This window comes from Vibrio sp. LB10LO1, assembly GCF_010092875.1.
Lineage (GTDB): Bacteria > Pseudomonadota > Gammaproteobacteria > Enterobacterales > Vibrionaceae > Vibrio > Vibrio campbellii.
Window position 1 is genome coordinate 1 of record NZ_JAADJW010000029.1, and the last position, 57671, is coordinate 57671.

Here is a 57671-nt window from a genome sequence, read left to right on the forward strand (position 1 = left end):
GAGGGGGAAGTTAATGTTCCCAACGTGGACTCCGAATACATTAGCGCAAACCAACTCCGTTATTACTAAATTGTAGTTGCAATAACGGGGCGGACCATACATTTTTATTATCCGTTACTCAGAAAGAGTGAAGAAGAATAATTGGCTAAAATTTAATCATTAAGATTTTAATGCCTTAGCGAAGTCAGGGTCTTACAGCCCTTGTTGTAGCTGCATAAAGGCTGTACAATTCGCGCCCTTATTCTTGTTTCAGTCATTGAGAGGCAACATGACCACTGAAAAAATCAATCTACTCGACTTTGATCGCAAGGGCATGCGTCAATTTTTCGCGGATGAGCTAGGCGAAAAAGCGTTCCGTGCTGATCAGGTTATGAAGTGGATCTACCATTTCGGTGTTGATGACTTCGACAACATGACGAACATCAACAAGAAGCTACGTGAAAAACTGCAGCACAAGTGTGAAATCAAAGCACCTACCGTGGCAGAAGCTCAGCACTCTTCAGACGGCACAATCAAGTGGGCGATGAAGGTAGGTGACCAAGACGTAGAAACGGTTTACATCCCAGAAGATGACCGAGCAACCTTATGTGTGTCTTCTCAGGTAGGTTGCGCGTTGGAATGTAAGTTCTGTTCAACAGCACAACAGGGCTTCAACCGTAACCTAAAAGTATCTGAAATCATTGGTCAGGTATGGCGTGCAGCACGTGAAATCGGTTTGCAGAAAGAAACAGGCCGTCGTCCAATCACTAACGTAGTGATGATGGGCATGGGTGAGCCACTTCTTAACATGAAGAACCTAATCCCAGCACTAGAAATCATGCTTGATGATCTGGGTTTCGGTCTTTCTAAACGTCGTGTAACCGTATCAACTTCAGGTGTGGTTTCTGGTCTTGATCAGATGACGGGCAAAATCGACGTCGCATTGGCGATTTCTCTACACGCGCCAAACGACGAACTACGTAGCCAAATCATGCCAATCAACGACCGTTGGGATATCCAAGACTTCCTAGCGTCTGTTCGTCGTTACATTTCGTCTTCAAATGCGAACCGCGGTAAAGTAACCGTTGAGTACGTACTGCTTGATCATGTGAACGATGACATGGACCACGCACGTGAATTGGCTGAATTGATGAAAGATACCCCATGTAAGATCAACCTGATTCCGTTTAACCCGTACCCAGGTTCTCCTTACAAGAAGCCAAGTAACTCGCGCATTGACCGTTTCCAGAAAACGCTAATGCAATACGAGCACACAGTAACGGTTCGTAAAACGCGCGGTGATGATATCGATGCAGCATGTGGTCAGTTGGTTGGTGATGTTATTGACCGCACAAAACGTACCGCAGCTTTAAAAGCAGCACGTGGTGCAGAAACCATCGACGTAAAAGCGGTGTAATTCGCAAAGAATAGAAAAATAGCCAGAGCCTTTTGCTCTGGCTATTTTGTTTTTCGAAGGTGGAATGTAATCTGACACTGACAATCGTATCGGCGATTATTTCGCGTTACTGTGTCAATTTTTGGACAAAAGCTTGAGCTATCTGTTAATTTGAGAGCAAAGAGTTTTTGTCTTCGTTAAACATTCGCTTATCATGGTAAGTGAAATAAAACTACGACACTGACGATTCTCAGTATTTTTCCAATACGCTTTGCTGAACCATTGCAAAACGAGCATTCTTACTCTGACTACTGAGAATTTCTAAAAGATTATTTTGGTTAACGCGTTTAGGCTAGCTATCTTTAAGTAAGGCTTAATTAGAACAAAAACGAAAATAAATAACTGCGTTAGCCACCAAACAGATTAAATACCGCCATTATGACAGAACACGAAAATACGAATGAAGTGCCACTTTCGATGGAAGCGGGCACGTTACTTAAAAACAAACGCGAATCTCTAGGCATGACTCAGAAGCACGTTGCTGATCGCCTTAGACTTCGCGTTTCTGTTATTGAAGACATTGAAAACAATCGATTTGAAGAGCAACAGGTAACAACGTTTACACGTGGTTATTTGCGTTCGTATGCCAAGCTTGTTGGCCTTGATGAAAAGATTGTTTTGGCAGCTTTAGAGCAGACATCTGAAGTGCATGTTAAGCCACAAGAGACAGAGATGCAGAGTTTCTCTCGTAAAACCAAACACGAGAAACACAACAGCCGCATCATGTTGCTCACTTGGGCGATTGCTATCGTGATCACCGGTATTTCGGGGGCATGGTGGTGGCAGAACCAACAAGAAAACAGCCTTGCGCAGTTAAGTACAGAAACTGCTGAAACAGAGCAAGTTGCTGATGATGCAGACATCGATCAAATGAGTGCCGATGAGCTTATTGCCAGCACTCCTGCTGAGATTGCGCCAGTATCGGCTGCGCTAACCGTGGTTTCTGAGGCTGATACGGCGATGAGTGCGGCGGGTGATGTGACTGAGCCAGTCGTTGCTGCAGTAGCGGCAGAAGTGACAGAAGAAGCCGCTCAAGAACCTGTCGCGGTGATTGAAGATGCGCAAGAGGCAGAAGAACCAGCAGCCCCAGTTGTGCCAGAAGGCATGACACTGCTAACTATGAAATTCAAAGCGGATTGCTGGATTCAAGTCAAAGACGCGAATGGCAAAACGTTAGTAAGCGGTACTCGGAAACCGGGCCAAGACGTAGAACTTGCCGGAAAAGCACCGTTTAAAGTGATATTAGGCGCACCTGAAGGCGTCACAATGACATTTGCAAGTGAACCTGTCGACCTTTCTGGGTATACTTCAGGCAAAGTAGCTAGATTCACTTTACCGTTATAAATATTATGCAACACGAATCTCCAATTATTCGTCGTAAATCGACGCGTATTTATGTGGGTGATGTGCCAATTGGTGATGGTGCACCAATTGCAGTACAGTCAATGACAAACACTCGCACGACTGATGTGGAAGCCACAGTCGCACAAATCCGAGCATTAGAAAAAGTGGGTGCAGACATTGTACGTGTTTCTGTTCCTACTATGGATGCTGCGGAAGCCTTTAAGCTCATCAAACAGCAAGTGTCTGTGCCGTTAGTTGCGGACATTCACTTTGACTACCGTATTGCCTTGAAAGTGGCCGAGTACGGTGTTGATTGTTTGCGTATCAACCCAGGCAATATCGGTAACGAAGAGCGTATTCGCTCTGTTGTTGATTGTGCCCGTGACAAAAACATCCCTATCCGTATCGGTGTAAACGGCGGTTCTTTGGAAAAAGATCTGCAGATGAAATACGGTGAGCCAACGCCAGAGGCATTGGTCGAGTCGGCGATGCGTCACGTGGATCATCTAGACCGTCTTAACTTTGACCAGTTCAAAGTCAGTGTGAAAGCGTCAGATGTGTTCCTAGCGGTGGATTCATACCGTCTATTGGCCAAACAGATTGACCAACCTTTGCACCTTGGTATCACCGAGGCGGGTGGTGCTCGTGCTGGTGCAGTGAAATCATCGGTTGGTCTTGGTATGCTTTTGGCTGAGGGCATCGGTGATACGCTGCGTATCTCGTTGGCGGCAGATCCGGTAGAAGAGATCAAAGTTGGCTTTGATATTCTTAAGTCTCTGCGTATTCGCTCACGAGGTATCAACTTTATTGCTTGTCCAAGCTGTTCACGTCAGGAATTCGACGTGATTAATACAGTGAACGCACTGGAAGAGCGCCTAGAAGACATCATCACACCTATGGATGTGTCTATCATCGGCTGTGTCGTAAACGGCCCTGGTGAAGCTGAGGTTTCACACCTAGGCCTAGCTGGCAGCAACAAGAAGAGCGCATTCTACGAAGACGGCAAACGTCAGAAAGAGCGTTTCGACAACGATGATCTAGTGAACCAGCTAGAAGCGAAAATCCGTGCGAAAGCGTCTGTATTAGACCAAGCTAACCGCATCGATATCAAACAAGAAGATTAATCTCATAGCTTGAGCACGCTAAGTGTGCTCGAGTTACTAAGCGACGGTAATAATTGTGGCAAAGAAAATCCAAGCAATCCGAGGCATGAACGACTGCCTTCCAACTCAGTCTCCGCTGTGGCAGAAACTTGAAAACGCAGTAAAAAGTACTGTGAGCGCATACGGCTACAACGAAGTGCGCATGCCAATCGTTGAAGAAACAAACCTATTCAGCCGCGCGGTTGGTGAAGAGACAGATGTCGTTTCAAAAGAAATGTACACCTTTGATGATCGTAACGGAGACAGCCTAACACTTCGCCCTGAAGGTACGGCGGGTTGTGTACGTGCATGTATTCAAAACAGCCTGATTAACCGCGACGAACAACGTCTATGGTACATGGGCCCAATGTTCCGCCACGAGCGTCCGCAGAAAGGTCGTTACCGTCAATTCCACCAGTGTGGTGTTGAGGTGTTCGGTCTAAATGGTCCAGATGTTGATGCTGAGCTTATCATGATGACAGCACGTCTATGGCGTGAGTTGGGTATCAATGAGCATGTTCGTCTTGAGCTTAACTCTATCGGTTCTCAAGAAGACCGCGCAGACTACCGCACGGCACTGGTTGCATTCCTTGAGCAACATATCGATGTGCTAGACGAAGATTGTAAGCGTCGCATGCACACGAACCCACTGCGAGTTCTAGATACGAAGAACCCGGACGTTCAGGCTATTTTAGGTGATGCACCTCGTCTTTCTGAGTACTTAGGTGAAGAATCTAAAGCACACTTCGCAGGTCTATGTGAACTTTTAGACGCTGCAGGTATCGAATACACAGTTAACGAGCGTCTAGTTCGTGGTCTGGATTACTACAACCGCACGGTATTTGAGTGGATCACTGAGAGCCTAGGTGCTCAAGGCACAGTATGTGGCGGTGGTCGTTACGATGGTCTTGTAGAGCAATTAGGCGGCAGTGCAACACCAGCTGTTGGCTTTGCTATGGGTCTAGAGCGTCTTGTACTGATGCTAGAAACACTAGAGCTAACAGACGTTCGTCGCAGTGTAGATGTTTACGTTGTGACAGCAGGCGAAGGCACAATGATGGTGGGTATGAAGCTAGCAGAACAGCTTCGTGAAGCAATCCCAGGCGTTCGCGTGATGAGCCACTTCGGTGGTGGTAACTTCAAGAAACAGTTTAAGCGCGCAGATAAAGTGGGTGCTGTAGTAGCATTGGTTCTGGGCGAAAATGAAGTTGCAGAAAACACCGTAGTACTAAAAGACTTGGTGGGTGGTGAGCAAGAGACTTACAACCAAGCAGAAGTTGCTGAGAAGATCGCAGCACTGATTTAAGTCTTTTAATAAGCTAAAGATTAAATCCTAATTCGTAATAGTAAGGCTCCCAAGATAGGAGCCTTTCGACGAAATAGGAACAATGGCAGCCTCGCTGTCATTTACATGTTTTAAGAGGACAGGAAGTGGAACTTTACGATACTGAAGAACAACAAGTTGAAGCCATTAAAGACTGGTGGAAGGAAAACGGCAAAGCCGTCATCATCGGTGCGGTTGTTGGTTTAGGTGGTCTATTTGGCTGGCGTTACTACCAGGATTCTGTGATTCAGGCGAGTGAAGCAGCTTCTCAAAGCTACACAACAGTAATGAACGCTCTGCAAACCAAAGGTGCAGACGCACAAGCGGACATTCAAGCGTTCATCGACTCAAACGAAGTTAAAGAGTACTCAGTACTTGCAGCACTTCAACTAGCGAAAGTACAAGTGGATGCGAAAGATCTTTCTGCTGCACTTGAGCAACTGAAATGGGCTCAAAGCAACACCAAAGATGCCGCGCTATCTCCACTTATCAGCTACCGTATTGCGCGCATTGAAGCTGAAATGGGTAACTTTGACGCAGCAAACGCTGAGTTAGGCAAAGTGACTGATGCAGCATGGACTGGTCGTATTGCTGAGCTGCGTGGTGATATCGCTCTTCGTCAAGGTGACAAAGAAGCAGCATACGCAGCGTACACTGAAGCTCAACAAGCTGCAGACGCTAGCCCAACGCTACAAATGAAATTGGACGACTTGGCGAAATAAGGACCGCATTGGATGAAAAGAGTCTTTAAGAAAGCCTTGTTAGGGGCATTAACAGTGGGAATCCTAGCTGGTTGTGCTGGCGAGGAAGATACCATTGTCATGGCTCCACTACCTCAGGTAGACAGCGAGTTTACGCCAAGCGCGAAATGGTCGACGTCGATTGGTGATGGCGTAGGGCACTATTTCTCAAAACTGTCGCCTGTTGTGGCAAATGACACTTTGTTTGTTGCAAGCCGTGATGGTCTAGTTAAAGCGCTGGATCCAGAAAACGGTAAGCAAAAATGGCAAATTGACCTAGAAGAAGATGTGATTGCGCGTCTTTCTGGTGGCATCACTGCCGCTTACGGTAACCTGTACATCGGTTCTGAAAATGGTGAAGTTATTGCGCTTAGCCAAGAAACTGGTGAAATCATTTGGCGTATCGAAGTTGGTGGTGAAGTTCTAGCTCGACCGGTTGCGGATTCGGGCATGATCATCGTAAACACGAGCCGTGGCACGTTGATTGCGTTAGATGAAAGCACGGGTGAACAACGCTGGGCACTGAGTACCGAAGTACCAAACCTAACGCTACGTGGCGATAGCACGCCAACGGCGATCGGTGGTGGTGTATTCTGGGGTACGGCAAACGGCCGACTGGCGGCAGCGATTGTTGAACGTGGTCAGCTTATTTGGCAACAACCAGTAGGTACACCAAAAGGTGCAACGGAAATCGATCGTCTGGTAGACGTAGATTCTTCACCGGTTGTTCTAGGTGGCACTCTTTTCACCATCGGTTATAACGGTCAGCTTATTGCTATCGACTTACGCAGCGCAAACCCAATTTGGAAGCGCAACTACTCATCGGCGAACGATATCGCGACAGATGGTAGCCGTATTTTCGTGATCACTGAGAAAGATCATGTAGTGGCAGTCGATGCTCGCAGCGGTACTGAGCTTTGGGAAAACAGCAAGCTGGAATACCGTCAGCTTACTGCTCCAGTTATCGTTGATAACTACCTAGTGGTGGGTGATACATTGGGTTACCTACACTGGATCGATCGCTCAACGGGCGAATTCGTTGCACAACAATATGTCGATGACAGTGGTTTTGCTGTTGGTCCGACGTTATTGTCTGATGGTTACGTGATTACAACTCGCAATGGCGATGTAAAGAAACTAACCATTAACGAATAATATCGTGATATAATTCACATTCGGCTCCTGGCTGGTAACAGTTAGGAGCCGTTTTGTTGTTTGAAATTATTATTTATTAACCGTTATTCCTGACGTGGTTATAGGTAAAAAGCTGGTTTGATTTGGCATCGAGCAAGTCGTTACCTATAACTACAGAAGAAAGATTATTGTAGAGGTTGTTATGGTACCTGTTGTTGCTCTAGTAGGGCGTCCGAACGTAGGTAAATCTACACTATTTAACCGATTGACACGCACACGTGACGCGTTGGTTGCGGACTTCCCTGGCCTAACGCGAGACCGTAAATATGGCCAAGCTCGCCTTGGTGAAGAACACGAATTTATCGTTATCGATACCGGTGGTATTGATGGCACAGAAGAAGGCGTAGAAACGAAGATGGCAGAACAATCGCTCGCTGCGATTGATGAAGCTGACGTAGTACTATTCCTTGTTGATGGTCGCGCTGGCTTAACGCCATCGGATGAAGCGATTGCTGCGCACCTGCGCAAAATCGAAAAGCCAGCAATGCTGGTAGTAAACAAGATCGATGGTATTGATGCCGATGCAGCTTGTGCCGACTTCTGGCAACTTGGTGTTGACGATATGTACCAAATTGCTGCAGCACACGGCCGTGGTGTGACGGCATTGCTAGAACGCGCATTAGCGCCATTCTTTGATGATCTGCTGGCAAGTGAATCTGAAGAAGGTGAGATTGAAGATCTGACTGAGTTCGAAGATGAAGAGCTAGCGGTTGAAGATTACACCGAAGAAGACGCAGAAGCAGAGTTCAAACGTCTGCAAGACCAGCCAATCAAACTGGCGATCATTGGTCGTCCAAACGTTGGTAAATCAACACTGACAAACCGTATTCTTGGTGAAGAGCGTGTTGTGGTATATGACATGCCAGGCACTACGCGTGACTCAATCTACATTCCAATGGAACGTGATGGTCGTGAGTACGTATTGATCGATACTGCTGGTGTACGTCGCCGTGGTCGTATCAACGAAACAGTAGAGAAATTCTCAGTTGTTAAAACACTGAAAGCCGTAGAAGACGCAAACGTAGTTCTATTGGTTATCGACGCACGTGAAAACATTTCTGATCAAGACCTGAGTCTACTTGGCTTCGCATTGAATGCTGGTCGTTCAATCGTACTAGCAGTGAACAAGTGGGATGGTCTAGATAACGAAGTGAAAGAGAACGTGAAGAAAGAACTCGACCGCCGTTTAGGTTTCGTTGACTTCGCTCGCATTCACTTTATCTCTGCGCTTCACGGTACAGGTGTTGGTCACTTGTTCGAATCGATTCAAGAAGCGTACAAGTCGGCAACGACACGTGTTGGTACCTCTGTTCTGACTCGTATCATGAAGATGGCAACAGACGATCACCAACCACCAATGGTTCGTGGCCGCCGTATTAAGCTGAAGTATGCGCACGCGGGTGGTTACAACCCACCAATCGTGGTTGTTCACGGTAACATGGTTCGCGATCTACCAGATTCGTACAAGCGCTACTTGATGAACTACTTCCGTAAGTCTCTGGAAATCATGGGTACACCAATCCGTATTAACTTCCAGAACAGCGACAACCCGTACGAGAACCGTACAAACAAGCTAACGCTATCTCAAGAGCGTAAGCGCAAGCGTATGATGTCTGCAGTGAAGAACCGCAACAAGTAATCGCCTAAGATTTTATGAATACCCAAGTTTCGACTTGGGTATTTTTTTATCAGCAGAATTTTGTTCTAAGCAATGTATTAAAGTATGAAGACCATGACCATCACAGCTACCAAGACGCGCTTCTGTCATCAAACTTGGCGACTGGAAGCGCCAGTGCAACTTGTTCACTCTACAGAAGAAGTGACTTATGTACTTACAGAAATCACACCTTTCCATCCTGTCAGCCACATTTGGCCTGATCATCCAGCAGACAAAGGTACGCTCACTATCAAGGGCATAAGCTATGAAGTAGCGGATTGCCAAGTTGGAGCGGTAGAGCTTGCAAGTGGAGAATTGCATGTCGGTACAGCAATTCCTGTAAAACGCGATACGGAAGGATGGGCGTTTGTGGTGGTGCACGTATTGTCACGAACTGATGCTATTAAGGTTGGTGATACTGCATTATTGGAAGTCGACAAAGAGTACCAGTTGTCGTTAAGCCGTGGACATAGCGCAGGGCACATTGCATACCTTGCGCTCAATAAGGTGCTAGCGCAAAACTATTGGCGTAAAGACGCTGACCGCAAAGACCCACACGGTAATTACGATTTCAATAGCTACGCCCAAGAGACCAGCTTTGTTACCCCGGATAAATGTCTGGATACCTATCGTTTAGGCAAAACTCTTCGTAAAAGAGGGCTAAACAGTGCAGATATGCTGTCTGACTTGAAAAGCATCGAACAACAGGTGAATGTTCTGTTGGAAGATTGGCTAAAAAGAGACATGGCGATCACCATCGATTGTCATGGTGAGCACCTTACCGATTCACGTTACTGGCAGTGTGATTTAGGTGAAGGTGAAATCGCGGTCATCCCTTGTGGGGGAACGCATGCGAGCCATTTAAGTGACTTTGGTTCTATCCAAGTAACACTGGTGGAAATAGACCCACAGACAATTGAAATGCACACTGATGTAATACGCTAAATTTAGATTCTGATCTTTTTATTAAATCCTGTTTTGTTTGGTTTTAAATTGAACTTGTAGTTTTTAGTTCTGTTTTAAATTGAAGGACAGAATATGTAACTTATGCTTTCGGTATGTGGTTATATAAATATTCTTTTAGGGGGTGATCGCTGATCAAAAGGGAAATATCCGAAGATCAGCATACGATCTTTTATAGTGTCGCGTTCGTATATTGTGATTTAGTTACCTGTGCCATATTTATAGATTTATTATATTGCAGGCTAACAAACATAATAACGATGTGAATACACCACAATGGACAAAGATAGACTGTTAGATGCTCACCGAGCAGTCAATCGTCTTTTAGGTAAGCTTGCTCTGGGAATGGAACGCGATAGTCTCAATCATGAAGTTATCAAGTTAAGTGAACGCCTATTTGGGAAGAGGCAAGCTTCCATTTTACGATTGCACCCCGATACCAACACATTGCATTTGGAATTTGCCCCGCATTTACCTGATTTCTACAATCAAGCGATTGAAGGGGTTGCGATTGGGCCGCAAATCGGTTCATGCGGCGCTGCCGCGTTTTTGAAGCAAACCGTCGTTGTCAGCGATATCGATCACCATGTTAACTGGGCACCTTTCCTTGAACTGACTCAGCAGGCTCAACTCCGGGCTTGTTGGTCTGTTCCGATCATTGCTTCGGATGGCTATGTGTTGGGGACATTCGCTGTATACAGCAATACGCCTTCTGAGCCGCATCCCTATGAGCTCGAAGTGCTCGAAATGTTGGCTGCTTTGTATGCGGTAGCATTAGAGAAGTATCGTTTAGAAGAACAACTGCATTTTCATGCCAGTCGAGATCCACTCACGCACTGTTTCAATCGACGAGCGTTATTGACGGAAGTTGACCGAAAAATTAACGGTAAATGTGGTCGCAATGCTGTGGTTGGATGTTTCTTTGTTGATATTGATGAGTTTAAGTACATCAATGATCGTTTTGGTCATGAGACAGGTGACCAAGTCTTGGTGCTAGTGGCTGAGTACTTGAAGCAGGCGTTTCGCTCATGTTCCGTAATAGGGCGGTATGGTGGCGATGAGTTTGTTGGTTTCTGCTGTTTCCCAAACCAGCATACTTATCAATCTTTTGTCGAGCGCTTAGAAGATGAGCTTAACCAAGTGTGTCAACTTGAAGAGTATAAAGTAAAAGCCAGTATTGGTGCTGCTTGCAGTACTGCCAGTGAGCGAGCAGTATTACAGCAGCTTATTCAACAAGCCGATGTTGCTATGTATCAGAACAAACGCGCCAAACGAGCGTGATTAAGATCAAGGCACTAAGCTGGCTTATGATTAGACTGTAAGTCAATGAATTGCGTTTTTTTAGGGGTAACCATGCAACCGAATATTTGCCCAACATGCGACATCGAATTGGAATGGACAGGGCAATACCATTGCAATAAGTGTGAGTCGGATTATAAGAAGGTGGGATTTTGTCCAGATTGCGACGCTGAATTGGAGAAACTACAGGCTTGTGGTGCAGCAAACTACTTTTGCAACAGTTGTAATGAACTCAAATCGAAATCACGAGTTCGATTTGAGTTTCAAAAAATCAGTTAACGGTAGAGCGAAGCTCACCATCAGATAAGCGGGTGACCAATACGTCGCCCGTTTTTACATCTTTCGCCTGGGTAACAACCTGACCTTGCTCAGTTTGAGTAATCGAGTAACCACGTTTTAGCGTTGCCAGTGGGCTTACCGTATCTAACTTCTCCGCTGCAATTGCCAGTTGATGGCGCATGGTCAGTAACTTACGGTCCATCGCATCCAGCAATTTTTGCTCGACTCGATCAAGCTTCGATTTCTGCTCTGCCAAGCGTTTTACAGGTGAGTTCAGTTGTAGGCGATGATGCTTACGCTCCACCGCTTGTTGGCGTGTCGTGATAAATCGTTGCATTGCGCGTTGCAGGCGCATCTCCAACTCATCAAGTTGTTGCGTCTGACGCTGTAATTGATAGCTTGGATGCTGGCGCTCTAAACGGTGCATCAGTTGAGCCGATTGCTGCTTTTGTTGCGCTAGGTAGTAACGCATTGCACTGGCTAGCTTATGTTGGCGAGTCACCAAAGCTTGATCTTTGTGGCTGTTATCGCGGCTTACCAATTCAGCCGCCGCTGATGGCGTCGGCGCTCGCATGTCCGCAACAAAGTCAGCAATTGTCACATCAACCTCATGACCAACGGCACTGATGATCGGAATTTGGCTTGCAGCAATAGTGCGAGCAAGGATTTCGTTGTTAAAGCACCAAAGGTCTTCTAACGAACCGCCACCACGACCAACAATCAATACATCACATTCGTCACGACTGTTTGCACGGCCGATTGCCTGCGCAATTTGAATCGCGGCTTCTTCACCTTGCACCATGGTTGGGTAAACCACCACGGGTAGGGAAGGATCACGACGTTTCAATACGTCTAAGATGTCGTACAGTGCTGCACCGGTTTTTGAGGTGATCACACCAACGCGTTTTGGGTGCTCAGGTAAAGGCTGCTTATTAGTTTGAGCAAACAAACCTTCTGCTGCCAGTTTCATCTTAAGGGCTTCGAACTCTTGCTGCAGACGACCATCGCCTTCTGGCTGCATGCTTTCAATAATCAATTGATAGTCACCACGCGGCTCATACAGAGACAGACGTGCTTTAACTAGAACTTGATTACCGTTAGCAGGTTTGAAAGTGACGCGACGATTGTTACCACGGAACATGGCACATTTAACTTGAGCGCGAGAATCTTTAAGAGTGAGGTACCAGTGACCAGAGACGGGAGCTGAGAAGTTGGATATCTCTCCGACAAGCCAGACGATCCCCATTTCGTTTTCGAGCAGCAGACGCACTTCGGCATTGAGACGAGAAACAGTGAAGATGTTTTGATTGGTCTGGGAGAGCACAGCTAATTCCGTAGACGTGAGTATGGAAATTAGCGGCAATATAATACATATCAAGGGGGTAATTGCAAGAAAAAAATTAAAAAATTTGTGGTCAAGCGATTGCGTTAACCGTATAATCCCTCCGCAATATCTAATCCAAATGTAGCCAACAACCTAAAACTGGTTACCCTCATTATGCGAAACGATGAGATTGGATTGTCTTTTTACTCCTCTAATTGTGAGATATTGCAAATGCTAAGAATTGCCAAAGAAGCGCTGACATTCGATGACGTACTACTCGTGCCAGCTCACTCCACTGTTCTCCCAAACACAGCTGATCTTCGCACTCAGTTGACCAAGAACATCACCCTAAACATCCCAATGATTTCAGCGTCTATGGACACTGTTACTGAAGCTCGTCTAGCTATCGCGCTAGCGCAAGAGGGTGGCATTGGCTTTATCCACAAAAACATGTCTATTGAGCAGCAAGCTGCTGAAGTTCGTAAAGTTAAGAAGTTTGAAGCTGGCGTTGTTTCTGACCCAGTAACGGTAAACCCTGAAGCGACAATCGCTGACGTGGTAGCGCTAACTGAAAAACACGGCTTCGCTGGTTTCCCTGTAATCACAGAGAACAACGAGCTTGTAGGCATTATCACTGGTCGTGATGTGCGCTTTGTTACTGACCTTTCTAAGAAAGTGTCTTCAGTAATGACAGTAAAAGAAAACCTTGCAGCAGTAAAAGAAGGTGCAACTCGTGAAGAAGTGCAAGAGAAGATGCACGAAGCACGCGTTGAGAAAGTATTGGTTGTGAACGATGAGTTCCAACTAACCGGTATGATCACTGCGAAAGACTTCCACAAAGCAGAGCGTAAACCAAACGCATGTAAAGATGAGCGCGGTCGTCTTCGTGTTGGCGCAGCCGTTGGTGCAGGTGCTGGTAACGAAGAGCGTGTTGCTGCTCTAGTTGAAGCGGGCGTTGACGTTCTACTTATCGACTCTTCACACGGTCACTCTGAAGGTGTACTAAACCGTATCCGCGAAACTCGCGCTGCTTACCCAGATCTAGACATCATCGGCGGTAACGTTGCGACAGGTGCTGGTGCTAAAGCACTTATCGAAGCGGGTGTTAGTGCAGTGAAAGTGGGTATCGGCCCTGGTTCAATCTGTACAACTCGTATCGTAACGGGCGTTGGTGTTCCTCAAGTAACAGCAATCGCAGACGCAGCAGAAGTGGCGAACTCATTCGGCATTCCAGTTATCGCTGACGGCGGTATCCGTTTCTCTGGTGATATCTGTAAAGCAATCGTAGCAGGCGCATCTTGTGTGATGGTTGGTTCAATGTTCGCAGGTACAGAAGAAGCACCGGGTGAAGTGATTCTTTACAACGGTCGTTCTTACAAGTCTTACCGTGGTATGGGTTCTCTTGGCGCGATGTCTCAAGGTTCATCTGACCGTTACTTCCAGTCTGACAATGCTGCAGACAAGCTAGTACCAGAAGGTATCGAAGGTCGTATTGCATACAAAGGTCGTCTAAAAGAAATCGTACATCAACAAATGGGTGGTCTACGTTCAAGCATGGGTCTTACTGGCTCTGCAACGATTGAAGATATGCGTACTAAAGCTGAATTTGTTCGTATCTCAGGTGCGGGCATGGCTGAATCACACGTACACGACGTTCAAATCACTAAGGAAGCGCCAAACTACCGTCGCGGTTAATTTTTACTGTTGTAAAAATAAAACCTATATACCCGACGTAAACGTTTGCTTTTTTCCTTGAAGCATTAATAAGAGGCGAGTACACTCGCCTCCGTTTTAATAACCTAGCTTATAAGACTGCTCAAAATGACTAAAAATATTCATGACCAACGTATTCTGATCTTGGACTTCGGTTCTCAGTACACTCAGCTAGTAGCGCGCCGTGTACGTGAAATCGGTGTTTACTGTGAACTGTGGAGCTGGGACGTTGAAGAAGCGGATATTCGTGAATTCAATCCAGACGGTATCATCCTATCTGGTGGTCCAGAAAGCGTAACGGAAGATAACTCTCCACGCGCTCCTCAATATGTATTTGACTCTGGTGTGCCAGTTCTAGGTGTATGTTACGGCATGCAAACTATGGCTGAGCAGCTAGGTGGTAAAGTAGCAGGTTCTACTGAACGTGAATTCGGCTACGCACAAGTTAAAGTTTCTGGTGAATCTGCACTGTTTAAAGATCTTGAGCTAACTCAAGACGTGTGGATGAGCCACGGTGACAAGGTAGTAGAAATTCCTGCTGACTTCGTGAAAGTCGGTGAGACAGACACATGTCCGTACGCAGCAATGGCGAACGAAGAGAAGAAGTACTACGGCGTACAGTTCCACCCAGAAGTAACGCACACGAAAGGCGGCCTACAAATGCTAGAGAACTTCGTTCTTGGCGTATGTGGCTGTGAGCGTCTGTGGACTTCTGAATCTATCATCGAAGACGCGGTTGCTCGTATTAAAGAGCAAGTAGGTGACGACGAAGTTATCCTAGGTCTATCTGGTGGTGTTGATTCATCGGTAGTTGCGATGCTGGTTCACCGTGCAATCGGCGACAAGCTAACGTGTGTATTCGTAGATAACGGTCTTCTTCGTTTAAACGAAGGTCAGCAAGTAATGGATATGTTCGGCGACCAATTTGGTTTGAACATCATCAAAGTTGACGCTGAAGAACGTTTCCTAAAAGCACTTGAAGGCAAGTCGGATCCAGAAGAGAAGCGTAAGACAATCGGTCACGTATTCGTAGACGTATTTGATGAAGAGTCTAAGAAGCTGAAAAATGCGAAATGGCTAGCTCAAGGTACGATTTACCCAGACGTTATCGAATCTGCTGCATCTAAGACTGGTAAAGCGCACGTGATCAAATCACACCACAATGTGGGCGGTCTTCCAGATGACATGGAAATGGGTCTTGTTGAGCCACTACGTGAGCTGTTCAAAGATGAAGTTCGTAAGATCGGTCTAGAGCTTGGTCTTCCGTACAACATGCTTTACCGCCACCCATTCCCGGGGCCTGGTCTAGGTGTTCGTGTTCTTGGTGAAATCAAGAAAGAGTACTGTGACTTGCTACGCCGTGCAGACGCTATCTTCATTGAAGAACTACACGCAGCAGACCTATACAACAAAGTATCTCAAGCGTTCACGGTATTCCTACCAGTTCGCTCTGTAGGTGTAATGGGCGATGGTCGTAAGTACGATTGGGTTGTTTCTCTACGTGCGGTAGAAACTATCGACTTTATGACTGCGCATTGGGCACACCTACCATATGACTTCCTAGGTAAGGTTTCTAACCGTATCATCAACGAAGTTGACGGTATTTCTCGCGTGGTTTACGACATCTCTGGTAAGCCACCAGCGACAATCGAATGGGAATAATTTCCTGTTAGATATACCAAATTGAAAACCAGCCTTCGGGCTGGTTTTTTTATGCCTGAAAAGTGTGAACGCAGATCTCAACTTTTTTATTAGCAGATATATACATGTGTAATTATTGAATGTATATTCATTTTTAGTGTTTAAATATTAAAGTTGGTATTGCTATGGAACAGGCAGAAGTTACCTCCCTCATCCCCATCATTATTACGTTAGTTCTTGCGCTAACCACAAGAAACGTTGTCGTCGGTCTTTTTGCCGGCGTTGTTAGCGGTGTGGCTATGTTAGAAGGCACATTCGTTGACAAAGGTCCGCTCGATTCGTTTAACGCGCTGATGAAAAGTTACCTGTTGCCGCAACTGACTGACAGTTACAACGCGGGCGTCATCCTTCTTTTGGTTTTCATTGGTGGCTTTGTTGCTCTAATGGAGAAATCTGGCGGTGGCGTGGCGTTCGCTAAAAAGGTCACACAGTGGGTTGCCAGTAAATGCCAAGCACAGCTTTCTGCTTGGTTTGGCGGCGTTGTTATTTTCTTTTCAGACCTTGGTACGCCGTTGATTGTCGGCCCTGTTTTTCGTCCTCTTTTTGATAAACTGAAAGTCTCTCGCCAGAAGCTTGCCTTTATCATCGATTCCACTTCTTCACCTGTTGCTATCCTAATTCCTTTCATCGGTTGGGGTGTTTACATTATGGGACTGATTCAGAAAGAGTTCGCAGCACTAGGCGTGGGTATCAGTGATTGGGATGCCTTTATTGGCGCGATTCCTTATCAGTTTTATGCCTTTTTAGCGATCGCGATTGTGCCGATTGTCTCTTTCTTCAAACTGGATTTTGGTCCGATGGCGAAAGCCGAGCAGCTTGCCGAGCAAGGTTCTGATTTTGGAAAAGTGCAAGATTCATTAAATGTGTTTGAGCATAAAAATGCAAAAACAAGTTTTGTTTGGGCACCGCTGATCGTCATGCTAGTTGTGCTTTGTTCAATATTGGTTCCTCACGGTTTTCCATTTCAGAAAGTGGCAGGCTCCACCTTCCGTGCTGCATTGTCGTCGGCGTATTTCTTTGCTGCAATTACCCTAATTAGTTTGATGGCGTTTTATGGCGTGAGAAAGCTCTCTGATGGCATTCAGGTTTACCTAAAAGGGATGTCGAACATGATGTCTGTTGCTGTGATTTTGGTGCTGGCTTGGGCATTAAGCTCCGTAGGTAAAGAGCTGGGCGCTGCGGCCTACATTGCAGAGCAAGCACAAGCTGGCTTCCCATACTGGCTATTGCCTGCCGTGGCGTTTTTATTGGCGGGTATTATCTCTTTTGCCACAGGGTCGTCGTGGGGGACTTTTGCCATCATGATGCCATTGGTCATACCAACCGCAGTCGCGATTGATGCGCCATTGCTGGTGTGTATCGGTGCGGTGTTATCTGGTGGTTTATTTGGTGATCATTGTTCGCCAATTTCGGAAACTACCATTTTGTCTTCGACTGGTGCGGGTTGTGAGCAGTATGAGCACTTTAGAACCCAGTTGCCTTATGCGGTACTCAACGGCGCTATCGCCCTGACAAGCTTCCTTGTTGCAGGGGTAATGGCTTCTCCTTTGATTGTGCTGGTGGCAATAGTGGCGCAGTTTGCCATTTATTTGGTGCTCTCTAAGCAGCAATCTTCACTCATGTCAGAGCAAGTAATAGCAGAGCAATAGCAATAAATGAGAGCGGGGGATTATCCCCCGTTTTCTTTTGAGTCGAGGTAACAGTTTTTGTGATACTCGCTGTGTAACAGTATTTATTTATGAAATTTGCGTCGCAGAATTAATTCACTCCGCTCGGCGTTTTTTATACATGATCCACTATGTGTCTAGTTATTCCTTATATATTGTATTGTTCAATACGGAGATTAGACATGTTTGCACTCAAACATCTGCCTCTTGCATTAGGTTGTGTACTTGCTGCACAAGCTCATGCCAGCATGAATATCCAACCTGATCCACAAAACCCAAATGGTTACGTGATTGCTCGTGGCGACATCCAAGCTATGGAGCAAAGTAAGACTTCTGACCCTATGTATGCTATCTGGTCAAAAGCGCTAGAGACTCGTCCAAATACGGTTGTTGAAGCGATTGTCCCAGGCGCAGCAAGTAACCCAGAAAACGTTCAACGTGTTGAGCGTGTTTTTCCTGAATCTGAGTGGGACTTCTTAACTCAGATGGCTGCACCAGAGTACACATATACTCGCTTCCTACGCGCGATTGGTAAGTTCCCTGCATTCTGTGGTGAGTATACAGACGGGCGTGATTCAGACGCGATTTGTAAGAAATCCATCGTGACAGCATTCGCGCACTTTGCTCAGGAAACCGGTGGCCACATTGCGGTTGATAACGTATCGGACAACCCGCTTGCACTGGAAGAGTGGCAACAAGCATTGGTTCACGTGCGTGAAATGGGGTGGTCTGAAGGTCAAGAAGGCTACACGACAGGCTGTGGTCAGAACGATTGGCAAAACAAGCGTTGGCCTTGTGAGCCTGGTCAGGGATATTTTGGTCGTGGTGCAAAACAGCTTTCTTACCACTTTAACTACGGCGCGTTCTCTGAAGTGATGTTTGATGGCGATGCATCGGTATTGTTGAAAAATCCGGGCTTAGTCGCTGACTCATGGTTGAACCTAGCTTCTGCAATTTGGTTCTTCTTAACCCCTCAAGCGCCAAAACCAGCAATGCTGCACGTGATTGATCGTACTTGGGTACCATCGCAACGTGAAATTGATGCGGGCATTGGTTACGGCTTTGGTACTACGATCAACGTCATCAATGGCGGTATAGAGTGTGGTGAGCAGAACAAAGACAAAGGTCAGCCAGTTAACCGCATTCGTTACTGGGAAGGTCTAGCGGCGCACTATCAAATTCCTATCGAAGCTGATGAAACCAATACCTGTTGGCAACAAACGCCTTACGGTAGCTTAAACCTTAACGGCGCGACTGACGTGCTTTACACCAACTGGGATGGTAACTGGAAATACTACTCAGATCGCCCGGGCGGTCACTCATTTGAATGTGAGTTGGTTGGTTTCCAAACCGCGTATTCGGCACTGGTTGCTGGTGATTACGAGAAATGTGTTACCAACTTCTACCAATCTCATGCTGGTTGGCCTGAAGTTCGCGTTGTCGATAAATTAGATCCAGTCGATCCGGTTGATCCGCCAGTGGATGGTATCGCTGCTTGGGATTCAGGCAAGGTATACAACACGGGTGATCAAGTTTCTTACCAAGGTGCTGTGTATGAAGCGAAGTGGTGGTCACAAGGCAATGAGCCTACGAAAGGAGACCCTTGGAAGTTAGTTTCAGGTACACCAACAGAGCCGCCAGCAACAGAACCACCGGTCACTGAGCCTCCTGTTACTGAACCGCCTGTGACAGAGCCACCAGTCACAGAACCTGAACCACCAGTATCGGGTGACTTTATTGCATGGGAACCGGGTGTCACTCAAGTAGCGAATGGCGACAAAGTGACTTATCAAGGTAAATGCTTTATTGCGAAAAATGGCCCAGGAGTATGGGAAACGCCAACTCAGAGCAATTGGTTCTGGGATGAGATCTCTTGCCAGTAATTGAACAATAAATAGTCTAAGTAACTATAAAGACTCTGCTTTTTAGCAGGGTCTTTTTTTATTCGTTTGCTTGCCTGTTTATGCAATCTAAGTTTTCAATAACGTCTTTTCTCTTTTGATTTTTTGTCCATTAAAATTCGCGCGCAATTTTTATCAACATCTTTGAAAACAGGTACGCTTACATGTCTACTAAACTGGCTAACCCAGCGCCGCTAGGCCTAATGGGTTTCGGTATGACCACGATTCTGCTTAACATCCATAACGCAGGATTCTTCCCAATTGACTCAATGATCCTAGCAATGGGTATCTTCTACGGTGGTCTTAGCCAAGTTATTGTTGGCATGATGTGCTTCAAACGTGGTGATACTTTCGGTACAACTGCGTTTACTTCATACGGTCTATTCTGGCTAACATTAGTTGGTCTAATCGTAATGCCATACATGGGCCTACCAGCTAGCCCAGCACACTTCATGGGTTGGTACCTACTACTATGGGGTATCTTCACTGGCTTCATGTTTATTGGTTCTCTATGTTACCCAGTAGCGAAGCAAGTTGTGTTTGGTTCTCTTACTATCCTGTTCTTCCTACTTGCGGCACGTGACTTCACTGGCAGCACACTTATCGGCACTATCGCAGGCTTCGAAGGTATCTTCTGTGGCGCGAGCGCAATCTACTTTGCAATGGCTCAAGTACTGAACAACGAATACGGTCGTACAGTGCTTCCAATCGGCGAAAAGCAAAAGCCTCAAGTTGCAACGCAAGAAATCGCAGCTTAATCGCTCTGATTTGAATGCAAAAGAAAAGGGTTAGCCACTGGCTAACCCTTTTTTAATGTCCGTTATTCGGACCACTGCTTTTTCTTATATACCTGCCAACCTGTTGGGGGAGGACGCTAAGTGAAGCATTAGGTAGATGGTTGCTCTACCGTTTCTGTTGCATCGCTGTCCGCAGTTGGTGCTTTGCCTGTCTTACGTTTGTACTTCTCTTCCCAGTAATCCGCGCCTTTAATGCCCAGTGCTACAGGGTTGAATGTGTATTCAGTCACACCGCGTTTTTGTTGTTCTTCGTAGTCAGCGAGTGCTTTTAGGGCTGGTTTCGACATGAAGAAGATGATCAGAATACCGACAATGTTCAGCCATGCCATTAGACCAACACCGACATCACCCATTGCCCATGCGAGATTGGCTGTCTTAACCGTACCGTAGAATACGGCTGTGATAAGCACGAGCTTCAAGACGAACATTAAGCCGTTAACTTTGAACGTACGGCGGATGTACGCGATGTTGGTCTCTGCAATGTAGTAGTAAGCCAGAATCGTTGTGAAAGCGAAGAAGAACAGTGCAATAGCAATAAATGGTTTACCAACGCCAGGTAGGGCACTTTCAATCGCCATTTGCGTAAATACTGGACCATTCGCGCCGATGTCTGCTGGTAGGTTTTGTACGAGGAATGTTCCTTCCACCGCACCTTGTACGTTGTAAGCACCAGTGATAAGAATCATAAACGCGGTTGCAGAACATACTAGCAGCGTATCGATGTAGATAGAGAACGACTGAACTAGACCTTGTTGTGCTGGGTGATCAACACTTGCTGCTGCCGCTGCGTGAGGGCCCGTACCTTGGCCTGCTTCGTTAGAGTAAACACCACGTTTTACACCCCAACCAATCGCAGCACCAATACCAGCCATCGGCGTGAATGCATCACCAATGATCATGCCAACGATGCGTGGAATCTCACCGATGTTAAGTAGGATGATAACGAACGCGGTGATGATGTAAGCCAGCGCCATGAACGGAACGACAATTTGAGTGAAGTTCGCGATGCGCTTTACGCCACCAAAGATGATGAAGGCAAGAATGACACAGACAACCGTACCAGTGAAAATTTTAGCGAAACTGAATGTACCAATAGCGGTTTCAATCATGTCACCTGAGCCAAATGCTGCTTCTACTGCGTTACCAATACTGTTCGATTGAACGCCAGGAAGTAGAACACCGCATGCAAAGATGGTTGCGATAGCGAAGATCCATGCGTACCACTTCTGACCCATCGCTTTCTCAATGTAGTAAGCTGGACCGCCGCGGAATTCGCCTTCGTCTTCTTCTTTATAAATCTGTGCTAGTGTTGATTCTGCGTATGCCGTTGCTGCGCCAAAGAAGGCAACGACCCACATCCAGAAAACGGCACCTGGACCACCGAAACCGATAGCAGCTGCAACACCTGCAATGTTACCTGTACCTACACGGCCAGATAGTGAAACGGCCAATGCCTGAAATGATGAAATCCCCTTGGTTGAACTCTTACCATTAAGTAGCAAGCGCCACATTTCAAAGAAGTGACGAATCTGCACAAAGCGCGTCATGATCGAATAGAACAAACCAGCACCAAGGCACAAATAAATTAGTACCGGACTCCAGATAATTCCATTCAGAAAATCAACTAATGACTGCATGAGTATTTTCCCTGTTTGTTATGTTTGTGGTTGTTTTTCGTACAACACATTACCCTTTTTGTAATGCAATTGTTAATCTTTTTAACTAAAAATCCTTTGTAGCGTGATGGTGGGCACAGAATGCTTAAATATTGTTAAAAATTGGTTCTTGTTATGTATATGGGTGGTTTTTATTGGAAATTACAATGAATTGATTGAATATGCAGCACATTGTCATGAAAATGTACTGCTAATATAGAAAGTCATATCTTCCAAATGTTATTCAACTTGTGGAGTAATACGCTGTTTGAAATGGATTGCAGGTGTTTAGGCGTAACGGTTCAAGCTTAATTCTGAGTGATTTGTTACTTTGGTATCCGAATTCAGCATGATGTCTGCAAGTATTTGTCCTGAGCCACACGCCATTGTCCAACCGAGGGTGCCATGCCCCGTATTGGTAAATAAGTTCTCGTAAGGTGTTGCACCAATAATAGGCGTACCATCTGGTGTCATGGGGCGAAAACCGCTCCAGAATTCGGCTTGATTGAAGTCGGCACTTTGCGGAAACAAATCACGAATCACCATTTCAATCGTATTCTTGCGCTTTTGTGGTAACGAAGGATCAAAGCCTGCTAGCTCTGCGGTTCCTGCGACGCGAATGCGATCATCAAAGCGCGTCATGGCCACCTTATAGGTTTCATCCATGACGGTAGAACGCGGCGCAAATTGCTCGTATTTAACCGGCACCGTCAGTGAATAGCCTTTGACGGGATAAACAGGAATGTCGATCTCAAGTTGCTTGAGTAACGCTGTCGAGTAACTGCCGGAGGCAAGCACAAATTGGTCTGCTTTAAACAAACCACGGTTCGTTTGGACACCCATGATCTTTTTGCCTACAGTAACCCAATTACTCACCTCCGTATTGAATTCAAACCTGACGCCATGGGCTTTCGCAAGCTCTGTTAACTGCTGACAGAACTGGAAACAATCACCCGTTTCGTCATCAGGTAGATACAACCCGCCGACCAGCCTTTCTTTCACTAATGCCAACCCCGGTTCTTGTTTGATGCAGTGCTCGACATTCATTAACTGAAAGCGTGTACCGCTTTGCTCTAACAGATTAAGGTCTTTTTCTATGGCATCGAGCTGCTGTTGAGAGCGAAATACTTGCAGGGTGCCCAATTGGCGTCCTTGGTATTCGAGCGCATGATCACGGCGTAACTGCTCCAAACAAGCGCGACTATGATTGGCGATGGAGAGCATTCGGGCTTTGTTGATCTGATAGCGGGATAAGGTGCAGTTCGACACCATTTGTGTTGCCCAGCGGATTAGATCTGGACTGAGAGATGGCTTTATTTTAAGTGGTGCATGCTCTTCAGTGAGCCACTTTATGGCTTTGATTGGTATCCCCGGCGCAGCCCATGGTGAAGAATAACCGTAAGAGATTTGTCCGGCGTTGGCGAAGCTGGTTTCCATCGCACTACTTGGTTGGCGGTCGATCACGGTTACCTGATAGCCTGCCTGAGATAAATACCAAGCCGAGGTTAAGCCAATAACACCACTGCCTATTACGATGACTTCCATTGATGCGCTCCACACATTTTCGATGTTGCGCAGTTTCTCTTCTTTACCTTTTGTTAACAATCGATATAAATTACATTCAGCGTTTAGAAAAACTATAGGCTCAAAGATGAAAAGCAGTGTCGTTAGCGGATTGTGGTTATTCAGCCAAGTGGCGGAACACAGCAGCTTTACCAGTGCTGCAAAGGCATTGCACCTAACGACCGGTGCGATCAGTCAGCAAATCATTCAATTAGAAGAGCAGCTAGGTTTTACTTTGTTTGAACGCCATTCGCGTGGAATTCGACTAACACCCAAAGGGTTACAATTATCTCAATCTACGCAATTTCACTTCACCGAGCTCGGGAAGACACTTGAAGAGCTACAGATTGAAAAGCCCCACAATGAAATTCGCCTCAAGCTGACGCCCTCGTTTGCGTTTAAATGGTTGGTCCCACGTCTTGAAAGCTTTCACCTAGAAAATCCCGATCTCCAAGTACAGATTTTTGCTGAGGGGGCGTTGGTGAATAGCGAGCTAAAAGACTACGACGTTGCGATAGACTACGGTTCTCATCCCTATCGAGATAAAAGCGCAGAGCGGATTCTCGATGAACAACTTTTGCCAGTCATGAGTCCAAAATACCTTGAGGATCATGGGTGGCTAAAAACTCTTAAAGCGTCGCCAGAACAATGGTGGGAGGCGACGTTACTGCACGATGCTATGCCGTGGGATAAAGCTCCGCGCGACTACGAATGGCTGTATTGGGCATCAAGTATGGGATTCGATTTTAAAACAGATGTAGGGCACTTCTTTAATCGTACTGATATGGCAATGTCAGCGGCCGAAGCCGGAGTGGGTATCGCAATGGCACGCATGGCGCTGGTGGAAGACGAGTTAGCATCTGGTCGTTTGGTTTCGCCATTTGAACCTGTGGATGCTAACGCAGGTTACTATCTGATTATCAATACAAAAAGTGAGCCAACCGATCGGTTTAGACAGTGGTTGGTGCAGCATATTCGACAATAACTCGAGCCTGTTCACTAAAGCTGTTGGCTGTTCACTTCCTGATACATTTAATCTACTTAAGTGTCAGTAACTTCCTTGATTGTGCGGAACCAAGCCCATACCATCCGGCGTGTGTTAAATATCTGTTGTGATTGCTAATTATCTGATCTCATTTTTTGTGTGCTACAAAAGTTAAGTGAGCAGTAGCAATCCCTTTTCTGAACAGGGAGTCGTTAATGAAGTTCAGTACACAAGTCAAAGGTTGGGTGGTTTTCGCGAGTATCGTACCAGTAATAGTGGCTCTGCTCGTTTCCGTTTATTCCTCCACAAAAAGTTTGAACACTTTAAATGAAGAGCGTTTGGTCGCGCTTCGAGATACCAAACAAGCGCGTCTGGATGAATTGTTTGAGCGCTACCAAAACAATACCTCAGCGGTGGCTAAGGTGGTGGCAACGAATATAGACCAGTTGTTTAATGGTGACTTCCACCGCTTACTGACCGATTTAAACCGAGAATTGGATTTCTACGATATTTTTATTGTGGATGAATCGGGTGATGTTATTTATACCGTCGCACGAGAAGCCGATTATCAAACCAACTTGGTCTCGGGGGCTTATTCAAACTCAGGTCTCGGTGATGTATATCGTGCCATTCGAGCAGGCAAGCAATTTGCTGCGGTTGATTTTGCTCCCTACGCCCCTTCGAATGGTGACCCTGCTGCTTTCCTCGGTGTACCTCTAAAAGTCGAGGGTGAGCAATGGATGGTCGCTACGCAAATGTCGATTGATGGTATCAATCAATTAATGAACCTTCGCAGTGGAATGGGTGAATCTGGAGAAACGTACCTTGTTGGCTCTGACTATAGAATGCGTTCCGACTCATTCCTTGATCCTGTGGGCCGAACGATCCAGGCCTCTTTTGCAGGTACCGTAGAAAACAATGGCGTAGACAGTGACGCAGTCAAACGAGCGTTGGCAGGTGAGTCCGGTGTTGAGACCATTATCGATTACAACGGCAATCCGGTCGTATCTGCCTATTCTCCGATTGATATGTACGGACACCGCTGGGCATTGTTGTCTGAGATAGATGTGGCAGAAGCGGAGCAACCTATCAAAGAACTGATGACACTAAATGGCATTGTGTTATTTCTGGCAGTCATTGGCGGAATTAGTGTTGCGCTTGTTGTTACCCGTGCAGTAATGAAACCTTTGGGCGGCGAACCAGAAGAGATGAAACAACTGATGAATCAGTTGGCGCACGGTGATTTGCGACTGAATATCTCTCAAGCCGATGAGGGAAGCTTGAAACAGACGTTGAATACGACGGCGAGCAATTTAACAGTGATGATCAAAGACATCAGTGATGCTTCCTCTCAACTTGCCGCTACGTCTGAAGAATTGAGTGTGGTGACTGAGCAATCAGAGCAAAGCTTACATGTTCAAAATGACGAACTGCAGCAAGCCGTCACAGCTATTCATCAAATGACATCATCCATCAGTGAGGTGGCAGGCAGTGCAAGCTCAGTATCTGTTTCGGCCGCGGAGGCTAACCAAGATTGTCAGCAAGAGCTCCAACGCATCACGCAAACAGTCCACACCGTTTCTGGATTGGTTGAACAAGTAGATGAAGGTAATCACAACGTCGTGCAATTAGCGGAACAAGTTCGCGAAATTAGCACGTTACTTGATGTGATTCGAGGCGTGGCAGACCAAACCAATTTACTCGCTCTGAACGCCGCAATTGAAGCGGCCCGAGCTGGTGAAAGTGGACGTGGCTTTGCTGTCGTTGCGGAAGAGGTTCGTAACCTAGCAAAGCGCACTCAAGTGTCGACAGAGCAAATTGAAGAGATGGTACACAAGGTTAACCAGCAGGCAGAGCAAACCGAGGCCATCATCAACAACTGTAAGTTAGTGGCAGGAGAAACGATGGAGCAAGTGCAAGAAACGGGCGCCATGATCGAAACGGTTGTTGGGACTATGGAACAAATTCACCGCCAAACTTCCTCTGTTAGCCAAGCTACGGAAGAGCAAGCTAAGGTGTCTGGCGGCATAGACAGCAGCCTGGTAACTATCCAAGATCTAGCGACCCAAAACGTCTCGGGGGCACACGAAACTTCAGCATCCAGTCGAGAGTTGGCTCGTGTCGCCGTGAACTTAAAAGAAATCGTGGACGATTTTAAAGTCTAACTTTGCGAAACCGCCTCAATTGAGGCGGTTTTTCTTTTGCGTGATGTTTAAGAATTAATAAAAACAAATGTCTTAATTACATGATACTTCGAATTGCTTCCCACAAATTACTTCCCGTTTATTAACTCCTCTCACTCCCTCGTCTTTTTCCATATCATCCCAGAAAGAATCAATGGATAGAGAAAGAGTATGGCTAAAAGAACCTTACTTATATTGGCCTTAGCTCTATTTTCGGTAGGAGCAAGTGCAATGTTTTGGCCGTTTAAAAAATACGATGTAGAAATGTCCCCAGAAGTGCGTGGTGTCATCAAGCTAGATGGCGTACCACAAGCAGGATTAACGGTTTATCGAGATTTATTCTACGAGGGTTACAAAGACGGAGAGAAAATATCCGATGAAGCAATCACTGACTCAAAAGGGGAGTTTTATTTCCCTGAGTTTCGTGTTCGTTCAAGAGCGCCTAAAGATGTCTTCGGGCAGAACTTTGTCATCGCTCAGGAAATATATACCAACTCTGGAGGCAAGGATATTAATCTTTGGAATGCTACCAAGTATGCGAAGCCTATCCCTCTGGTATCTGAATTATTGTTATCCCTTAACTGTGAATTAAAGCAAGAGGAGCTCAATTATGAACTGAGAGATCCTCAAAGCGGAGAGCGAATATATCTACCTTTAACTTCAGTTTGTCGTTGGGAGGGATTAGATGGGTACACAAATGAGCAGTTAGTTAAAAGAACGAATAATTTCACGCCAGAGGGTTAAAATGAGTACATTATCTCCTGTTATTGCATCAGATATTGCAAGTGCTGCATATCAGGCAAGGTTAAAAAGAAAAAGTATTTCTCTACAAAATAGCACCAAGGTTCATTTTACGTTTGATGTTAACAACATTATATCTGGAACGTCAGGAGGCTTTTTCTACCGTCCTTCCTCTGGTTTTCTAATAGCGGGGCTAGGAGTAAGTGAGGTTTATAAAAGAGACATTGTCTTTTCTTTTAGAGGAACTAAAACACTTGCCGATGGCTTAACCAATGCGACTGCAAATGCAAAAGGCACACAATCAGGGGAACTAGTGCACAATGGATTCCAAGGAACCTTAAACTCTATGATCCCTGAGATTAAGGCATTTCTAAAAAGGAGTCAGTCAAGCGAAGTTTTAAATATCCATTGTGTAGGGCATAGCCTTGGTGGTGCTCTAGCTACGTTGGCTGCAAACTGGCTGAAATCATCCTCAGAAATTAGCGCAAAAGTTCACCTTTATACATTTGGTGCTCCTAGAGTCGGCGGGAAAAACTTTTCTATTAATGCAACTCAACGCGTGGACAGTATTTTTCGATGTGTTAATGGGGCAGATCCTGTACCGAAAGTTCCGGTGTGGCCTTTCTATCATGCTCCTTACAACGGGATGGAATACCTAGCTAGCAGGCAGCAAGGCTTGATTCCTTCTGCTCACTATATTGATTGTTATGCGAAATTGACGGATTTCCAAAGTTGGGAAAAAATTTACTCTCAAAAGGTTGCGAATGCTTTTGAAAGGGTCATCTTAAACTATAACAATCGACTTGAAGCGAGAGCGAACGACTTTTGGGCTGATAGAATATCCGCTGCAATATTAACATTACTAGTAGATGGTGGATTTGCGTCATTTGTATTTGGTGCGCAAAGTTTAGGCGCGGCTGTGGCGACTATTTATGATGCTATTGCTCGTTCTATGGTCAAAATTTCAGAACTTTCTAGCGAGTTTGCTGAGCGTGTAAAAGGTTTACTTGGCCACATGTTGGTGTTTGCGGGTAAAGGTGCCCAGATTGCCATTAAATTTACCTATCCGTTCATTCGTTGGGTATTTGAGTTGGTCTTGGGCAAATTGAATAAAGCCGTTAAAGCTGCGCTCAAAACTACTTTTTAGTCTCGTAGAAACCGCCTCAGATGAGGCGGTTTTGATTCAAACGTTTGATAGCTTTAGCGTTGATAAGCAGTTTCACCTCGGCTGATAGTTTGTTGGACTTTTAAGTCCTTCAAAGTGTCAGGTTCTACTTTTAGTGGGTTTTTATCTAAGATGATCAAATCAGCGTTTTTACCGACTTCTAAACTGCCTTTTGTTGTTTCCTCAAAGTGTTGATATGCCGGCCAAATCGTCATGGCTTGCAGTGCCGTATAGGCATCTACTCTTTGATCTGGTCCCAGCACTTTATCGGTTCGAGTGGTTCGGTTTACGGTTGCATCTAACACTCGGAATGAGCTTGGTAGAGCGACAGGTGCATCGTGGTGAGTGCTGAACATCAAACCTGCATTTCGTACCGCTTTAGTTGGCGAGATAAAGTCCGCTCGAGGGTGTCCCAGAACAGACTCTGCGTGCCAATCACCCCAGTAGAATGTGTGCATTGGGAAGAGAGATGGGAATATCCCCAGTTCCGCCAAACGGTCAATTTGATCTTGGCGAATGGTTTGCCCGTGTATTAGAACTGGACGTCGGTCTTTTTTGCCGAGCTTTTCGTTCGCTTTTTCTACAGCATCAATAAACTGCTCGATGGCGGCGTCCCCATTGGAGTGCGTTAGTACCTGCCAATCGTTTTTAAACGCGGTTTCAACGTATTGATAAGCTTGCTCATCTTTGAAGGTTGGATACCCAAGATAACTTTTGGACTGTCCATGAGGTGGGTGGAAGTATGGCTGTGTTAACCATGCTGTTTTTCCTTGTGGTGAGCCGTCAAAGTTAAGTTTAACGCCTCCAATACGGAAGTGATTTGTGTAAGTGGGAGAGTTGTATTCAGAGCTCATAAACTCGCTGCTTGAAACCATATCCGCATAAGCCACCAAGTCGATAAGTAACTTACCCTCTTTGGACGCACGCTTCATTGCTTCATAACCTTCGGTGGTTGCGCGACCTTCCTGAGCGGTCGTGTAACCATATTCGGCATACATCTTTTGAGCCGCTTCGAGCATCATGTCTTGTAGCTCGAGGTCAATAACTTTAGTGAGGCCGAAGAGCATAGCAAAGTGCGCATTTTCTTCTAATACCCCATTTGGTTCTTGGCTGCCTTCCATCCGACGAATTACACCACCCTGAGGATCTTGAGATTCTGCTGTGATGCCGGCCAACTCAAGCGCTTTGCTGTTCGCGACACTTAAGTGCCCAGAGGTGTGAATAATAAGAACGGGTTTGTCAGTGCTGACTTTGTCTAAATCTGCTTTGGTAGGGTAGCGATCAAGCTGTGCATCGTCATAACCAAATCCTAGGATCCAACCTGTTTTCTCTATGAACAGGCGTTGTGTATCGTCTTTATCGGCCGACTTTAGAATGGCCACAATGTCATCTACTGTGTCTGCTTGCCCATCAGGAGAAGGAAGCACATTTGCCACCATTGCCTGCAAGCCAACACCATAAACATGGCTGTGAGGATCAATAAAGCCGGGGAGTAAAGCTTTCCCCTTTAAATCAACCAACTGGGTCTTGCCAAATTTATGCTCCATTGCGCCTTCTTTGCTGCCGACATAGATGACTTTCTCTCCTAATGTTGCAATCGCTTCGGCGTATTCTGGGGTATCTCCGGCCATTGTGAGGATATCGCCACCAAAGAATATCTTATCGGCAGCGGTCACTTTAATTGGCTCGGCAACGGCTTCTGCTTGTTTAGTTTCGTCTGAAAAACAGCCCGTTAGTGCAAGACTGGAGAGGGCGAAAGGAATCCATGTTGATTTCATATAAAGGCTCCGTAATGGCATATGCTTTAATCAATCTAGTGCATATTGAAGAAGAGCGTTGCGATGTTGATTTGATCTTTAATCCAGATCAGATAAATGAGTGATGCTTATGTGGAATTTGCTAGCAAGCACTGAGTTTTAGAAGCTTAGTTTTAGAAGGGAAACGAAGGGGCTTTATCCTTTATTGATAAAGCTTTTGGTTACCTGTAGGCCTCCCTTGAATAAAGCTGAGTATATTTTTCTAAGATTCTTATTTGTAGGGTTTTTTTAGTATTTGGGTTATGGTATTCCAAATGCTCATGGCAGTGTACTTTTCTTACCTTGCTTATAAATCGTATCTTCCTGACTATGCTTAGAAAATAGTCACTAGGAAGGGACGTTCATGTCTTACGTGTTTCACCGCCATTGTCACACCAAGTTGCCTACAATCGCCAGAGGGGAAGGGGTTTATCTGTTCGATAGCCAAGGTAATCAATATCTCGATGCTTGCGGTGGCGCTGCCGTATCAAACCTTGGGCACAGCCACCAAGCTGTTAAACAAGCCATGCTCGACCAAATCGAAAAAGTATCTTTTGCTCACACTGGCTTTTTTACTAGTGAAGCAAGTGAGCAGTTGGCTGAGCTGATTTGCCAGCAAATGCCATCACAATTCAATCACGTCTACTTAGTCAGTGGGGGCTCTGAAGCGGTTGAATCTGCACTAAAGATGGCAAGGCAATACTTTGTGGAATGTGGCAAACCTGAGAAAAAGCAGTTTATTGCCCGCCAACAAAGCTATCACGGTAATACACTTGGTGCGTTGGCTGTTGGTGGTAACGAATGGCGGCGTGAGCCTTTTAAACCCATTTTGCACCCAAGCCATCACATTGCGCCGTGTTATGCCTATCGTCATCAAAGAGAAGGCGAATCCGAACTCGATTATTCACTGAGAGCAGCCAATGAGCTTGAAGCTAAAATTTTAGAGCTAGGCGCGGATAACGTCATGGCGTTTGTTGCAGAGCCGATAGTTGGCGCAACAGCGGGTGCAGTACCTGCCACTCAAGGTTACTTCAAACGAATACGAGAGATTTGCGATCGCTATGATGTGCTGCTGATCATGGATGAGGTGATGTGTGGTGTTGGACGCAGCGGTAGCTTTTTTGCTTTTGAACAAGAGCAGGCCGTCCCGGATTTAGTCTGCATGGCGAAAGGATTAGGGGCGGGTTATCAACCTATCGGTTCCGTTGTTGCCAACGATAGAGTCTATCAAGCGATCGCATCTGGTAGCGGTTTCTTTCAGCATGGGCATACCTTTATGGCGCACCCTGTTGCATGCGCAGCTGCCGTTGCGACCATTCATACCATCGGTGACCAAAAGCTCCTGCAAGCCGTCAACCAACAAGGAGCAATGTTAAAAAGAGAGCTCGAATCGGCGCTTTCAGACTTCCCGTATGTTGGGGATATTCGTGGTAAAGGGCTGTTTCTTGGCATTGAGCTTGTAGCAGACAAAGTAAGTAAAATCCCGCTGCCTAATTCAACTTTGGCAGACAAAAAGATCAAGCAACAAGCGATGGAAAATGGACTGATGTGCTACCCAATGGGCGGCACGATTGATGGTGTAAACGGGCATCATATCCTTCTCGCACCGCCTTTTATCATCGAACGAAGCCATATTGACGAGCTGGTGGAAACGCTCACACGTACACTCAGAGAGGTGTCGCAGAAATGGTAGTGAACTCCCCAACTGAAAGAGCTCGAATCGCGATTATTGTTGCACCCAATGGGGCGAGAAAAACCAAGCAAGACCATGCTCAATTGCCGATGAGTATTGAAGAAATGGTTGCCGAGGCGAAAGCATGTCAAACGGCAGGGGCTACCATGATCCATTTGCACGCGAGAGATGCGCAAGGCAGGCATTCTCTAGAGGTTGATGACAACTTAGAAATCTACCACGCGGTGAAAGCTGCGGTTGAGGATTCGCTGATAGTTCAGCTTACGACTGAGGCTGTTGGTATGTATTCACCACAACAGCAAATGGCGCTGATCAAAGCGGTAAAACCAGAAGCCGCTTCCTTTGCTTTGTGTGAACTGATTCCTGATGAGCAGAGTGAGGAGCAAGGTTTTGCCTTTTTTGATTGGGTCGCTGCTCAGGGCATTCTCAGCCAAATCATTTTGTATGATCAGGCAGACATCGAACGCTATTTCTCCCTACGAGAGCGAGGCGCTTTACCTAAGCATAACCAACACACGTTAGTGGTACTTGGTCGATATCATGAGGCTCAACAATCTTCGCCATGGGATTTACGGACACTGCATTTAGAGCGTTTCCTCGAAGAGAACGTTAGGTGTGCCGTGTGCGCGTTTGGCGCGAGAGAACAAGACTGTTTAACCCATGCAATGTTACTGGGATTGGATGTTCGGGTAGGCTTTGAGAACAACCATTTGAGTTCGGATGGTCAACTCGCGAACAGTAATGCAGAGCAAGTTCGGCGATTAAAAGAGCTTTGTGAATTACTCGGTGTACCACTGCATGATGCGGAGAGTTTTCGCCTTAGCCTGAGTGGTAGTTAATTTGAGAGATTCCCGACTCAGTCGTTCCTCCTTCTCGAGAATGACGAGGTGAGTCCCAATTGAAACTAGGGCTTGCACCACCTCATTCTCTAGATCGGCGGAGAGAGCGGCTCCATATTAGCAACCTACGCTATCATGGCAGGAGTTTGTTCCGTTCAGTGTTTGCTTCAGCTAGGTAGATACTCAGTCCTTAACAGCGTCACATTCCTAATGTAACGAAGGAGCAATTAGGACACCTCTGTTTACGGGTTACTCTTCTAACTGGGGATTTGTTCGGTTCAACGTTTCCTTCAGTCAGGTAGATGCTCAGTCTCTGAGGGTATCACTCTCTAAAGCGATGAAGGAGCAAGTCGGTCATATCTGTTTACGGGTTACTCTTCTCACTAAAAATTTTTCGGTTCAGCGTTTACCTCGGCCAGTTAGATGTTCAGTCCCTCACCACGTCATTCCCTAGAGCGACGAAGGAGTGAGTAGGGAATCTTTTTCAAACTCATAATTCGCCACTCTTTTATCACACCTTGAGTTGTATTTATTGTTGTAGCCTTAGCTCGATAAAAAGGCTGAGGACTAAAAGTATGAAGCAACCTGCGGTTTATATAGTTACATGCAAAACGAAAAGTGCTTTATATATCGGTGTTACAGGAAATCTAAAAAAACGTATCTGGCAGCATAAAAATGCGGTTGAGAAGGGATTTTCTAGGAAGTACAAGACAAACAAGCTGGTGTATTTTGAGCTTTTTGATGATTTCTACACTGCGATAAGTAGAGAAAAGCAATTGAAGAAATGGAATCGGAGTTGGAAAGAAAGGTTAATCAATGAAACGAATCCCAAGTGGGATGATTTGTACGAGCAGATTTAAATAATTACGCGCGTGAGAGAGATTCCCGACTCAGTCGTTCCTCCTTCTCGAGAATGACGGAATTAGCCTCGGTGGATGCTTGGTTTTACATAACGTGATTATCTAGAGCGGCGGAGAGAGCGGCACCATATTAGCAACCTACGCTATCATGGTAAGAGCTTGTTTCGTTGAGCGTTTGCTTTCTGCTAGATAGATACTCAGTCCTTAACAGCATCACTTCCTAATGCAACGAAGGATCAATTAGGACACCTCTGTTTACGAGTTACTCTTCTAACTGGGGATTTGTTCGGCTCAACGTTTCCCTCAGTCAGATAGATACTCAGCCCCTAACAGCGTCACATTCCTAATGTAACGAGGAGCAATTAGGAGCCTCTGTTTACGAATTACTCTTCTAACTGGGGATTTGTTCGGTTCAGCGTTTCCTTCAGTCAGATAGATGCTCAGTCTCTACGGGGATCACTCTCTAGAGCGATGAAGGATCAAGTCGGTCATATCTGTTTGCGGGTTACTCTTCTAACTAAAAACTTTTCGGTTCAGCGTTTACCTCCGCCAGTTAGATGCTCAGTCCCTCACCACGTCATTCCCTAGAGCGACGAAGGAGCGAGTAGGGAATCTCTTCTTTTCTTAAGACACAAAAAAGGCTCCAATCGGAGCCTTCTTCAAATCTAATTTTAGCTTTCAGTCTGAGTTACAGACTGACGTGCTGGGTGCTTGATAAACACCGCCACGATCGCTGCAATTGCAAGCGCGAAACAGTAATAAGAGTTCGCGACGACTTCTAGTGGAGAAAGGTTAAATACCGAGCCCAATAGCAGAACCTGTGCACCGTATGGCAATACACCTTGGATAACACACGAGAAGATATCCAACAAACTTGCAGAGCGACGTGGTGATACGTTGTTCTCTTCTGCCAGTTGACGAGCCACGCTACCTGATACGATGATGGCAACGGTGTTGTTAGCGGTACAGGTGTTTACCATCGAAACCAGACCAGCAATACCTAGTTCACTTGCACGACCATTTGCTTCTTTCGAGTGGCTAGAACCAAACGTACGGATGATGCCACTCACTAGGTTAGTTAGGAACGCTAGACCACCTTGGCGACGCATAAGCTCACTCAAGCCACCAATCAGCATGGACAGCAGGAAGATCTCTTGCATATTGCCAAAACCAGAGTAGATGTCTTGCGCAAAGTTGGTTAGACCGTAATTGTCGATAGAAGACAAGCTCACGCCGCCCGCTAAAACGATACCAATAGTAAGCACGACAAACACATTCATCCCCGATACCGCAAGGATAAGAATCGTCACATAAGGCAGCACTTTCAACCACTCAATAGGCCCCGTTTCTGGTACTTGAGTTGCTGTGCTGTTAAAGGCAAAGATCACAAGTGCAACCAATGCTGCTGGCAGTGCGATACGGATGTTCTCTTTGAACTTGTCCTTCATCTCACAGCCTTGAGAACGGGTTGCCGCAATGGTGGTGTCAGAGATGATCGAAAGGTTATCACCAAACATTGCGCCGCTAAGGACTACACCAGCAGTCAATGGAAGACTCATACCTGCTGATTGAGCAATGCCCAGAGCAACTGGTGCAACTGCTGCGATGGTGCCCATTGAGGTGCCCATCGCTGTTGCGATGAATGCAGAAATCAGGAAGATACCAGGTAAGATCATACTAGTTGGAATCGCAGAAAGACCAAGGTTAACCGTTGCATCCACACCGCCAGACGCTTTTGCAACAGCCGCAAATGCACCAGCAAGCAGATAGATCATACACATCGCGATGATGTCTTGATGGCCCACGCCACGCATAAAGTGTTCGATAGAACGATTGAGTTTGTCTTTGCTTAGGATGAGCGCAAGGATCACCGCAGGCAATACCGCGATAGGCGCTGGCAGTTGGTAGAAGGCGAAATCGACGCCTTGCAAAGATAAGTAAGTGCCCACGCCAATAAACAGCGCAAGGAATAGCACTAAAGGTAAAAGTGCGACCGCTGATGGTGCGATTGCTTTATTAGAATTTTTAGAACCAGACATGTGAACGACAACATAATCAACAAAGAAGGCGAGCAGACTAATCTGACACCAAAGACTTGTCAACGTCTAGACGTCTAAATGGCTGGTTATTTTTAATCGAAAAGACCAATAAAAAAGGCTCACATAACATATCTTATTGATACCGTGAGCCTTTGCGGAATTACATTGGTTTAGAGCATTTACGCTTTTTTTCGTTTGAGAAGAGCGAAGATCATCAGTGAGAACAGCAGTGCTGCACTTGACCAAACTACGTAGCGATGATCGGTATAGAACTGGCTAAGGACGCTCAAGTGCTCAAACGCGAAGTTGGTGAGTAAACTGAACACGGCAACCCAAATGGTCGTGGCTAGGGCGTTGCCCAATAAGAATTCTTTACGCGACATCTTAGCAATGCCACAAGCGAGCGGCATAAACTGCTTCATCCCTTCTACAAAGCGACTAACAACCAAACAAGCAGGACCGTACTTCTGAATCGTACTTTGTAGCTTTTGCATTTTGGGACCAGAAATATAGCCTTTCTTATCTAACCAACCTTCAAAGTAATAACCAATCAGGTAGCCGCACGTGTTGCCAAAAAAGCAACTCAACCAAGAGACTATCATCACCAAGCTAAGGTTCATGACATGCTCAGATGAGATGATAGAGGCCGCAATCATCAGCGATTGCCCCGGCATCGGAATACCAATGCCTTCAAGAAAGATGCTGACGATAAGGGCGAGATAGCCATATTGCTCAAGCAGCGGCTTCATCGCCATCAATAGTTCATTTATGTGTTCCAAACGCTTTCCTCTAACAAAAGTGGAACGAAGCTGGAGTGATACTCCTGTTAGTTAACTTGGTCAATCGACGTTGTTCTCAGCCAGTAAAATCTGACACGCCGTTGATAATAGTGGTGCGTATTTAGTCTTTCAGGTTACGCCTTACTAAGTCGTGCATTTGTTTAATGGTCATCAATGCTAACCAGATGATCTCTTCGACGGAGCGCTGACCCGTGGTCGAGGAGGGATGATTCGCATCGGTTTTATTGCTCAGTGCTGGCAGCTCATGAACACGATTGTCACGAATCGTACTGATCAACGCATCCATCGCATCATGAATCAGGCTCTCGACTTGCGGTGAGCCTTGGTAATGGGTGCCCGCTCTCACTAGAGGGAGCAGCAAGCAAAGGTAGTGACTCAACAAGCGATAATGGCTCAACATATCTTCATAATAATGCGGATCGGCACGAGTGTGCCTTGGCTCTTGTTGCATCTCGTTGTAAATCAGTTCAAGGTCGCTTTCAGCGGTGAGCATAGCGGCACGTTGCTTAGTGAGCGCCATATGATCACGTTGCTCTGTGTCGACTTGTAACTGCTCATAGCAATACACAAATAAGCTTTTTGAACTATCGAGCGCTTTTAATGCTTGGGTATGAATCTCCTTACCTCGCCACTGCGGCCACAATAAGCCGTAACCGAGCAAGACAATTGCGCCACCGACGACATTGTCGATCAAGCGCGGAGCGGCAAAGTCGAGCCCTTGGTGTGCCATGGTCTGATAAACCAAAATCAACAGTGCGGTAATACAGCCAATCGCCAGCGAATAATGACGCATAATATTGAGCATTGCGACAGGTAATAGAACTGCGATCAACACAAACAGGATGGTCGTTGGTACGCCAAGATGAATCAAGGAGGTGGCGAAGAGTACCCCAAGTGCCGTGCCCAAACAGCGTTGCCAAGTTTTACTTCGGGTTGCCAAGAAACTCGGTTGAATGACCATCAACATGGAAATCAACACCCAATCCGGGCGAATCAATTCAAAGTATTCAGCAATCCCAGCTCCAAGAGCAAACATCAAACCAACGCGAGTCACATGGCGCCAAATTGGGTTGCCTCGACTTGGCAAACGAAAAGACAGCTCGAATGGTTGCACCTCAAAGGAGCGTTCATAAGCGGGCTCATTGAGCTCAATACGACGAGAAATATGCTTTACCGCGTATGCCCAGTAGCGAAAGCGAGGTTGGTCTTCTAGCTTCACCGCCTCAATCAAATCATGGGCTTCCTGCTCTAGTGAGCTCAAGTGTTCCATCTCTTCATGCGTGTTATGCAAAAGCTGCTTGGCTTTGTGTCTGAATCTTTGCTGGCAGTGTTGGCTCCAAACCAAGAGCAGATCTCGTTTCGGTTTACTGGATTGAAATTGCTTAAGCAGATCAGGGTTGCTGGTATGGCTGCTCAAGACGACTTCAAATGTATCGAGCGCCAAAAACAAAGCCTGACGTAGAGAGTTTGCATCTTCATGTTTAGAACGAAAAGATTCTGATTGCAGCGCTTGCTGAAACAGTTCAATCAACTGATATTTGATGCGTCGTTTCGGGGCATCGTTTTCGCTTCCAAGTAAAAAAGCTTGGCGATATTGAATGTAGTCCGCTAGCGTCTCGTAAATCGCAGAAAGACATACACGCAGCGCGTAATGCTTCCATAAGGCAAACCAAAGCCAACTGAACAGCGCAAAAATGAGTGGTCCCAACACCAGCATCGGATAGAGACTAAGTACTGCGCTGGAGTTATGTAGCGACAAGCTCACGACCGCGATCAGTAAGCTCGACATGCCAAGACGTCCCCAAAACGGACCATTCACTGCTGTACTCGCCAATACTGCTCCCATCACACCGTAAGTCAGCCACAGTGGTAAGCCTATATTCAGCAGGGCATAACTGATGACGAGCGTAATGCTCCACGTGGAAGCGGTAATTGCAAAGCGTGTCCAACGTCTAGGACCAGCAGTGTCTAAACCACTGATCAATGCTGCAGGCATGGTCATTAAAGCCGTCATGGCGAGATTGATTTGGTTGAATAGCACACCCAACCCCATGAACAGAACAATCGCGCTGGTGGCACGCAGACCAAGGTTGACAGAAGGGGAGTACCAGATTTTACGCAGAAAGGCAGGAGATAACGTCATAAACCCTCATTACAGTTGGCAACACCTTCAGTGTAACGCGAATATCTTTTGATGTGCTGGCTTCAACCACAGATTGAAAAATTGAAGCGGAGTCGTTATTTAACCGACACCTTCCCCAAGCTGAGTAAATAGCCAATCATTGAACAGTGATACTTTTCGCGCTGCGAGGCGGTAGTTCGGCACAAATACGTAATATCCATAATGGCTAAGCATACTCAGTTGTTGGATGTGATAGACCTCATCTCTCGACATCGCCTGTTGCACCATAAAATCAGGCAGAAGAGCAAGCCCTTTGCCAAGCTTGACCGCTTCATAAGAAAGATAGAAATGCTCATGACCGACGGGGTGATAATGAATCACGCTTTGCAGAGATTGTTCTAGTTTGAACTGCTCCCACAACTGCGGGCGTGTCGTTTGAGGAATAAAAGCGAAATCCGCAATGGACTGTTTGTCGTTACACGTTGAAGAACTTGATGAGCCCGTTAGCAGCAGCGTTTCTTGGCGCAACAATCGACCATGTTCGTAGTGGCTGGAGAGGGGAAGGCAACGGATGGTGATGTCGCTGTCTACATCTAACTGATTTATTGGACCATCACTGGTGCGAACTTTAACGCGGATATCAGGATGGGTTTGATGGAATGCATCAATGTTTGGCACCAACCACAAACTGGCGAAAGAAGGCGTAACATCGACCACCAATAACTCTTGCTCTGTATCGGTTTGAATCAAGCTTGCTGTGGCATGTTGGATGATCTCCAACGCTTCGGTCACCTTGGGTAAGTAACGTTTTCCTTCTTCCGTGAGCTCAATACCATTGATACCACGCTGAATCAAAGGTAGCCCAACCAGTTGCTCTAATGTCGCAATCTGTTTGCTCACGGCGCCTTGAGTGACGCACAAACTCTCTGCCGCTTTAGAAAAACTTAGCTGGTTAGCAACCGCAACAAAGGTTCGAAGTGCACGAATAGAAGGGTATTCACTGCCTTTTAGCATAAACTCACGTCCATTGATGAATGCTTAACCACAGACTAAGAGATTTTGGCTTGGAATCAAAGCGATGAGTTGAGGGGGATGCAAATTGCAGATACAAAAAGGGCCAACCCTTTCGAGTTGGCCCTTTCCAAACGTTTGGTGCTGGCGTCATCTGAATTTATATCGTAACTATATGATAGTTAAACTTATAGTGGTGTTTAGTTGTGCTTGTTGGGTACTAAATTGGGTAATATTGATAAATCCTGTATAAGCGAATCTAGGTAGCATTAGTAAAAATCATGTTTTGGTTGAGACTAAAATCTATGATTCATACCAGCTTTGGTACCAATGCCATTACCCAAAACTCATTCCAAGAGTCTTGTTGATCCTGTGGCACTTTCATCTTTGTTCTTGAGTTCACGACAGGAAGAGCATAACCAGCATCACGCATAAAATCAGCCACTAATTTCAATTTATCAGCTTTGCGTTTTTCCTTTCTAAGTCGGTACTTTATAACCTCCCTGACTCGCTGACGGTACAGTCTATCTTGCGAAACTTTTGGGAGGTTTTTGTCAATCAGACCTTCGTGCTTACAAGCTACTGTCAGGCTATAGCTAACAATTGTCGATATATCTACCAAGGAAGCTTTTTGATCCGGTATATCAAAATCTAACTTATTCCCTAACTTCTGAATTTTCGTGTAATCGGCTTTTGAAAGCTGTAAACGATAGCCTTTCCAACCTGAGTCTTTTCGTCTACTAGCCATACTTCTTTGTCGTAATACGTTCCTCTCCTTCTCGTACCGTGTTACTTCCGAATCTTCCATTTTAAGCCTCTATGTTGGGGTGAATATTTTACCGATTATACCGTTAACGTAGAGGTTTTTATCTTGTGAGTCTCACGATTCAACAATAAATATTAAGGTATAACAATATGATATTTATGACTTAATCAGTGAGACTCACAATATGATTTAAAAGACTTTCGAATTTCAGAAGGTGAAAAAGTAATTCCACTCATGATCCATTTGATAAGGACATGGTCATGAGAAAAGAGTTACCAAAACTGCTGTACACATTAGATGAACTGGTAGAGGTGTTATCCATTTCCAGAGCAACAATAAATCGACTTCGGAGTGAGGGATCATTTCCATTGGCTTTCTATCCAACAGCCAGTAAAGCTCTTCGATGGAAAGCTAAAGATATAGATGATTGGATAGCGAATTTACCTTGTGAAGAGAAGCAAGAAGCTGGGGAGGTGGCATATGAGCCGTTCGATTACTGATCTTCCATGGTTTGAAACGTTCAACGAATGTGTAAGAGAGAATTTTGTTAGAAGTAGTATTTTAGAGCGCAGTGAAAAAGAGGAAGCCCGAGATTTGGGGGTTAAGCTGTTTAGGTGCGCTGAAGGAGAGATCATATGTAACAGTGCGGCATGTAAAGTATGTAATCATCGCTATAGAGTCGAGAGAATCGACAATCTGGTTAGAAAGATAAAGCGTACTCGAATGTGCTGTAAAGTCTTAACAGTGATTGACTATTCTAGGTCCGTAAGGCGCGAAGATTTATGCGATGATATTACGAAAAAAGCGAAAGCTAGATGGGCTCAAACTCTAAGACGAGCAAGAGTCAAAGGTCCAGTTTTTGGGGCTGTTGAACTAGACTTTCACGAAGAGTGTTCAATGTGGTTGCTACATATACACTTTATATATGCTGATACTGAGCACAATAGAATAGCGATCAAGGAGTTTAGAAAAAGAATAGGGAAACAGCAGAAGCTCCACATAAAGGAAAACAGAAGGGTTAAGCCTACTATGAGAAAGAAAATGCGAAACCCTTACAGACAAGTTAGTTATATCTATAAATTATGTTCTTTTAGAGTAATCGATTATTATGATAAGAAATATAAAAAGAATAGAACAAAAAAATTTAGACTAAATAAACCTGAAACTATAGATATTCTGTGTTTTATGGATAGGGTTAAGAGGCAAGCATTTCTCTTTAGATATGAAGATAGTGCATTTAGAGACTAATAAGTGTAAGAGAAAATTTTAATAAACATACATATAATTCCAATTCTAGATGGCGAATACGTACAATATCAATAGATAAACGACATCTGATATTTAACACTACAGATGTCGTTCAATTTCACTTCTACTTAGGTGCGTTTTTTCAATAATTTACTGTCATCAGATAATGTCAATACTACTAAATCTTTCATTTTTGTTGGATATTTACCTACACCTGTAGCAACGATGGCTTGGAAATCAGTATCCAAATCCGTTTCTAAGTCGTATAATTTAGATAGAACTAAATCAAGGTTTTCTTTATCTATACCTACTGTTTCAGGGGTATCAACAAGAATTAACTTTGGATAAGGAATGTCTAGTTCAAGTGACATCTTCAAAAGTGTTATAAAATACAAAAATCTAACTGAAACTTTTGAACTTGCTTCTCTATAAATACCATCATTTATTATTGGCAAATAGGTGTCTGCACTAATCTCCGCCTTTCTAACATCCTTTAATGAGTTTTGCATCAAGTCACTGTATATATCACTAAATTCTTGAATTCTATCCTTTAATTGCTCACTTGAATTTATTTCTACTCTCTTAAAAGAAGTCTCTTTCTTACTGTAAGCTATCTCTTTACTTTTGAGAGCTTTTTCGAATCCTTCAAGCTTTAGTTCCATCTTAAGAAGTTGGTTTAAATCAGAAATATCCTCTCTTAAATCGGAAATCTTGTCTTCTATACTTTCTAATTCAGAGTTATTTACTTCTACTGCTAAACTATCCATCATTTCAAGAAGGTTTTTATCGATGTCTTTTATTTTATTTTCGATACTATCTCTCAGAGTGTCTAACTTTGAGGTATTTCTCTTTAATTTATCTATTGCCGAATTAAAAGTTTCCAATGATTTAATTCTAGATCTTAATATCTCGTGATATTCTTCAGAGGAATAAAAATATCGCTGATAGTCTTCTTCATCAACTTCATGCCCACAAACACATCGGTTAGGCGATCTATCTACGTCTTTTAAACAGTAAGGACATGTATCTGGCGAGAATAATGAAAGTTGCTCATGAGTTAAGATAATTTTAGAAATTCTATCAATATCTATTTGATTAGCTTCTTTACCTTGAACAATAGTAACTAGCTCTTTTTTGACAACAGAGATGTTTTTTTCTATTTTTCTTAGTCGGTTTTCAAGGTTTATTTTTCTATCTTTAACTTTATCTATAGATTTTAGCCAAGTCTCAGGCATAGGTTGGACTTGGATTAAACTTTTCCTAAAGTCAATTAACTCTAGTAATCTTTGCTCTTTTTCTTTTAACTCTTTTGTTATGAATTGAATATTCTTTATTTCTGAGTCGTCATTAATTTCAGACACAAAGGACTTATACTCATCACAAATAGCTCGCGCTGAATCTTTATCTTTCTGAGCAGATCTAAGATCAGATAGTGATTTATAATACTCAAGTAGAGACTTTCCTACTAATATTTCGAATACTGCTTTTCTTACATTAAGAGAGTCAGAGACATAACCAGTATTTTCTGCCTGTTTATATATAGGTGTAGGGTCTGCTAACTGGTTGTGATAAATTAACCTCATCAAGTCAGTAAAGTTTATCTTAAATGTTTTACTTCCCTGAGTAAGGCTAAATACATCTATATTTAACTTGTTTAGTATCCAATCTGAGAAAATATAATCATCAGCTTTTGATCTGTTGATGAGTAAATTTAATTTTAAATCCAAGTTATCATTATCTTCACCTAATACTAAGATAGTATTAGAGCCTATTTTTCTAATTAACTTGAATTTCTCTTTGTTTATAGATATATCTAGTGTTACAGAGTTATTAGTATCAAAAATTATTTGTTCATGTTTTTGATCGCTACTCTTATTAAACTGTTCTACTTTTCCACTCAATCCATAATAAAGTAGGTCAAAAAAAGTTGACTTTCCTACACCATTAGGACCTTCAATTATTGTTATTTTTTTCTCAAGATTAGGTGATTCATAATAGTATTTATCACCTTTGTAAGATAGCTTGTTTATTCTTAAAAAGCCCATAAGTTAAGCCCTCTTAACTGATACACATTTTCTATGAATTTACTATGTGTTAACACGTTAATTCTTTTTACTGATGATTTTAGTTCTTTTATGTCAATTTTTACATCTTTGAAAGCATCATTGTTAAAAAAGCTTTCTGGGATATTATTAGAGTTTATTTTTATATCGTAAACTTCAGGGTTCTTGCTTTTTATTAAATCTATATATCCTTCATGGTTCAACATTTTTAGAAGTTTCTCAACTTCATTTTTTTTCTGTTCAGATCTTGAAAAACTGTCGAATAGAAATTCTTTATCAGCAATATTATAAATTTCTCTGTTTTCATATCGCTTAATAATGTCAATTAATCGATTGTCTAATAATAATTGTATTAGGTAAGTCATCTTCCTGTGATCTTTAAAGCACTTGCTTTGAGATTTTTTTCCTATTAAATCCTCAAGGAGAAAAAGAGTGATATATGTCATCACATAGAAATCTTCTCCACTTACATACATCATTCTTCTTATATTATTCATAGTCATCAAATGCCAAATAACAGTCATCGAAAAGAGAGTAGACCATACCTGATATCAAGTCATCATTAGAAGCGTTATAGGTATAATCCTTTTCTAGATTTCTTACTTTTTGTATGGATAGTTTTTCCATATCTTTAAATGCTTGATTTATTCTTCTTCGGTCAAAAGGCTCATCATCATCATCCATCAAATCCATAATATGTTCATTACATTTTTTATATACTCGAGCCTTTAGTGATTTGTAATCTTTTCCTAAATCAAATTCTTCTGATTTAGCTAAAGATAGTTTGATCTTTAAGTCGTCTATTCTTCTCTTCGGGTAGTCATCACATACAGCAGAAATCTTTTTTTCTATATTTCTCAAGTCTGAAAGATCTATATCATCCCAAATCTTCCACGATGTATCTTTCATAAAGCTTCCGTTGTCATACTTTGCTTTGTAAAAAATATTTTCTACTTTATCTTTAGATAAAAGTTTTTTTATGATGCTCTTTTCTTTTTTTCTCTTTGTAAACTCGTAGTATAGTTCGTGAAGTATGGCATTTTCACGCCCATCGCACATATAGTCAAAGAACTCACATTCCTTGATTTTATCTAACAAAATCTTTTCATAATCTAAGTCTTCTTTGCTCTCAAAGTTCCAACTTATAGAATACAAGAATCTTTCAAATTCATCTTCAGATATCTTATTTACAATACTCGAATATCCAGTTCTTTTGTCAGCTCTTCCACTATATTGAATAAGATACTCTTTTTTAAAAATGCTTAAGGCTATTTTCAATTCAATAGAAGTCAATTTATTACCGTCGACTAATTTCTTTAAGATGCCATAGCTACCTGAGTCTTCTTCTTTTAAACCATCAATTGATTTGATCATGTTTTTGTCAACGGTTTCATTGGCTAAACCAGTTTGTGCATAAAAGCAGAGAGACAAAAGGGGATCTTTATCGTGATCCATATATTGATCAAAAAAGCTAACTAATGTATTCCTTACAGGTTCGGTTCTAAAACTAAAATTGCTCGAATAGTCTTTATCCTCTTCTAGCAACTTTCCGACAGTTTCACCTTCATCTGATTTCTCAATCAAGAAAACGTCTTCAATAACCTCTACAGCACAAAACACTTGTTCACTGCCTTGGGAGATATTGTCTAGTATCAGTGATATAGCTCTATGGATCTGGGTATCAAATCCTTTACTGGTATTACCTGCTTCTCTTTTAATTACATTCGTCATTTGTATGAATTACCAAAATATCTACTGATAGTCACAGAAGGTTTATAGAGGAGTAAGTCTGGGTCCTGAATGTGATGAACATTGGCTCTTAGTAATCAGAAGCCTTCAGACTTAAAGTATCTATTTGGTTAGTGCAACCTGTTTCCCATATGTCGGTATATTTCATATGGATTTGATAGATATATCAAGCTGTATTTTTTAGGTTGCTTTGAAGTGGGGCAGCAAATTTGAAATTTGACTAGTGACTGTTGTATTAGTGTTCTTAAACAAAGCATCGTGCTGGAGTCAGGCGATGATTCAATAAAATATGACAAGCAGCTCGAACTTCAGAGCTCCGAACTGCAGAGAGCTTACGTCGAACATGCTATCGGCTTAGTCAGTTTCTATTGCAGTGTTGGTTATTGGTTGTGTACTAGATGGACATTGCGACAGTGAAGTGTAGCCTTTAGACGCTTCGACGATGTAATTGCTCCACCATCGCATCATCGGGGCTCTTCTTTCGAAGTAATCCGTTCTATTGTAAGGGCGTCGAGATTCTCCTTTTACTTGGTGAGCTAGGGCTGCTTCGATAACATCTGCATCGAACAAGCCCGATGCATTCAATGTAGTGCTAGCTAGCGCTCTCAAACCATGAGATACCAATCTATCTTTAAACCCCATTCGTTTTAGAGCAGCATTCGCCGTCTGGCTATTCACGTGAGTATTTGGGTTGCGATCTGCTGGAAAGATATGCTTTCTCAATCCAGATATCATACTCATATTGTCCAGAAGAGTTTCTAGCTCATTAGTAAGAGGGATGCGATGCTCTTTTTTCATTTTCATCCGCTCTGCTGGAATAGTCCATGTTCTATTTACAAAGTCAATCTCATCCCATTTTGCAGCAGCTGCTTCGCTTGGTCTAGTCATCGTATGAAGCTGAAACTCGATTAGGTACCTTGTAGTAGTCTTTATGTTGGCATTAGCTAATGCCCTCATCAACTCTGGTAGTTCATCTGGTTCTATGGACTTCATATTCTCTACTGTCGGCTTCTTAAACGCAGACTTTATGCCCGAAAGAGGGTTGGTTTCTCTAAGACCACAATTTATCGCATAGTTTACAATCTGATTAAGGTTCTGAGAGATGCGAGATACCTGCTCTAAAGATCCTTTAGCAGCTAAAGGTTTCAGTGCTTGTATCGTGTCTGGTGCATTTATATCTGCGATTGGAATTGTTGCTAATTGCGGGAATACATGAAGTTCCAACGCTCGCCAAATATCCTTTGCATGGTCTTCTGAAACATCATTCTTTTTGACTTCTATCCACTCTTTCGCAACGTTTAGCAAAGTGTGTTTGTGCTTCATTTCATGCTCAAATAGCTTTTGCTTCTTAAATTCTTTTGGGTCAATTCCTTGCGCTACTAAAGAACGAATGTTGCTACACTGCTTCCGCGCATTAGCAAGGCTTAGTGTTGGATACGTGCCGAGTGTAATTTTATGTGCCTTTCCTGTTAGTGGATGGGAGTAGAGCATTCGCCACGATTTAGTTTTTCCATTTGGCATTACTCGGAGTTGTAAGCCATGCCCGTCAGAAAGAGTGTATTCCTTCTCTTTCGATTTGGCATTATCGATCTCGAACTTCGTTAAAGGTTTCGTTTTTCTACCCATTTTTTACCCAACCAAAATCAAATCATATTCATAGGGTAAAATATTGGGTAAAAAAATAGCAAGATGTAAAGATACATTCTGAGACAGAATGAGATAGTTGTATGAGCTTAAGTTATTTGATTACAGTAGGTTGGATACAAAAAAGGCCACCCGAAGGTGGCCTTTTCCAAACGTTTGGTGGAGCTGGCGGGAGTTGAACCCGCGTCCGAAAACCTTTCATCATTGGTACTACATGCTTAGTCGATCTTTAAATTCACCACCCACCTGCGAACCGACACGCTAGTAAATGACTATCCTGAATTATAATTCGCCGTTCATCTCTCAGGCGGGAGAATCCGGGCTAGCGCGTTTGGGTTTGATCCCTCGTTGGTCCCCGTCTTACGTGCGGAAGCTAGGGCGAGAGAGCTCTGAGCAGGTTATTAAGCTGCTAGTGCGTAGTTTTCGTCGTTTGCGACTATTTTTTTGCGGTTTGTTAACGAGGCCTACCGCACCTCGGCATGCACCTCAGACTTCTGAATTCCCGTCGAATCCTAAATCAGCCCCAGAGGTAATATCGGCATAGTAACAGAAAAGCCTAGGCTGTCCAGTACTATGCGTCTAAGTGGTCAAGTTTAACGCAGTGAACTCTTCATTACGCGCGCTTTTTCACGAGCCCAATCTTTTTCTTTCAGATCGGTACGTTTGTCGTGAAGCTTTTTACCTTTCGCAACACCGATTTTGATCTTCACCCAAGAGCGAGACCAGTACAGTGATAACGCGGCTAGCGTCATACCTTCACGGTTGATGCGACCAAGAAGGTTGTCGAGTTCACGACGACTCATCAATAGTTTGCGCACGCGTGTAGGGTTTGCGACAACGTGAGTAGAAGCTTGGTTAAGAGGAGTGATCGTCATCCCGCTGACAAAAGCTTCACCGTCACGCATGAAAACGTAGCTTTCAGCGATATTGGCTTTGCCTTGGCGAAGTGCTTTCACTTCCCAGCCTTGTAGCTCCATGCCGGCTTCAATTTCATCGTCAATGAAGTATTCGTGGCGAGCTTTTTTATTAAGCGCGATAGTGTTGCTACCCGCTTTTTGCTTTGATTTTTTCTTTACCATAATGGCCTCATTATACGGGTTGGATATACGTTAGGAAATCCTTTTATTTGCGCTATCGTCGAATAAAAGTAAAATTGGCACAAGTCTTAAACTTGTACGCGTATCGATAGGAGTGTGTATGAAGCAAATCAGCCGTTCTGCTTTGGTGTCTTTTAGTGCAGAGCAGATGTTCGATCTGGTCAATGATGTTTCGAAGTATCCTGAGTTTCTACCTGGTTGTTCAGGTTCACGAATCATTGAGTCTTCGGGCGAGGGTATGGTGGCTTCTGTCGATGTAGCAAAAGCAGGTATCAGCAAGACATTCACCACGTCTAACGAGCTTATTCCAGGCCAGGCTATCATGATGAACTTGGTTGATGGACCATTTAAGACATTGCGTGGTGGCTGGATCTTTACGGCGCTTGACGAGCAAGCGTGTAAAGTCGAGCTCAAGCTTGAGTTTGAATTCTCAAGCAGAATGATCGAGATGGCTTTCGGCAAGATTTTTAACGAGCTCACCAGTAACATGGTGAATGCTTTTACCAATCGAGCGAAACAGGTGTACGAGTGCTATGAGTATTGAGTCGGACATGATCCACGTTGAGGTGGTGTATGCCTTACCTCAAGAGCAGCGAGTGTTTAACTTGGTGGTGAATAACCATGCCACTGTTGAAGAGATTATTCGTCAGTCTGGTGTGCTTGAATTGTATCCTGAGATTGATTTGAAGAAGAACAAAGTGGGTGTTTATAGCCGCAACGTTCGACTAGATGTGACGGTTCGAGACAAAGACCGAATCGAAATTTACCGTCCATTATTGGCGGATCCAAAAGAGATTCGTCGTAAACGAGCTGAGCAAGCAAAAGTGGCTGGCAACGCAGATCCTGTGACGGGTGGTAAGCCAAACGCCTTGAGAAAATCAGCGGAATAATGCTTGAAGATATAAAATAAAACCTCCCAACTGGGAGGTTTTGTTGTTTTTGGAGCTTACTTTTCTCGCTCTGTGCGCGCCAGCCGAAATAAAAAAGCCTCCGTGCGGAGGCTTTAGGAATACTGCGAAAATAAAGGTTGTTTACTGAATCTTCTCGTAAAACGCATCGCTTTTCGGGTAGTCACCAGTGATGTCTGCCAGTGTGCCTTGGTCGTTAAAGTTAACGATAAGATCTTTTTGCACTGATTCACCGTGACCTGGAGTGTGGTGGTAAATGTAGTACCACGTATTTGGGTAGCCATTTTCAACCAACATAGGTGAACCAAGAACGTAGCGAACCTGTGCTTTAGTCATCCCAAACTTTAATTTATCAACCGCACTTTGTTCTACATAGTTGCCTTGGTTGATATCAATACGATAAACCAGTTTTTCCAATACCGAACATCCTGTCAGCAATGTCATTGCTAATGGTACGGCAACTAACCACTTCTTTAATTGCATAATAATTTCTTAGTAACCTTTAAAATACTGCGCTGATAATAAACAAGCTCGACGCAGATGTAAAAAGCTATGCGTCGTATGGTAGGAAATCTGACAACGAATTTTGAGTTGAGTTGCATTTATTCGTCGATATTGCACGCTAAATGTCACAACCTTACGCACATTAGTGGGATGACATATCGCAAACTTCAATCAGTCATGCGGATAATGGACAATTTCAAGCAGCGTACTGAGCCGTCTGATTTTTTAGTCTTGGGCAAACTCATGTTAGTAATGCTCCAACTCAACAAGGATAAGGACGAGATCTAAGCAGTTGGTTTTGCGGATTGCTCTGATATCCATTTCTCATCCCTTGCCGATCTGTTAAGCCGCGATAAGCAGTTCTTTTGCGTTTGCCAATGTAGAGTCAGTGATTTGGCTGCCACCAAGTAGGCGAGCGAGTTCTGCCACGCGTTGTTCTTCATCTAGTGAGCGCATTTGTGTTTCGGTTTGGCCGCCTTTGGTGTGTTTGGCTACAAACATTTGCTGGTGACCGCAGCCAGCAACTTGCGGCAAGTGGGTTACACACATTACTTGAGTTGATTCGCCCAGTTTGCGCAGCATCTTGCCGACAACAGCTGCTGTTGGACCACTGATACCTACGTCCACTTCATCGAAGATCAAGCTTGGTGTGTCAACTTTCTGCGCAGTGATCACTTGGATCGCTAAGGAGATACGTGATAGCTCACCACCCGATGCCACTTTAGCGATAGGTTGTAATGGTTGGCCTGGGTTGGTTGAAACCAAGAAGCATACGCTGTCCATGCCTAGTGGAGATGGATGCGCGTTTTCGTTGTTCACTTCGATACTGAACACGGCTTTTTCCATGCTCAACTCGTGCATGCTTTGCGTGATCAGCTTGTTCAATTCTTTAGCATAGCGGCTGCGTGATTTGTGCAGTTTTTCTGCTTGAGTTAAGAAGCTTTGGTATTTCTGTTCCACTTCTTGTGCTAACTCATCTAAGCGTTCATCCGAGCAATCTAGTGCTTCGATTTGTGCCAGCAGATCTTGGTGGTGCTGGTATAGCTCATCAGGCATCACATGGTGTTTGCGAGCCATCGACATCACTTTAGAAAAGCGTTCTTCGACATAAGCCATGCGACCCGGATCGACGTCAATGCCATCAAGGTAGCTGCGAAGTTCGTTTTTGGTCTCTTCTAGCTGGATCATTGCTTCCGACAGCATGTTTGGTAGTTCAGCGAGTTTCTCATCTAATTCCGCTAATTGGATTAGGGAGTGATTGGCCGATTGCAAAATACCAAGCGCATTGACTTCTTCACCTTCGTAAATAAGTTCGATGGCTTGCTGACAGGTAGCGGCAAGTTCACCGCTGTTGGACAGTCGTTTGTGCTCTTGCTCGAGCTCTGCGAATTCTTCTTCACCTAGCGATAACTCATTCAGTTCTTTGATTTGGTATTCAAGCAACTGTTTTTGTGCCTGGTTTTGTTGGCTGTTCTCTTTTAGCTGCTTAAGGTTATTGTCTGCCTGACGCCAATGCTGGTAAGCACTGCGTGTGCTTTTTAATAGGTTTAAATGTCCTGCATATTGGTCAAGCATGGCCATTTGATGCTCGCTTTTCATCAATTGATGATGTGCGTGCTGTCCATGGATGTTGATCAACAACTGCCCAAGAGATTTGAGTTGTGAAAGTGGGACTGGGCTGCCGTTGATGAAGGCTCTAGAGCGGCCTTCTTTGGTGATGATGCGACGCAAGATACATTCGCTGCCATCCAGCAGGTCGTTATCTTCTAGCCAACGCGTTGCGTGTAGATTGTTGTCCAGTAAAAAGGCAGCGCTGACTTCGGTTTTTTCTTCGCCTTGTCGCACCATGCCTGCATCGGCACGCCCGCCTAAACAAAGACCTAAAGCATCAATTGCAATGGATTTACCTGCACCTGTTTCACCAGTGATGGTGGTCATGCCCTTTGAAAGCTCGAGCTGTAAAGACTTAACAATCGCAAAATTATTAACACTTAGATGAGCCAGCATTTTTATTTACCTGTATAACTGAACAATACTGTATAAGAAAACAGTATATACTGTTTCTTTATACAGTAAAGGTGGGTGCGGTATTTTTTATGAAAGAAGCGCTTTTTTGTGATGGAGAAAGGAAAAATAGGTCGCGTAAAATAAAACGATTTATTTAAATTGAATAAGTTACGGTCGATTTGGATTAATTGTGAGCGGTTCAAAAACGGCTACGGTATTAGTTGTTGCTTTTAGGTGAGCGGCATTCAGAGGTGCCTACATCAGGAAGGAGAATTATCGACAAATTCACCCAGTGTGATAAGGCGGAGCATCAGGAATTGCATCGATAATTGGGTTAGTGACTCGAAAAGTGATGGCATACAACTGATAGTTGAGAGCTTATTTCTGCTTTTTCAAAAAAGGTTGATGCTTTCACATCAACCTTTGTTTATTAAAACAGTTTGCTTGACCAACCAAGTTTGTTTCTTAGTACGTGGTAGTAGCTGTAGTCTTTTGGATGAATTAGCTTAAGCACGTTTGGGCTTTGATAGATATGTATTTCATCACCCGGAGACACTGGTAGGGAGACTTGCCCGTCACAGCTCACTTCTTGTGTTCCGCGGTTTTCTGGTGACACGATCAGCTTAATACGGCGCTTACCATCCACCACTAGTGGTCGGCTTGAAAGGGTATGTGGAAACATTGGCACCAAAGATATCGCGTTTAAGCTTGGTGACAGAATTGGACCACCACCAGAAAGCGAGTAGGCAGTCGAACCTGTTGGGGTCGATACGATCAAGCCGTCAGCACGTAGGGAAAACGCAAAGCTGTCATCTATGTAGACTTCAAATTCAATCATGTGTGCTACTTGCCCTGGGTGAAGCACTGCTTCGTTCAAGGCCGCGTTGTGGCTTTTGATTTGTCCGTGGCGATGAATCTCTGCTTCTAACAAAAAGCGTTCTTCTTCGATGTACTCGCCTTTCAGTACAGCCTTTAATGCTTCTTTGAAGTCGTCCGGATTTAAGTCCGTCAAGAAGCCTAAGTTACCGCGGTTTACACCGATGACGGCCACGTCAAAGCGCGACAAAATACGCGCTGCGCCCAGCATATTGCCATCACCGCCAACAACGATAGCGAGATCCGCGTTTTTACCCAGTTCAACGAGGCTAGCAAATTGGCTTTGCGGGATTTCGTCTAAAATTGCAGCAAGGCGATCATCGATAAACACTTGGTAACCTTCGGATGTCAGCCATTCGTACAACTCTCTATGAGTTTGAATTGCCTGCTGATCTCGTGGTTTTCCGATAATCGCGATCACGTTACATGGGTTTTTCATAGCATTTCCGCATTAAAGAGGCTTGAATCAGGAATCTTCATCCCCATAATAATGGCAAGTTACCTAAATATGCGAATTTTTATGTGGTTAAAGCCCACAAAACGTGAGTGGCTTTAAGGACATTAAGTTGAATTCTGGAGATATCATGAGCAACGAAGAAAACAAAGTTACAGAAGAAGAGCTTGATCAAATCATCGAAGAAGCGGAGAAAGTAGAAGCGGCAGCACAAGAAGCTGAAGCAGAACTTGAAGACATTGGTGATGAGAAAGACGCTAAGATTGCTCAACTAGAAGCAGCACTACTGTCTAGCGAAACCAAAGTGAAAGACCAGCAAGATGCGGTTCTTCGCGCTAAAGCTGAAGTAGAAAACATGCGTCGTCGTACTGAGCAAGAAATCGATAAAGCTCGTAAGTACGCTCTGAACAAATTCGCTGAAGAACTACTTCCAGTTATCGATAACCTTGAGCGTGCAATCCAAGCTGCAGATGCAGAGCACGAAGTGGTTAAGCCAATTCTTGAAGGTGTTGAGCTAACGCATAAGACATTTGTAGACGCAGTATCGAAATTTGGTTTGAAAGAGATCAACCCAGAGGGTGAAGCATTCAACCCTGAATTCCACCAAGCGATGTCTATTCAAGAAAGCCCTGACCATGAATCAAACACAGTGATGTTTGTGATGCAAAAAGGCTACGAGCTAAACGGACGTGTTGTACGTCCTGCAATGGTTATGGTTGCTAAGTAATCAGTTAACCCATTGATATAAATATATTAAAACGCCCGCTATTCAATAGCGGGCGTTTTTGTTTCAAACATGCCCTCAGCATATTCACTCCTCTGAATATGCGATGAATTTTAAATTTGATCCTCTTCAAAGTTTTTCTTATTGGGAAAAATTTTTCTTATAGGATACATCCTTTCTTTATATTGCTTACTTATGGAATGCTGTGTCTATAAGTGGCTGTTCTGACTTGCCTTCGAGATTTAATTCTGAATATGAATGTGGATCTAGTGATTTACTTTTAATGTTATCTATTAACATTTTTGTAAAGAAAGTCTTTATTTTGTAACTCTGGTGTGTATTATTCGCGAGGTCTGCCGTAAAAATCAGCAGATGTAACTATAAAAATATAAATAGCAAACACAACATTTCGGAGATTTATGATGGATAAATCGCTTTCTAGTAAGATTTTTATTGGTTTGTTCGCCGGCCTTGTGCTGGGTACAGCTATTCAGTACTTATTTAGCGGTATTGCGATTTTTGATACCTATATCCTAGGTACGGCAGAAGGGGCAGGCGGCATGTTCGTTTCGCTGATTAAACTTCTGGTTGTTCCTTTGGTTTATGTATCAATTGTATGTGGCATTGTTGAGCTTAAAGACATTCGTTCTTTTGGTCGCTTAGGTGGTAAAACCTTTACTCTTTACATTTTGAATACCGTCGTTGCGATTATTGCTGCTCTTACTGTTGCTATGATTGTTCAGCCTGGTGCTGGCGCAAACCTAGCGGGTACGATTTCTGACTCTGTGGCACTTAAGTCAACAGAAACGCCGGATATCTTCTCTATGGTTGTGAACATCGTTCCGAGCAACCCGGTACAGGCGTTTGCAAATGGCGACATGCTACAGATCATCTTTATGGCAATTCTGACAGGCCTTGCTATTCAAGCGCTTGATTCAAAAGGCGGCCCTGCGGTTCGTACTTTTAAGATGGCGAACGAAATCATGATGAAGCTGATTGGCCTTGTGATGAGCCTTGCGCCATACGGTGTATTCGCTCTGATGATTCAACTTGGCGCAACACTGGATGCAGGCACGCTTGCATCGGTAGCAGGTTATGTTGCTCTTGTGGTTTCAATGCTGGTGCTTTGGATCTTCGTTGTATACCCACTAGCGGTTCAAATGTTTACAGGTATCTCTGCACGTGAGTTCTCTCGTAAGACGCGTGAGCAAGTGCTGTTCTCTCTATCTACAGCAAGTTCAAATGCGACGATTCCTGTAACGATGCGCACTCTTACTGACAAGATCGGTGTGTCTAAGTCGGTAGCTGGTTTTGGTGTACCACTGGGCGCTACGATGAACATGGCAGGTGCTTCAATCTACATCGCAATCGCAGCGGTATTCTGTGCGAACGCATTTGGTCAGCCTATCGCGGTATCTGACCTAGTGACTCTAGGCTTCACGGTTCTGCTACTGTCTATCGGTGCAGGCGGTGTTCCTGGCGGTGGTGTAGTAATGGTTGGTGTTATCCTTCACCAATTGGGTCTACCACCAGAAGGTCTAGCAATCGTTGCTGCGGTTGACCGTATTAACGACATGTTCTGTACATCATCTAACGTAGTCGGCGACACTGCAGTAAACACGATTGTTGCTAAGTCTGAAGGCGAGATTGGTAAAGAAGAAATCGTGGATGCTGAGCCTGCACAAGCAAGTGCATAATTGATAATTGCTCACTCAATCGAATTCAAAGCGAGGTCTTAGGGCCTCGCTTTTTCTTTTTAGAGACGCTTCGCTTCGGGAACGGACTTCGTCCTATGGAACGCTGCGCTCCGAGATTCGAGAATCCCGCATCCCGCTTTTTGCGCAACTTTTTTCAATTTTTTTTGCTCCCTCCCTTGAAAAGCCATTTGCAGCCCTTATCTATTGGGCATAAGAGAAGCAAACAACATTATTTTTGTTTGTGAGCAAGGGTTGAAACCCGATTCTACGTCCCCACATAGGGGATATAGCAAAACGAAAATAGAATTTATTCGGAGATAGCCTGATGGGTAAAATCATTGGTATTGACTTAGGTACTACTAACTCTTGTGTTGCTGTTCTAGACGGTGACAAGCCACGCGTAATTGAAAACGCAGAAGGCGAGCGTACAACCGCATCTGTTGTTGCATACACAGACGGCGAAACGCTAGTAGGCCAACCTGCTAAACGTCAAGCAGTAACAAACCCAACTAACACGCTATTTGCAATTAAGCGTCTAATTGGTCGTCGCTTTGAAGATGAAGAAGTTCAGCGTGACATCGAAATCATGCCTTACAAGATCGTTAAAGCTGACAACGGTGATGCTTGGGTAGAAGCGCAAGGCCAAAAAATGGCTGCTCCTCAAGTTTCAGCTGAAATCCTGAAGAAAATGAAGAAAACTGCTGAAGACTTCCTAGGTGAGGAAGTAACTGGCGCAGTTATCACAGTTCCTGCTTACTTTAACGATGCTCAACGTCAAGCTACAAAAGACGCTGGCCGTATCGCAGGTCTAGAAGTTAAACGTATCATCAACGAACCAACAGCGGCTGCTCTAGCATACGGTCTAGACAAGTCAGGTGGCGACCGCACTATCGCGGTATACGACCTTGGTGGTGGTACATTCGATATCTCTATCATCGAAATCGATGAAGTTGAAGGCGAGAAAACGTTCGAAGTTCTAGCAACTAACGGTGACACTCACCTTGGTGGTGAAGACTTCGATACACGTCTAATCAACTACCTAGTAGACGAGTTCAACAAAGAGCAAGGTATCAACCTTAAGAACGACCCACTAGCGATGCAACGTGTTAAAGAAGCAGCAGAAAAAGCGAAAATCGAGCTTTCTTCTACTTCTCAAACTGACGTAAACCTACCTTACGTGACTGCAGACGCGACTGGTCCTAAGCACATGAACGTGAAAGTGACTCGTGCGAAACTAGAATCTCTAGTTGAAGACCTAGTACAACGTTCTCTTGAGCCATTAAAAGTTGCTCTAGCTGACGCTGACCTATCTGTAAACGACATCACTGACGTAATCCTAGTTGGTGGTCAGACTCGTATGCCTATGGTTCAAGCGAAAGTTGCTGAGTTCTTCGGTAAAGAAGCTCGCCGCGACGTAAACCCTGATGAAGCAGTAGCAATGGGTGCTGCAGTTCAAGGTGGTGTACTTGCTGGTGACGTTAAAGACGTACTTCTACTAGACGTTACTCCACTGTCTCTAGGTATCGAGACAATGGGCGGCGTAATGACTAAGCTAGTTGAGAAAAACACAACTATCCCAACTAAAGCGAACCAAGTTTTCTCTACAGCAGAAGACAACCAGAGCGCGGTAACTATCCACGTTCTTCAAGGTGAGCGTAAGCAAGCGTCTTTCAACAAATCTCTAGGTCAATTCAACCTAGAAGGTATCCAAGCTGCACCACGAGGTATGCCACAAATCGAAGTTACTTTCGACCTAGATGCGGATGGTATCCTACACGTTTCAGCGAAAGACAAGCAGACTGGTAAAGAGCAGAAGATCACTATCCAAGCTTCTGGCGGTCTAAGCGACGAAGACATCGAGAAAATGGTTCAAGAAGCAGAAGCTAACAAAGAAGCGGACAAAAAGTTCGAAGAGCTAGCGACTGCACGTAACCAAGCTGACCAAATGATTCACGGTACTCGTAAGCAAGTAGAAGAAGCTGGTGAAGCACTACCTGCAGAA

General features: G+C 44.3%; 46 protein-coding genes and 1 other RNA gene (1 of these 47 running past the window's edge). 29 read left to right on the top strand and 18 right to left on the bottom strand.

Going from position 1 to position 57671, the window contains the following annotated elements; genetic code table 11:
• Positions 1–268 precede the first annotated feature (268 nt).
• The 10 genes from GXP65_RS18420 (at position 269) to GXP65_RS18465 (ending at position 11377) form a co-directional block, all read left to right on the top strand.
• Positions 269–1396 (top strand): bifunctional tRNA (adenosine(37)-C2)-methyltransferase TrmG/ribosomal RNA large subunit methyltransferase RlmN, encoded by a 1128-nt coding sequence (locus tag GXP65_RS18420; RefSeq protein WP_162093445.1) that lies wholly within the window; start codon positions 269–271, stop codon positions 1394–1396.
• Positions 1397–1813: 417 nt separating this feature from the next.
• Positions 1814–2779, top strand: a complete 966-nt coding sequence (gene rodZ / locus GXP65_RS18425; protein ID WP_162093446.1) for a cytoskeleton protein RodZ — start codon at positions 1814–1816, stop codon at positions 2777–2779.
• A gap of 5 nt (positions 2780–2784) precedes the next feature.
• Entirely contained in the window at positions 2785–3903 is a 1119-nt protein-coding gene (gene ispG / locus GXP65_RS18430; RefSeq protein WP_005424674.1) for a flavodoxin-dependent (E)-4-hydroxy-3-methylbut-2-enyl-diphosphate synthase, read from the top strand.
• A gap of 55 nt (positions 3904–3958) precedes the next feature.
• Positions 3959–5227: a histidine--tRNA ligase gene (hisS, locus tag GXP65_RS18435; protein ID WP_005424690.1), complete on the top strand. Its 1269-nt coding sequence runs from the start codon at positions 3959–3961 to the stop codon at positions 5225–5227.
• A 125-nt stretch (positions 5228–5352) separates the two neighbouring features.
• Entirely contained in the window at positions 5353–5967 is a 615-nt protein-coding gene (locus GXP65_RS18440) for a YfgM family protein (RefSeq protein WP_005424701.1), read from the top strand.
• Positions 5968–5979: 12 nt separating this feature from the next.
• Positions 5980–7140: an outer membrane protein assembly factor BamB gene (bamB, locus tag GXP65_RS18445; protein WP_005424650.1), complete on the top strand. Its 1161-nt coding sequence runs from the start codon at positions 5980–5982 to the stop codon at positions 7138–7140.
• 181 nt (positions 7141–7321) lie between these two features.
• Positions 7322–8818 (top strand): ribosome biogenesis GTPase Der, encoded by a 1497-nt coding sequence (der, locus tag GXP65_RS18450; protein ID WP_038890727.1) that lies wholly within the window; start codon positions 7322–7324, stop codon positions 8816–8818.
• Positions 8819–8911: 93 nt separating this feature from the next.
• The gene (locus GXP65_RS18455) at positions 8912–9781 is read left to right on the top strand and encodes a metal-dependent hydrolase (RefSeq protein ID WP_047482233.1); all 870 of its coding nucleotides are present in this window, start codon (positions 8912–8914) and stop codon (positions 9779–9781) included.
• A gap of 294 nt (positions 9782–10075) precedes the next feature.
• Positions 10076–11080: a sensor domain-containing diguanylate cyclase gene (locus GXP65_RS18460; protein ID WP_079402550.1), complete on the top strand. Its 1005-nt coding sequence runs from the start codon at positions 10076–10078 to the stop codon at positions 11078–11080.
• A gap of 72 nt (positions 11081–11152) precedes the next feature.
• On the top strand, positions 11153–11377 hold the full coding sequence (locus GXP65_RS18465; RefSeq protein ID WP_010446190.1) for a zinc ribbon domain-containing protein: 225 nt from the start codon (positions 11153–11155) through the stop codon (positions 11375–11377).
• Here the strand turns inward: GXP65_RS18465 and xseA are convergent.
• Positions 11370–12701: an exodeoxyribonuclease VII large subunit gene (gene xseA, locus GXP65_RS18470; RefSeq protein WP_045397159.1), complete on the bottom strand. Its 1332-nt coding sequence runs from the start codon at positions 12699–12701 to the stop codon at positions 11370–11372. The genes GXP65_RS18465 and xseA overlap by 8 nt on opposite strands.
• A 231-nt stretch (positions 12702–12932) precedes the next feature.
• Here xseA and guaB point away from each other — a divergent pair, with 231 nt between their 5' ends.
• The 5 genes from guaB (at position 12933) to GXP65_RS18495 (ending at position 20441) form a co-directional block, all read left to right on the top strand.
• Complete coding sequence (gene guaB / locus GXP65_RS18475; protein ID WP_162093447.1) at positions 12933–14396, top strand: IMP dehydrogenase; 1464 nt, start codon at positions 12933–12935, stop codon at positions 14394–14396.
• A gap of 126 nt (positions 14397–14522) precedes the next feature.
• Complete coding sequence (gene guaA, locus GXP65_RS18480; protein WP_005447693.1) at positions 14523–16076, top strand: glutamine-hydrolyzing GMP synthase; 1554 nt, start codon at positions 14523–14525, stop codon at positions 16074–16076.
• Between the two features lie 164 nt (positions 16077–16240).
• A complete protein-coding gene (locus GXP65_RS18485; protein WP_162093448.1) occupies positions 16241–17764 on the top strand; it encodes a Na+/H+ antiporter NhaC family protein in 1524 nt (507 codons plus the stop codon).
• A 200-nt stretch (positions 17765–17964) separates the two neighbouring features.
• Positions 17965–19665, top strand: coding sequence for a chitinase (locus GXP65_RS18490; protein WP_050909250.1), 1701 nt, complete (start codon positions 17965–17967; stop codon positions 19663–19665).
• A gap of 182 nt (positions 19666–19847) precedes the next feature.
• On the top strand, positions 19848–20441 hold the full coding sequence (locus GXP65_RS18495; protein ID WP_005424684.1) for a GPR1/FUN34/YaaH family transporter: 594 nt from the start codon (positions 19848–19850) through the stop codon (positions 20439–20441).
• Between the two features lie 128 nt (positions 20442–20569).
• Here GXP65_RS18495 and GXP65_RS18500 read toward each other — a convergent pair whose 3' ends face one another.
• On the bottom strand, positions 20570–22117 hold the full coding sequence (locus GXP65_RS18500) for an alanine/glycine:cation symporter family protein (RefSeq protein ID WP_045370392.1): 1548 nt from the start codon (positions 22115–22117) through the stop codon (positions 20570–20572).
• Positions 22118–22423: 306 nt separating this feature from the next.
• Positions 22424–23680, bottom strand: coding sequence for a D-amino acid dehydrogenase (locus GXP65_RS18505; RefSeq protein WP_162093449.1), 1257 nt, complete (start codon positions 23678–23680; stop codon positions 22424–22426).
• Between the two features lie 106 nt (positions 23681–23786).
• On the opposite strand from GXP65_RS18505, the gene GXP65_RS18510 reads away from it, so the two are divergent.
• The 4 genes from GXP65_RS18510 to GXP65_RS18525 all read left to right on the top strand — a co-directional run bounded on the left by GXP65_RS18510 (position 23787) and on the right by GXP65_RS18525 (position 28754).
• A complete protein-coding gene (locus tag GXP65_RS18510; RefSeq protein ID WP_162093450.1) occupies positions 23787–24683 on the top strand; it encodes a LysR substrate-binding domain-containing protein in 897 nt (298 codons plus the stop codon).
• Between the two features lie 215 nt (positions 24684–24898).
• Positions 24899–26848: a methyl-accepting chemotaxis protein gene (locus GXP65_RS18515; protein ID WP_162093451.1), complete on the top strand. Its 1950-nt coding sequence runs from the start codon at positions 24899–24901 to the stop codon at positions 26846–26848.
• 189 nt (positions 26849–27037) lie between these two features.
• Complete coding sequence (locus GXP65_RS18520) at positions 27038–27610, top strand: DUF6795 domain-containing protein (RefSeq protein ID WP_043882822.1); 573 nt, start codon at positions 27038–27040, stop codon at positions 27608–27610.
• Position 27611: 1 nt separating this feature from the next.
• Positions 27612–28754: a lipase family protein gene (locus GXP65_RS18525; RefSeq protein ID WP_051117809.1), complete on the top strand. Its 1143-nt coding sequence runs from the start codon at positions 27612–27614 to the stop codon at positions 28752–28754.
• 53 nt (positions 28755–28807) lie between these two features.
• Here the strand turns inward: GXP65_RS18525 and GXP65_RS18530 are convergent, their stop codons facing one another.
• A complete protein-coding gene (locus tag GXP65_RS18530; protein WP_162093452.1) occupies positions 28808–30550 on the bottom strand; it encodes an amidohydrolase in 1743 nt (580 codons plus the stop codon).
• Between the two features lie 382 nt (positions 30551–30932).
• Between GXP65_RS18530 and GXP65_RS18535 the strand changes: the two genes are divergently transcribed.
• The 3 genes from GXP65_RS18535 to GXP65_RS18545 all read left to right on the top strand — a co-directional run bounded on the left by GXP65_RS18535 (position 30933) and on the right by GXP65_RS18545 (position 33960).
• Positions 30933–32261 carry an aspartate aminotransferase family protein gene (locus GXP65_RS18535; protein ID WP_162093453.1) on the top strand — a complete coding sequence of 443 codons (1329 nt, stop codon included), beginning with the start codon at positions 30933–30935 and terminating at the stop codon, positions 32259–32261.
• A complete protein-coding gene (locus tag GXP65_RS18540) occupies positions 32255–33100 on the top strand; it encodes a 3-keto-5-aminohexanoate cleavage protein (RefSeq protein ID WP_162093454.1) in 846 nt (281 codons plus the stop codon). The genes GXP65_RS18535 and GXP65_RS18540 overlap by 7 nt, the downstream gene beginning before the upstream one ends.
• Positions 33101–33675: 575 nt before the next feature.
• Complete coding sequence (locus GXP65_RS18545; RefSeq protein ID WP_009705597.1) at positions 33676–33960, top strand: GIY-YIG nuclease family protein; 285 nt, start codon at positions 33676–33678, stop codon at positions 33958–33960.
• Positions 33961–34631: 671 nt separating this feature from the next.
• Here the strand turns inward: GXP65_RS18545 and GXP65_RS18550 are convergent.
• The 5 genes from GXP65_RS18550 to GXP65_RS18570 form a co-directional block, all read right to left on the bottom strand.
• Positions 34632–35999, bottom strand: a complete 1368-nt coding sequence (locus GXP65_RS18550; RefSeq protein WP_045370412.1) for a Na+/H+ antiporter NhaC family protein — start codon at positions 35997–35999, stop codon at positions 34632–34634.
• A gap of 179 nt (positions 36000–36178) precedes the next feature.
• On the bottom strand, positions 36179–36754 hold the full coding sequence (locus tag GXP65_RS18555; protein ID WP_045370414.1) for a DedA family protein: 576 nt from the start codon (positions 36752–36754) through the stop codon (positions 36179–36181).
• Between the two features lie 145 nt (positions 36755–36899).
• Complete coding sequence (locus GXP65_RS18560; RefSeq protein WP_162093455.1) at positions 36900–38942, bottom strand: FUSC family protein; 2043 nt, start codon at positions 38940–38942, stop codon at positions 36900–36902.
• Positions 38943–39041: 99 nt separating this feature from the next.
• Positions 39042–39935, bottom strand: coding sequence for a LysR family transcriptional regulator (locus GXP65_RS18565; RefSeq protein WP_162093456.1), 894 nt, complete (start codon positions 39933–39935; stop codon positions 39042–39044).
• Between the two features lie 307 nt (positions 39936–40242).
• The gene (locus GXP65_RS18570) at positions 40243–40740 is read right to left on the bottom strand and encodes a hypothetical protein (RefSeq protein ID WP_162093457.1); all 498 of its coding nucleotides are present in this window, start codon (positions 40738–40740) and stop codon (positions 40243–40245) included.
• Positions 40741–40958: 218 nt separating this feature from the next.
• Between GXP65_RS18570 and GXP65_RS18575 the strand changes: the two genes are divergently transcribed.
• Complete coding sequence (locus GXP65_RS18575) at positions 40959–41198, top strand: helix-turn-helix domain-containing protein (protein WP_162093458.1); 240 nt, start codon at positions 40959–40961, stop codon at positions 41196–41198.
• Positions 41179–41946 (top strand): hypothetical protein, encoded by a 768-nt coding sequence (locus GXP65_RS18580; RefSeq protein WP_162093459.1) that lies wholly within the window; start codon positions 41179–41181, stop codon positions 41944–41946. Before GXP65_RS18575 ends, GXP65_RS18580 begins: the two co-directional genes overlap by 20 nt.
• Positions 41947–42074: 128 nt before the next feature.
• On the opposite strand, the gene GXP65_RS18585 is transcribed toward GXP65_RS18580, so the two are convergent.
• From GXP65_RS18585 to smpB, 6 genes are all read right to left on the bottom strand, one after another.
• Positions 42075–43991 (bottom strand): AAA family ATPase, encoded by a 1917-nt coding sequence (locus tag GXP65_RS18585; protein ID WP_162093460.1) that lies wholly within the window; start codon positions 43989–43991, stop codon positions 42075–42077.
• Complete coding sequence (locus tag GXP65_RS18590; protein WP_162093461.1) at positions 43979–44506, bottom strand: hypothetical protein; 528 nt, start codon at positions 44504–44506, stop codon at positions 43979–43981. Before GXP65_RS18590 ends, GXP65_RS18585 begins: the two co-directional genes overlap by 13 nt.
• Positions 44499–45740 carry a hypothetical protein gene (locus GXP65_RS18595; RefSeq protein ID WP_162093462.1) on the bottom strand — a complete coding sequence of 414 codons (1242 nt, stop codon included), beginning with the start codon at positions 45738–45740 and terminating at the stop codon, positions 44499–44501. The genes GXP65_RS18590 and GXP65_RS18595 overlap by 8 nt, the downstream gene beginning before the upstream one ends.
• A 372-nt stretch (positions 45741–46112) precedes the next feature.
• Complete coding sequence (locus GXP65_RS18600; RefSeq protein ID WP_162093463.1) at positions 46113–47384, bottom strand: integrase domain-containing protein; 1272 nt, start codon at positions 47382–47384, stop codon at positions 46113–46115.
• Between the two features lie 175 nt (positions 47385–47559).
• Positions 47560–47927, bottom strand: a transfer-messenger RNA (tmRNA) gene (ssrA, locus tag GXP65_RS18605).
• Between the two features lie 68 nt (positions 47928–47995).
• Complete coding sequence (gene smpB, locus GXP65_RS18610; RefSeq protein WP_005424760.1) at positions 47996–48481, bottom strand: SsrA-binding protein SmpB; 486 nt, start codon at positions 48479–48481, stop codon at positions 47996–47998.
• Between the two features lie 118 nt (positions 48482–48599).
• Here smpB and GXP65_RS18615 point away from each other — a divergent pair, with 118 nt between their 5' ends.
• Both GXP65_RS18615 and GXP65_RS18620 read left to right on the top strand, forming a co-directional pair.
• A complete protein-coding gene (locus GXP65_RS18615; RefSeq protein ID WP_038890695.1) occupies positions 48600–49043 on the top strand; it encodes an SRPBCC family protein in 444 nt (147 codons plus the stop codon).
• The gene (locus GXP65_RS18620; RefSeq protein WP_050914346.1) at positions 49033–49389 is read left to right on the top strand and encodes an RnfH family protein; all 357 of its coding nucleotides are present in this window, start codon (positions 49033–49035) and stop codon (positions 49387–49389) included. The genes GXP65_RS18615 and GXP65_RS18620 overlap by 11 nt, the downstream gene beginning before the upstream one ends.
• 141 nt (positions 49390–49530) lie before the next feature.
• On the opposite strand, the gene bamE is transcribed toward GXP65_RS18620, so the two are convergent.
• The 3 genes from bamE to nadK form a co-directional block, all read right to left on the bottom strand.
• Positions 49531–49890 carry an outer membrane protein assembly factor BamE gene (gene bamE / locus GXP65_RS18625; protein WP_005424693.1) on the bottom strand — a complete coding sequence of 120 codons (360 nt, stop codon included), beginning with the start codon at positions 49888–49890 and terminating at the stop codon, positions 49531–49533.
• A 363-nt stretch (positions 49891–50253) separates the two neighbouring features.
• Positions 50254–51918, bottom strand: coding sequence for a DNA repair protein RecN (recN, locus tag GXP65_RS18630; protein WP_005424702.1), 1665 nt, complete (start codon positions 51916–51918; stop codon positions 50254–50256).
• A 430-nt stretch (positions 51919–52348) separates the two neighbouring features.
• Complete coding sequence (gene nadK, locus GXP65_RS18635) at positions 52349–53233, bottom strand: NAD(+) kinase (RefSeq protein ID WP_005533734.1); 885 nt, start codon at positions 53231–53233, stop codon at positions 52349–52351.
• A gap of 145 nt (positions 53234–53378) precedes the next feature.
• Between nadK and grpE the strand changes: the two genes are divergently transcribed.
• The 3 genes from grpE to dnaK all read left to right on the top strand — a co-directional run.
• The gene (gene grpE, locus GXP65_RS18640) at positions 53379–53975 is read left to right on the top strand and encodes a nucleotide exchange factor GrpE (protein ID WP_045383403.1); all 597 of its coding nucleotides are present in this window, start codon (positions 53379–53381) and stop codon (positions 53973–53975) included.
• Positions 53976–54394: 419 nt separating this feature from the next.
• Entirely contained in the window at positions 54395–55669 is a 1275-nt protein-coding gene (locus GXP65_RS18645) for a dicarboxylate/amino acid:cation symporter (RefSeq protein WP_010648318.1), read from the top strand.
• A gap of 325 nt (positions 55670–55994) precedes the next feature.
• Positions 55995–57671, top strand: the 5' portion of a protein-coding gene (gene dnaK, locus GXP65_RS18650; RefSeq protein WP_005440231.1) for a molecular chaperone DnaK. The gene runs 240 nt beyond the window's last position; only the first 1677 of its 1917 coding nucleotides appear in the window; the start codon lies at positions 55995–55997; its stop codon lies beyond the right edge, outside the window.

Excerpts from the sequence above, each read along its gene's own strand:
- GXP65_RS18420 (WP_162093445.1), top strand. The coding sequence starts at position 269 with ATGACCACTGAAAAAATCAATCTACTCGACTTTGATCGCAAGGGCATG.
- rodZ (WP_162093446.1), top strand. The coding sequence starts at position 1,814 with ATGACAGAACACGAAAATACGAATGAAGTGCCACTTTCGATGGAAGCG.
- ispG (WP_005424674.1), top strand. The coding sequence starts at position 2,785 with ATGCAACACGAATCTCCAATTATTCGTCGTAAATCGACGCGTATTTAT.
- bamB (WP_005424650.1), top strand. The coding sequence starts at position 5,980 with ATGAAAAGAGTCTTTAAGAAAGCCTTGTTAGGGGCATTAACAGTGGGA.
- der (WP_038890727.1), top strand. The coding sequence starts at position 7,322 with ATGGTACCTGTTGTTGCTCTAGTAGGGCGTCCGAACGTAGGTAAATCT.
- GXP65_RS18455 (WP_047482233.1), top strand. The coding sequence starts at position 8,912 with ATGACCATCACAGCTACCAAGACGCGCTTCTGTCATCAAACTTGGCGA.
- GXP65_RS18460 (WP_079402550.1), top strand. The coding sequence starts at position 10,076 with ATGGACAAAGATAGACTGTTAGATGCTCACCGAGCAGTCAATCGTCTT.
- GXP65_RS18465 (WP_010446190.1), top strand. The coding sequence starts at position 11,153 with ATGCAACCGAATATTTGCCCAACATGCGACATCGAATTGGAATGGACA.
- guaB (WP_162093447.1), top strand. The coding sequence starts at position 12,933 with ATGCTAAGAATTGCCAAAGAAGCGCTGACATTCGATGACGTACTACTC.
- guaA (WP_005447693.1), top strand. The coding sequence starts at position 14,523 with ATGACTAAAAATATTCATGACCAACGTATTCTGATCTTGGACTTCGGT.
- GXP65_RS18485 (WP_162093448.1), top strand. The coding sequence starts at position 16,241 with ATGGAACAGGCAGAAGTTACCTCCCTCATCCCCATCATTATTACGTTA.
- GXP65_RS18490 (WP_050909250.1), top strand. The coding sequence starts at position 17,965 with ATGTTTGCACTCAAACATCTGCCTCTTGCATTAGGTTGTGTACTTGCT.
- GXP65_RS18495 (WP_005424684.1), top strand. The coding sequence starts at position 19,848 with ATGTCTACTAAACTGGCTAACCCAGCGCCGCTAGGCCTAATGGGTTTC.
- GXP65_RS18500 (WP_045370392.1), bottom strand. The coding sequence starts at position 22,117 with ATGCAGTCATTAGTTGATTTTCTGAATGGAATTATCTGGAGTCCGGTA.
- GXP65_RS18505 (WP_162093449.1), bottom strand. The coding sequence starts at position 23,680 with ATGGAAGTCATCGTAATAGGCAGTGGTGTTATTGGCTTAACCTCGGCT.
- GXP65_RS18510 (WP_162093450.1), top strand. The coding sequence starts at position 23,787 with ATGAAAAGCAGTGTCGTTAGCGGATTGTGGTTATTCAGCCAAGTGGCG.
- GXP65_RS18515 (WP_162093451.1), top strand. The coding sequence starts at position 24,899 with ATGAAGTTCAGTACACAAGTCAAAGGTTGGGTGGTTTTCGCGAGTATC.
- GXP65_RS18520 (WP_043882822.1), top strand. The coding sequence starts at position 27,038 with ATGGCTAAAAGAACCTTACTTATATTGGCCTTAGCTCTATTTTCGGTA.
- GXP65_RS18525 (WP_051117809.1), top strand. The coding sequence starts at position 27,612 with ATGAGTACATTATCTCCTGTTATTGCATCAGATATTGCAAGTGCTGCA.
- GXP65_RS18530 (WP_162093452.1), bottom strand. The coding sequence starts at position 30,550 with ATGAAATCAACATGGATTCCTTTCGCCCTCTCCAGTCTTGCACTAACG.
- GXP65_RS18535 (WP_162093453.1), top strand. The coding sequence starts at position 30,933 with ATGTCTTACGTGTTTCACCGCCATTGTCACACCAAGTTGCCTACAATC.
- GXP65_RS18540 (WP_162093454.1), top strand. The coding sequence starts at position 32,255 with ATGGTAGTGAACTCCCCAACTGAAAGAGCTCGAATCGCGATTATTGTT.
- GXP65_RS18545 (WP_009705597.1), top strand. The coding sequence starts at position 33,676 with ATGAAGCAACCTGCGGTTTATATAGTTACATGCAAAACGAAAAGTGCT.
- GXP65_RS18550 (WP_045370412.1), bottom strand. The coding sequence starts at position 35,999 with ATGTCTGGTTCTAAAAATTCTAATAAAGCAATCGCACCATCAGCGGTC.
- GXP65_RS18555 (WP_045370414.1), bottom strand. The coding sequence starts at position 36,754 with ATGGCGATGAAGCCGCTGCTTGAGCAATATGGCTATCTCGCCCTTATC.
- GXP65_RS18560 (WP_162093455.1), bottom strand. The coding sequence starts at position 38,942 with ATGACGTTATCTCCTGCCTTTCTGCGTAAAATCTGGTACTCCCCTTCT.
- GXP65_RS18565 (WP_162093456.1), bottom strand. The coding sequence starts at position 39,935 with ATGCTAAAAGGCAGTGAATACCCTTCTATTCGTGCACTTCGAACCTTT.
- GXP65_RS18570 (WP_162093457.1), bottom strand. The coding sequence starts at position 40,740 with ATGGAAGATTCGGAAGTAACACGGTACGAGAAGGAGAGGAACGTATTA.
- GXP65_RS18575 (WP_162093458.1), top strand. The coding sequence starts at position 40,959 with ATGAGAAAAGAGTTACCAAAACTGCTGTACACATTAGATGAACTGGTA.
- GXP65_RS18580 (WP_162093459.1), top strand. The coding sequence starts at position 41,179 with ATGAGCCGTTCGATTACTGATCTTCCATGGTTTGAAACGTTCAACGAA.
- GXP65_RS18585 (WP_162093460.1), bottom strand. The coding sequence starts at position 43,991 with ATGGGCTTTTTAAGAATAAACAAGCTATCTTACAAAGGTGATAAATAC.
- GXP65_RS18590 (WP_162093461.1), bottom strand. The coding sequence starts at position 44,506 with ATGAATAATATAAGAAGAATGATGTATGTAAGTGGAGAAGATTTCTAT.
- GXP65_RS18595 (WP_162093462.1), bottom strand. The coding sequence starts at position 45,740 with ATGACGAATGTAATTAAAAGAGAAGCAGGTAATACCAGTAAAGGATTT.
- GXP65_RS18600 (WP_162093463.1), bottom strand. The coding sequence starts at position 47,384 with ATGGGTAGAAAAACGAAACCTTTAACGAAGTTCGAGATCGATAATGCC.
- smpB (WP_005424760.1), bottom strand. The coding sequence starts at position 48,481 with ATGGTAAAGAAAAAATCAAAGCAAAAAGCGGGTAGCAACACTATCGCG.
- GXP65_RS18615 (WP_038890695.1), top strand. The coding sequence starts at position 48,600 with ATGAAGCAAATCAGCCGTTCTGCTTTGGTGTCTTTTAGTGCAGAGCAG.
- GXP65_RS18620 (WP_050914346.1), top strand. The coding sequence starts at position 49,033 with ATGAGTATTGAGTCGGACATGATCCACGTTGAGGTGGTGTATGCCTTA.
- bamE (WP_005424693.1), bottom strand. The coding sequence starts at position 49,890 with ATGCAATTAAAGAAGTGGTTAGTTGCCGTACCATTAGCAATGACATTG.
- recN (WP_005424702.1), bottom strand. The coding sequence starts at position 51,918 with ATGCTGGCTCATCTAAGTGTTAATAATTTTGCGATTGTTAAGTCTTTA.
- nadK (WP_005533734.1), bottom strand. The coding sequence starts at position 53,233 with ATGAAAAACCCATGTAACGTGATCGCGATTATCGGAAAACCACGAGAT.
- grpE (WP_045383403.1), top strand. The coding sequence starts at position 53,379 with ATGAGCAACGAAGAAAACAAAGTTACAGAAGAAGAGCTTGATCAAATC.
- GXP65_RS18645 (WP_010648318.1), top strand. The coding sequence starts at position 54,395 with ATGGATAAATCGCTTTCTAGTAAGATTTTTATTGGTTTGTTCGCCGGC.